Origin of the sequence: Bacteroides acidifaciens, assembly GCF_024623065.1 — a bacterium.
Taxonomy (GTDB): Bacteria; Bacteroidota; Bacteroidia; order Bacteroidales; family Bacteroidaceae; genus Bacteroides; species Bacteroides acidifaciens.
This window is the reverse complement of record NZ_JANJZR010000017.1, coordinates 1-57,671: the sequence shown is the minus strand read 5'-3', so window position 1 is coordinate 57,671 and position 57,671 is coordinate 1. Positions and strand designations below refer to the sequence as shown.

The 57,671-nt window shown below is 45.9% G+C and carries 54 protein-coding genes, 1 tRNA gene, 1 pseudogene and 1 riboswitch (1 of these 57 running past the window's edge); of the genes and pseudogenes, 28 read left to right on the top strand and 28 right to left on the bottom strand.

The window, feature by feature from the left end; translation table 11 throughout:
• Window positions 1-947, top strand: the 3' portion of a protein-coding gene (locus NSB03_RS07435; protein WP_024986667.1) for a DUF4374 domain-containing protein. The gene continues 442 nt to the left of window position 1, outside the view; only the last 947 of its 1,389 coding nucleotides appear in the window; the start codon falls outside the window, past its left edge; it ends in the stop codon at window positions 945-947.
• Between the two features lie 92 nt (window positions 948-1,039).
• Window positions 1,040-2,167 (top strand): PepSY-associated TM helix domain-containing protein, encoded by a 1,128-nt coding sequence (locus NSB03_RS07430; protein ID WP_136014139.1) that lies wholly within the window; start codon window positions 1,040-1,042, stop codon window positions 2,165-2,167.
• 847 nt (window positions 2,168-3,014) lie between these two features.
• Here NSB03_RS07430 and pfkA read toward each other — a convergent pair.
• From pfkA to cmk, 3 genes are all read right to left on the bottom strand, one after another.
• On the bottom strand, window positions 3,015-3,995 hold the full coding sequence (gene pfkA / locus NSB03_RS07425; RefSeq protein ID WP_121765338.1) for a 6-phosphofructokinase: 981 nt from the start codon (window positions 3,993-3,995) through the stop codon (window positions 3,015-3,017).
• Between the two features lie 175 nt (window positions 3,996-4,170).
• The gene (locus tag NSB03_RS07420) at window positions 4,171-5,043 is read right to left on the bottom strand and encodes a 4-hydroxy-3-methylbut-2-enyl diphosphate reductase (protein ID WP_024986668.1); all 873 of its coding nucleotides are present in this window, start codon (window positions 5,041-5,043) and stop codon (window positions 4,171-4,173) included.
• 112 nt (window positions 5,044-5,155) lie between these two features.
• Window positions 5,156-5,842, bottom strand: coding sequence for a (d)CMP kinase (gene cmk / locus NSB03_RS07415; RefSeq protein WP_024986669.1), 687 nt, complete (start codon window positions 5,840-5,842; stop codon window positions 5,156-5,158).
• A 221-nt stretch (window positions 5,843-6,063) separates the two neighbouring features.
• On the opposite strand from cmk, the gene NSB03_RS07410 reads away from it, so the two are divergent.
• The 9 genes from NSB03_RS07410 to NSB03_RS07370 all read left to right on the top strand — a co-directional run bounded on the left by NSB03_RS07410 (window position 6,064) and on the right by NSB03_RS07370 (window position 11,970).
• Complete coding sequence (locus tag NSB03_RS07410; RefSeq protein ID WP_024986670.1) at window positions 6,064-6,747, top strand: energy transducer TonB; 684 nt, start codon at window positions 6,064-6,066, stop codon at window positions 6,745-6,747.
• Window positions 6,748-6,818: 71 nt separating this feature from the next.
• Complete coding sequence (locus NSB03_RS07405; RefSeq protein ID WP_257466305.1) at window positions 6,819-7,793, top strand: polyprenyl synthetase family protein; 975 nt, start codon at window positions 6,819-6,821, stop codon at window positions 7,791-7,793.
• Between the two features lie 15 nt (window positions 7,794-7,808).
• Window positions 7,809-8,528 carry a hypothetical protein gene (locus NSB03_RS07400; protein ID WP_024986671.1) on the top strand — a complete coding sequence of 240 codons (720 nt, stop codon included), beginning with the start codon at window positions 7,809-7,811 and terminating at the stop codon, window positions 8,526-8,528.
• A complete protein-coding gene (locus NSB03_RS07395; RefSeq protein WP_024986672.1) occupies window positions 8,519-9,295 on the top strand; it encodes a TatD family hydrolase in 777 nt (258 codons plus the stop codon). The genes NSB03_RS07400 and NSB03_RS07395 overlap by 10 nt, the downstream gene beginning before the upstream one ends.
• A gap of 120 nt (window positions 9,296-9,415) precedes the next feature.
• Window positions 9,416-9,503, top strand: a tRNA-Ser gene (locus tag NSB03_RS07390).
• 71 nt (window positions 9,504-9,574) lie between these two features.
• Window positions 9,575-10,375 (top strand): MotA/TolQ/ExbB proton channel family protein, encoded by an 801-nt coding sequence (locus NSB03_RS07385; RefSeq protein WP_024986673.1) that lies wholly within the window; start codon window positions 9,575-9,577, stop codon window positions 10,373-10,375.
• Between the two features lie 6 nt (window positions 10,376-10,381).
• Window positions 10,382-10,867 carry a hypothetical protein gene (locus tag NSB03_RS07380; protein WP_024986674.1) on the top strand — a complete coding sequence of 162 codons (486 nt, stop codon included), beginning with the start codon at window positions 10,382-10,384 and terminating at the stop codon, window positions 10,865-10,867.
• Between the two features lie 35 nt (window positions 10,868-10,902).
• Window positions 10,903-11,496 carry an ExbD/TolR family protein gene (locus NSB03_RS07375; protein ID WP_024986675.1) on the top strand — a complete coding sequence of 198 codons (594 nt, stop codon included), beginning with the start codon at window positions 10,903-10,905 and terminating at the stop codon, window positions 11,494-11,496.
• A gap of 3 nt (window positions 11,497-11,499) precedes the next feature.
• On the top strand, window positions 11,500-11,970 hold the full coding sequence (locus NSB03_RS07370; protein WP_004315772.1) for an ExbD/TolR family protein: 471 nt from the start codon (window positions 11,500-11,502) through the stop codon (window positions 11,968-11,970).
• 176 nt (window positions 11,971-12,146) lie between these two features.
• Here NSB03_RS07370 and NSB03_RS07365 read toward each other — a convergent pair whose 3' ends face one another.
• Together NSB03_RS07365 and NSB03_RS07360 are read right to left on the bottom strand one after the other, a co-directional pair.
• The gene (locus tag NSB03_RS07365) at window positions 12,147-12,683 is read right to left on the bottom strand and encodes a GNAT family N-acetyltransferase (RefSeq protein WP_024986676.1); all 537 of its coding nucleotides are present in this window, start codon (window positions 12,681-12,683) and stop codon (window positions 12,147-12,149) included.
• Between the two features lie 37 nt (window positions 12,684-12,720).
• Window positions 12,721-14,001: an IgA Peptidase M64 gene (locus NSB03_RS07360; protein WP_024986677.1), complete on the bottom strand. Its 1,281-nt coding sequence runs from the start codon at window positions 13,999-14,001 to the stop codon at window positions 12,721-12,723.
• Window positions 14,002-14,155: 154 nt separating this feature from the next.
• Here NSB03_RS07360 and NSB03_RS07355 point away from each other — a divergent pair, with 154 nt between their 5' ends.
• Window positions 14,156-14,635, top strand: a complete 480-nt coding sequence (locus NSB03_RS07355; protein ID WP_024986678.1) for an Lrp/AsnC family transcriptional regulator — start codon at window positions 14,156-14,158, stop codon at window positions 14,633-14,635.
• Window positions 14,636-14,710: 75 nt separating this feature from the next.
• On the opposite strand, the gene NSB03_RS07350 is transcribed toward NSB03_RS07355, so the two are convergent.
• The 6 genes from NSB03_RS07350 to NSB03_RS07325 form a co-directional block, all read right to left on the bottom strand.
• Window positions 14,711-15,211, bottom strand: coding sequence for a dihydrofolate reductase (locus NSB03_RS07350; protein ID WP_024986679.1), 501 nt, complete (start codon window positions 15,209-15,211; stop codon window positions 14,711-14,713).
• Between the two features lie 4 nt (window positions 15,212-15,215).
• On the bottom strand, window positions 15,216-16,010 hold the full coding sequence (locus NSB03_RS07345; RefSeq protein ID WP_024986680.1) for a thymidylate synthase: 795 nt from the start codon (window positions 16,008-16,010) through the stop codon (window positions 15,216-15,218).
• A 48-nt stretch (window positions 16,011-16,058) separates the two neighbouring features.
• Complete coding sequence (gene cls, locus NSB03_RS07340) at window positions 16,059-17,330, bottom strand: cardiolipin synthase (protein ID WP_024986681.1); 1,272 nt, start codon at window positions 17,328-17,330, stop codon at window positions 16,059-16,061.
• Between the two features lie 210 nt (window positions 17,331-17,540).
• Window positions 17,541-17,870: a DUF5056 domain-containing protein gene (locus NSB03_RS07335; protein WP_024986682.1), complete on the bottom strand. Its 330-nt coding sequence runs from the start codon at window positions 17,868-17,870 to the stop codon at window positions 17,541-17,543.
• A complete protein-coding gene (locus NSB03_RS07330; RefSeq protein WP_024986683.1) occupies window positions 17,851-18,402 on the bottom strand; it encodes an RNA polymerase sigma factor in 552 nt (183 codons plus the stop codon). Before NSB03_RS07330 ends, NSB03_RS07335 begins: the two co-directional genes overlap by 20 nt.
• Window positions 18,399-19,073: a DUF6249 domain-containing protein gene (locus tag NSB03_RS07325; RefSeq protein ID WP_024986684.1), complete on the bottom strand. Its 675-nt coding sequence runs from the start codon at window positions 19,071-19,073 to the stop codon at window positions 18,399-18,401. Before NSB03_RS07325 ends, NSB03_RS07330 begins: the two co-directional genes overlap by 4 nt.
• 108 nt (window positions 19,074-19,181) lie before the next feature.
• Here NSB03_RS07325 and NSB03_RS07320 point away from each other — a divergent pair, with 108 nt between their 5' ends.
• Window positions 19,182-20,645 (top strand): methyltransferase RsmF C-terminal domain-like protein, encoded by a 1,464-nt coding sequence (locus NSB03_RS07320; RefSeq protein ID WP_121765349.1) that lies wholly within the window; start codon window positions 19,182-19,184, stop codon window positions 20,643-20,645.
• Here NSB03_RS07320 and NSB03_RS07315 read toward each other — a convergent pair.
• The 5 genes from NSB03_RS07315 to NSB03_RS07295 form a co-directional block, all read right to left on the bottom strand.
• On the bottom strand, window positions 20,640-21,833 hold the full coding sequence (locus NSB03_RS07315) for a TolC family protein (RefSeq protein ID WP_024986685.1): 1,194 nt from the start codon (window positions 21,831-21,833) through the stop codon (window positions 20,640-20,642). The genes NSB03_RS07320 and NSB03_RS07315 overlap by 6 nt on opposite strands.
• A gap of 48 nt (window positions 21,834-21,881) precedes the next feature.
• Window positions 21,882-25,013 (bottom strand): efflux RND transporter permease subunit, encoded by a 3,132-nt coding sequence (locus NSB03_RS07310; protein WP_257466304.1) that lies wholly within the window; start codon window positions 25,011-25,013, stop codon window positions 21,882-21,884.
• Window positions 25,014-25,140: 127 nt separating this feature from the next.
• Window positions 25,141-26,385: an efflux RND transporter periplasmic adaptor subunit gene (locus tag NSB03_RS07305; protein ID WP_257466303.1), complete on the bottom strand. Its 1,245-nt coding sequence runs from the start codon at window positions 26,383-26,385 to the stop codon at window positions 25,141-25,143.
• A gap of 88 nt (window positions 26,386-26,473) precedes the next feature.
• Window positions 26,474-26,887 (bottom strand): DUF6769 family protein, encoded by a 414-nt coding sequence (locus tag NSB03_RS07300; protein WP_128824266.1) that lies wholly within the window; start codon window positions 26,885-26,887, stop codon window positions 26,474-26,476.
• A gap of 354 nt (window positions 26,888-27,241) precedes the next feature.
• Complete coding sequence (locus NSB03_RS07295) at window positions 27,242-28,879, bottom strand: ABC-F family ATP-binding cassette domain-containing protein (RefSeq protein ID WP_024986687.1); 1,638 nt, start codon at window positions 28,877-28,879, stop codon at window positions 27,242-27,244.
• A gap of 118 nt (window positions 28,880-28,997) precedes the next feature.
• Between NSB03_RS07295 and NSB03_RS07290 the strand changes: the two genes are divergently transcribed.
• Window positions 28,998-29,204: a hypothetical protein gene (locus tag NSB03_RS07290; protein WP_024986688.1), complete on the top strand. Its 207-nt coding sequence runs from the start codon at window positions 28,998-29,000 to the stop codon at window positions 29,202-29,204.
• 110 nt (window positions 29,205-29,314) lie between these two features.
• Here NSB03_RS07290 and NSB03_RS07285 read toward each other — a convergent pair whose 3' ends face one another.
• Window positions 29,315-31,564, bottom strand: coding sequence for an inorganic phosphate transporter (locus NSB03_RS07285; protein ID WP_024986689.1), 2,250 nt, complete (start codon window positions 31,562-31,564; stop codon window positions 29,315-29,317).
• 116 nt (window positions 31,565-31,680) lie between these two features.
• Complete coding sequence (locus NSB03_RS07280; RefSeq protein ID WP_121765355.1) at window positions 31,681-33,735, bottom strand: RNA degradosome polyphosphate kinase; 2,055 nt, start codon at window positions 33,733-33,735, stop codon at window positions 31,681-31,683.
• A gap of 55 nt (window positions 33,736-33,790) precedes the next feature.
• Between NSB03_RS07280 and NSB03_RS07275 the strand changes: the two genes are divergently transcribed.
• From NSB03_RS07275 to rfbB, 3 genes are all read left to right on the top strand, one after another.
• Window positions 33,791-34,285 carry a metallophosphoesterase family protein gene (locus NSB03_RS07275; protein WP_024986690.1) on the top strand — a complete coding sequence of 165 codons (495 nt, stop codon included), beginning with the start codon at window positions 33,791-33,793 and terminating at the stop codon, window positions 34,283-34,285.
• A gap of 127 nt (window positions 34,286-34,412) precedes the next feature.
• On the top strand, window positions 34,413-35,282 hold the full coding sequence (gene rfbA / locus NSB03_RS07270; protein ID WP_024986691.1) for a glucose-1-phosphate thymidylyltransferase RfbA: 870 nt from the start codon (window positions 34,413-34,415) through the stop codon (window positions 35,280-35,282).
• 21 nt (window positions 35,283-35,303) lie between these two features.
• The gene (gene rfbB, locus NSB03_RS07265; protein WP_121765357.1) at window positions 35,304-36,440 is read left to right on the top strand and encodes a dTDP-glucose 4,6-dehydratase; all 1,137 of its coding nucleotides are present in this window, start codon (window positions 35,304-35,306) and stop codon (window positions 36,438-36,440) included.
• Window positions 36,441-36,486: 46 nt separating this feature from the next.
• Here the strand turns inward: rfbB and NSB03_RS07260 are convergent, their stop codons facing one another.
• Both NSB03_RS07260 and NSB03_RS07255 read right to left on the bottom strand, forming a co-directional pair.
• Entirely contained in the window at window positions 36,487-37,377 is an 891-nt protein-coding gene (locus NSB03_RS07260) for a 1,4-dihydroxy-2-naphthoate polyprenyltransferase (protein WP_024986692.1), read from the bottom strand.
• A gap of 207 nt (window positions 37,378-37,584) precedes the next feature.
• On the bottom strand, window positions 37,585-38,292 hold the full coding sequence (locus tag NSB03_RS07255) for a hypothetical protein (protein ID WP_024986693.1): 708 nt from the start codon (window positions 38,290-38,292) through the stop codon (window positions 37,585-37,587).
• Between the two features lie 944 nt (window positions 38,293-39,236).
• Here NSB03_RS07255 and NSB03_RS07250 point away from each other — a divergent pair.
• The 3 genes from NSB03_RS07250 to NSB03_RS07240 all read left to right on the top strand — a co-directional run bounded on the left by NSB03_RS07250 (window position 39,237) and on the right by NSB03_RS07240 (window position 42,753).
• Window positions 39,237-40,157 carry an Rpn family recombination-promoting nuclease/putative transposase gene (locus tag NSB03_RS07250; protein ID WP_024986695.1) on the top strand — a complete coding sequence of 307 codons (921 nt, stop codon included), beginning with the start codon at window positions 39,237-39,239 and terminating at the stop codon, window positions 40,155-40,157.
• A 55-nt stretch (window positions 40,158-40,212) separates the two neighbouring features.
• Entirely contained in the window at window positions 40,213-41,277 is a 1,065-nt protein-coding gene (locus NSB03_RS07245; RefSeq protein ID WP_257466302.1) for a metallophosphoesterase, read from the top strand.
• A gap of 186 nt (window positions 41,278-41,463) precedes the next feature.
• Window positions 41,464-42,753, top strand: a complete 1,290-nt coding sequence (locus NSB03_RS07240) for an ATP-binding protein (protein ID WP_024986697.1) — start codon at window positions 41,464-41,466, stop codon at window positions 42,751-42,753.
• On the opposite strand, the gene nadD is transcribed toward NSB03_RS07240, so the two are convergent.
• The 3 genes from nadD to NSB03_RS07225 all read right to left on the bottom strand — a co-directional run bounded on the left by nadD (window position 42,750) and on the right by NSB03_RS07225 (window position 45,076).
• Window positions 42,750-43,337 (bottom strand): nicotinate (nicotinamide) nucleotide adenylyltransferase, encoded by a 588-nt coding sequence (gene nadD, locus NSB03_RS07235; RefSeq protein ID WP_024986698.1) that lies wholly within the window; start codon window positions 43,335-43,337, stop codon window positions 42,750-42,752. The genes NSB03_RS07240 and nadD overlap by 4 nt on opposite strands.
• 234 nt (window positions 43,338-43,571) lie before the next feature.
• Window positions 43,572-44,141: a guanylate kinase gene (gene gmk / locus NSB03_RS07230; protein ID WP_024986699.1), complete on the bottom strand. Its 570-nt coding sequence runs from the start codon at window positions 44,139-44,141 to the stop codon at window positions 43,572-43,574.
• Window positions 44,142-44,194: 53 nt separating this feature from the next.
• Window positions 44,195-45,076: a YicC/YloC family endoribonuclease gene (locus tag NSB03_RS07225; protein ID WP_024986700.1), complete on the bottom strand. Its 882-nt coding sequence runs from the start codon at window positions 45,074-45,076 to the stop codon at window positions 44,195-44,197.
• Window positions 45,077-45,165: 89 nt separating this feature from the next.
• Between NSB03_RS07225 and tsaB the strand changes: the two genes are divergently transcribed.
• From tsaB to rseP, 7 genes are all read left to right on the top strand, one after another.
• Complete coding sequence (gene tsaB, locus NSB03_RS07220) at window positions 45,166-45,855, top strand: tRNA (adenosine(37)-N6)-threonylcarbamoyltransferase complex dimerization subunit type 1 TsaB (protein ID WP_024986701.1); 690 nt, start codon at window positions 45,166-45,168, stop codon at window positions 45,853-45,855.
• A gap of 60 nt (window positions 45,856-45,915) precedes the next feature.
• Window positions 45,916-46,527 (top strand): DUF4290 domain-containing protein, encoded by a 612-nt coding sequence (locus tag NSB03_RS07215; protein WP_024986702.1) that lies wholly within the window; start codon window positions 45,916-45,918, stop codon window positions 46,525-46,527.
• Window positions 46,528-46,566: 39 nt separating this feature from the next.
• Complete coding sequence (gene murA / locus NSB03_RS07210; protein WP_121765361.1) at window positions 46,567-47,871, top strand: UDP-N-acetylglucosamine 1-carboxyvinyltransferase; 1,305 nt, start codon at window positions 46,567-46,569, stop codon at window positions 47,869-47,871.
• A complete protein-coding gene (rimM, locus tag NSB03_RS07205) occupies window positions 47,868-48,422 on the top strand; it encodes a ribosome maturation factor RimM (protein WP_257466301.1) in 555 nt (184 codons plus the stop codon). The genes murA and rimM overlap by 4 nt, the downstream gene beginning before the upstream one ends.
• Window positions 48,423-48,548: 126 nt before the next feature.
• Window positions 48,549-49,409, top strand: a complete 861-nt coding sequence (locus tag NSB03_RS07200) for a M23 family metallopeptidase (RefSeq protein WP_024986703.1) — start codon at window positions 48,549-48,551, stop codon at window positions 49,407-49,409.
• Window positions 49,410-49,411: 2 nt separating this feature from the next.
• Window positions 49,412-50,596, top strand: a complete 1,185-nt coding sequence (locus NSB03_RS07195) for a 1-deoxy-D-xylulose-5-phosphate reductoisomerase (protein WP_121765364.1) — start codon at window positions 49,412-49,414, stop codon at window positions 50,594-50,596.
• Between the two features lie 44 nt (window positions 50,597-50,640).
• Window positions 50,641-51,996, top strand: a complete 1,356-nt coding sequence (gene rseP, locus NSB03_RS07190) for an RIP metalloprotease RseP (RefSeq protein ID WP_257466300.1) — start codon at window positions 50,641-50,643, stop codon at window positions 51,994-51,996.
• A gap of 240 nt (window positions 51,997-52,236) precedes the next feature.
• On the opposite strand, the gene nrdG is transcribed toward rseP, so the two are convergent.
• Both nrdG and NSB03_RS07180 read right to left on the bottom strand, forming a co-directional pair.
• On the bottom strand, window positions 52,237-52,725 hold the full coding sequence (nrdG, locus tag NSB03_RS07185; protein WP_024986704.1) for an anaerobic ribonucleoside-triphosphate reductase activating protein: 489 nt from the start codon (window positions 52,723-52,725) through the stop codon (window positions 52,237-52,239).
• Window positions 52,726-52,758: 33 nt separating this feature from the next.
• Complete coding sequence (locus tag NSB03_RS07180; protein ID WP_257466299.1) at window positions 52,759-55,152, bottom strand: anaerobic ribonucleoside triphosphate reductase; 2,394 nt, start codon at window positions 55,150-55,152, stop codon at window positions 52,759-52,761.
• Window positions 55,153-55,182: 30 nt separating this feature from the next.
• Window positions 55,183-55,369: riboswitch (cobalamin riboswitch) on the bottom strand.
• Between the two features lie 379 nt (window positions 55,370-55,748).
• Here NSB03_RS07180 and NSB03_RS07175 point away from each other — a divergent pair.
• Window positions 55,749-56,405, top strand: a complete 657-nt coding sequence (locus NSB03_RS07175; protein WP_128824267.1) for a hypothetical protein — start codon at window positions 55,749-55,751, stop codon at window positions 56,403-56,405.
• A 149-nt stretch (window positions 56,406-56,554) separates the two neighbouring features.
• On the opposite strand, the gene NSB03_RS07170 is transcribed toward NSB03_RS07175, so the two are convergent.
• From NSB03_RS07170 to NSB03_RS07160, 3 genes and pseudogenes are all read right to left on the bottom strand, one after another.
• Window positions 56,555-56,650, bottom strand: a complete 96-nt coding sequence (locus tag NSB03_RS07170; RefSeq protein ID WP_159102121.1) for a smalltalk protein — start codon at window positions 56,648-56,650, stop codon at window positions 56,555-56,557.
• 45 nt (window positions 56,651-56,695) lie between these two features.
• Window positions 56,696-56,953, bottom strand: a pseudogene (locus NSB03_RS07165) (peptidoglycan recognition protein family protein); the annotation flags it as partial.
• A gap of 50 nt (window positions 56,954-57,003) precedes the next feature.
• Entirely contained in the window at window positions 57,004-57,510 is a 507-nt protein-coding gene (locus tag NSB03_RS07160) for an HU family DNA-binding protein (RefSeq protein ID WP_024986706.1), read from the bottom strand.
• Window positions 57,511-57,671 lie beyond the last annotated feature (161 nt).

Below are 57,671 nucleotides of genomic sequence, written 5' to 3'. Positions count from 1 at the left end.
AGAATGTGGCCCAAGCATTGTTGTTCAACTATCTGGATGCGACCGATGGCAGTCAGGAAGAGGGTACCTTGCTTGCCGAAAATTACTTGGGTAATGGTGAAAAAGTTTCATGGGCAGGTCTGGTTGAAGCTAACAATAAGATTTATACATCTGTCATTCCAATGGGAATGAGTAAGTACGGTATTAGAAAATGGCCGGAAGCTGTGACAGATCAGGAACTTGTGACTAAGACTGACGGTGGTAGTGGCAGTGGTGCATATACAGCCGGGGTCATTCCTTCTACACAATACCCGGATAGCGCTTACGTGGCAATTTATAGTGGCACGAACTTCAATGAGACTCCGGTGATTGCCAAAACTGATAAAATAGGTTATGCATGCGGTCGGATGCGCTCACAATATTATCAGACCATTTGGGCGGCTGACAATGGTGACGTCTATGTGTTCTCTCCCGGATATGGACGTACGGCAGTTTCATCTTCTGATTTGAAGAAGGTGACAGGACAGAAGCCTTCGGGCGCAATGCGTATCAAAGCAGGCGCAACAGATTTCGACCCGGATTACTATGTAAATTTTGAAGAGATAGGCACTAAACATCCTATTTTCCGTTGCTGGCACATCTCTGAAGATTACTTCTTGCTTCAATTGTATAAAAAGGGAGCGGAAGATATGATTAGTGGAGGTAAAAATGCAGATGTCAGCGAATTGGCTGTTTTCAAGGCGGAAGATAAGACGATTATGCCTGTTACAGGTCTGCCGGCTGACGGGAAGTTTGGTGGCGAGCCTTATGGAGAAAAAGGGTATGCTTATATGGCTGTCACTGTGACTACGGGCGAGAACCCCGCCTTCTATAAAATAGACGTAAAAACAGGCAAGGCAGTCAAAGGTTTGACGGTGGAGGCTGACGCTATCACTACGGTAGGTAAGATGGAATATCTTTCAAAATAATACAGCCGGTTAAGTAGAGAATCTTTTGTTGTAGATAAAAGTCTGCCGAGCAGAAAGCTTTGCAGGCTTTTTCAAGAAATAGGATTGAAAACATGAAAAAAATATTCAGAAAAATACATTTGTGGCTTTCCGTCCCTTTCGGGCTGGTAATAACTCTAATCTGTTTCTCCGGTGCCATGCTGGTGTTCGAAAACGAGGTGAATGAGTGGTCTCGACCCGACCTTTACTACGTGGAAACGGTAAAGGAATCTTCTCTACCTATGGATAAACTGCTTGAAAAAGTAGCAATGACATTGCCTGACAGTGTATCAGTGACCGGTGTCAGCATATCTTCTGATCCCGGACGTGCGTATCAGGTTAGTCTTTCCAAACCACGCCGTGCATCTTTGTATGTAGACCAGTATACGGGTGAAGTAAAAGGAAAAAGCGAGCGTAGCGGCTTCTTTATGTTTATGTTCCGAATGCATCGCTGGCTGCTGGATAGTATGAATCCGGGAAATGAAGGGATCTTTTGGGGCAAGATGATTGTAGGTGTCAGTACGCTTTTACTTGTATTCGTTCTGATTTCGGGAATTGTCATTTGGTGGCCGCGTACACGTAAAGCATTGAAGAATAGCTTGAAGATAACAGCAACTAAAGGATGGCGAAGGTTTTGGTATGACTTGCATGTGGCAGGTGGAATGTATGCTCTGATCTTTCTGTTGGCTATGGCACTGACGGGATTGACCTGGTCTTTTCCGTGGTATCGGATGGCTTTCTATAAGATCTTCGGGGTAGAAGTACAGCAACGTGTCGCCCAAGGACATGAACAGAAAAGTGATGTTCAAAAAGGTGGTACCAAACCGGCATCTCATCAGAAAAAGAAACCATTCGCTTATTGGCAGGAGGTTTATGATAAACTAAGCCGTCAGAATCCGGAATATAAGCAAATCAGTATTTCTTCCGGTACGGCAAGCGTGTCTTTCAACCGTTTTGGGAACCAGCGGGCATCTGACCGTTATTCTTTCAATACGGATAATGGTGAATTTACAGAAACAAGTCTTTATCAACATCAAGACAAGTCAGGAAAGATTCGCGGTTGGATTTATTCTATACATGTCGGTAACTGGGGAGGAATGTTTACCCGCATACTTGCCTTTATTGCTGCTTTGATTGGGGCTGCATTGCCGTTGACTGGATATTATTTATGGATAAAAAAACTCAAAACGGTACAAAAATGAGCTAAATTGTGCAGTTCTGACTCATTCGATAGCGGAATACTGCGTAACTTGCCTCTTTCTTTATAAATAAAGTATCATCAATGCCACTATAAGATTATTGCCATTCATCGCTTTCACCTGATTCTTGAAATGCCGATGAATAAGGCTATAGCGGGTGAAAGCGAGGGGTGAAATCAGGTGAAACAGAACATTATCGGTTTCACCTTGGCTTTTCAAAATATCCTTTGAGCTAAAATCAATATCATTATAGCTAATCCGGATATCCTTATAGCTAATGAAAATATGCTTATAGCAAATCCATTGTCAGGTATTAATAGATGAACTGTCAGATGTTAATAGCCTAGCCGTCAGGTATTAACACCTTGGCTCTCATCTATTAATACTTGAATTGGTACATCTATATACTCACCGTATTGCATCTATATACTCACCGTATTGCATCTATATATTCAGCATGGTGGCTATATATGTCTATCACGATGGCTATATATGTCCAGTAATCGGTATAAATAAATTCAAAAGGTGAAAGCGATAATGGAAGACTTCACCTGTTTTTTTCCTACGCTTTCACCCGCTATCTCCTTATTCATCGATGTTTCAGCTATAAGGTGAAACGGGTGGAACTTATGAATCAAAAGTTCATGTTATACTTATGCAAATCAGTAATTGAAAACAAAATTTCATTCATTCCAGTATAGTCATGAACAAAGTTCACCTTTGTGTCCTCCGTGTCCTCTGTGGTGAAAATGAAAAAAGAAGAGCGGTGAATGATTAGAAAACCTCCCGTTCACCCACCGCTCTTTATCTTATAATACTGATATAAGCTGAACTCCTAAAAACAAAAAGATTAGATTGAAAGCTCTTTCAATACAGTGACAAGATCTCTCTTGATCGGTTTGTCATTCTTGATAGCCTTGCTGAACGGTACGTAAACGATTTCATCATGTTCGATACCGATCATTACGTTACGTTGATCTTCCATAATAGCGTCGATAGCAGCAGCACCGAGGCGGCTTGCCAGGATACGGTCGTGGGCAGTCGGGCTACCGCCACGTTGCAAGTGACCTAAGATCGTCACACGTACATCGTATTGCGGGTATTCGTTTTTCACACGTTCGGCATAATGCATGGCTCCTCCGGTCAGTTCGCTTTCGGCTACCAATACAATACTACTGTTTTTTGATTTTCGGAATCCGTTTTTGATAAACTCTTCCAGTTGGTCGACTTCCGTACTGAATTCTGGAATAATAGCAGCTTCCGCTCCCGAAGCGATCGCTCCGTTCAGTGCAAGGAAACCGGCGTCACGTCCCATCACTTCAACAAAGAACAAACGCTCGTGTGAAGTGGCCGTGTCACGTATTTTATCCACAGCGTCCAATATCGTATTTAATGCAGTGTCATATCCGATGGTAGTGTCTGTACCGTAAAGGTCATTATCAATAGTTCCCGGCAGACCGATACACGGAATATCAAATTCCTGTGCAAAGATGCGTGCACCTGTCAGCGAACCGTCTCCACCAATGACAACCAAGGCATCAATGCCTTCTTTTTTCATATTATCATAAGCCAATTGGCGTCCTTCAGGAGTGGTGAACTCCTTGCAGCGGGCTGTTTTCAAGATAGTTCCACCCAGTTGGATGATATTACTCACATTCTGACTCCTGAATTCTTTGATTTCACCTGTCACCAAGCCTTTGTATCCTCTATATATACCTTTAACTTGTAGTCCGTTATAGATAGCCGCACGTGTCACTGCACGTATAGCTGCGTTCATTCCCGGAGCATCACCGCCGGAAGTCAAAATGCCGATACACTTTACTGTTCCCATAACACAATCTTTTCATTAATTAGTTTGATGTGGCAAATGTACAATAAAAAGTTGAAAGCAATGTTTATGAAGTTTTTTTTCGCATGGCGAAACCATTAAAAATGTTCAAATATCCGTTCTTTGCTTTCTTTTTATTCTTATCTGTTGCTTTTCATTTTTATCTATAACTTTGCTGTTATTCTTTATTTATAAGTGCCCGAATGTGGTTGTATATCTTTTCCATCAGCCATTTAGGAGTTGAAGTAGCTCCACATACACCAATCGACTGTACGTTTTGGAGTAAAGAAACGTCTATTTCCCTTTCGTTGTCTATCAAATGTGAATTAGGATTCACTTTCAGACACTCTTCAAACAGCATCTTTCCGTTCGAGCTTTTTTTTCCGCTCACGAAAAATATCAAATCATGTGTAGCTGCAAACTCCCTGAGCTTGGGCATGCGGTTGGCAACTTGGCGGCAAATCGTGTCGTAATACTCGAAAGTCGCGTCCTGTGAGATATGTTTTTTGATATATCCTACAATTTCCTGAAATTCGTCGAGCGACTTGGTTGTCTGCGAGAAAAGCCGGATGTTCTTGCTTAAGTCCAGTTTCTTCGCTTCCTCGGCTTTTTCGATGACAATCGCTTTTCCGTCTGTCTGTCCCACCAGTCCCAACACTTCTGCGTGACCGGTTTTGCCGTATATGACAATTTGCTTTTCTTGCTTCCCATCTTGCAGGAATTCCTGCTTGATACGCTTCTGCAAACGCAGCACTACCGGGCAGGTAGCATCTATTATCTCTATATTATTTTCGCGGGCAATCATGTAAGTTTCCGGTGGTTCTCCGTGTGCCCTGAGCAGAACCTTGACATTCCGCAACTGCTTGAACTCTTCGCGGTTGATGGTAATCAATCCCATCGTTTTCAGCCTGTCCACTTCCCGGCTATTGTGTACTATATCTCCAAGACAATAAAGCGTTTCTCCTTTTGCCAACTCTTCTTCCGCTTTGTGAATGGCAGTCACTACTCCAAAACAGAAACCTGAATCCTCATCTATCTCTACTTTAATCATATAGAAAACTACTTATATATTGAATAGTATCACTTATACTATAAAAATATCACTTGTATTATAAGGGTATCACTCGTATTATAAAGAATATGTCTCAAGCAATGAAGAAAGACTATTTGCTGACCTTATTAAAATTCTCGAACAACCATTCTTTCTGCTGCTCGATTGTCAAATTCGTATTGTCCAGTAAGATAGCATCTTCGGCTTTGCGCAGTGGGCTTACTTCCCGGTTTTGGTCAATGTAATCCCGTTGCTTCACGTTCTTCAATATTTCGTCGAAACTGGCTTCTTGTCCTTTCGCTTTCAGTTCGTCATAACGGCGCTGTGCACGGATTTCCGGTGTGGCAGTTACGAATATTTTCAATTCTGCATCCGGGAAAACGGTAGTCCCGATGTCTCTGCCGTCCATTACTATTCCCTTTTCTTTTCCCATCGCCTGCTGTTGGGCTACCATTGCTTCGCGTACAAAGTCGAGCGCGCTGATAGGGCTGACTTTGGACGAAACTTCCATCGTGCGGATTTTGCTTTCCACATTCACATCGTTGAGGTAGGTGTCCGGGCGTCCCGTTTCCGGATCCAAACGGAAAGAAATATGAATGTTCTTGATTTCATTTCTCAGTTTTCCCACGTCGATGACGTCACCGTCGAAAATTCCGTTCTCTATACTATATAAAGTGACCGCGCGATACATGGCTCCGCTGTCAATGTAAATGTACCCCACTTCACGGGCAAGATCCTTGGCCATAGTGCTTTTTCCGCAAGAGGAAAAACCGTCGACTGCTATTACTATCTTTTTCATATTCAGTTCATCTAATTTGTCCGCCAAAGATACGTTTATTTTGAAAACAGACCGAACGATCGGTATAAAAAAGAGTGAAGTAACTACGAAAGAATTAAAAAAGTTAAAAAGCCGGATAAAAAGACAGGAAGAGACGGATGGTTAACTGAAAATGTACTATATTTGCCCAAAGACACATAGGAAGACACTTTTTTTTATTAATCATTATATTAATTATTTTTATGGAAGTTAAAAAATCACCCAAAGCAGACCTGGAAGGCAAGAAGTCTACATGGTTGCTCGTTGGTTACGTGGTAGTGCTAGCTTTCATGTTCGTGGCGTTCGAATGGACCCAGCGTGACGTGAAGATTGATACAAGCCAGGCTGTAGCTGATGTCGTGTTTGAAGAGGAAATTATTCCTATTACCGAAACCCCTGAACAAGCAGCTCCACCACCACCCGAAGCCCCGAAAGTGGCCGAATTGTTGGAGATTGTCGATGATAAAGCCGAGATTGATGAAACAACAACCATTATCAATGAAGATAATGCCGCTCCTGTAGAGGTAAAATACGTGCCGGTACAGGTTGTTGAAGAAGAGCCGGAAGAACAAACCATTTTTGAAGTTGTAGAAAACATGCCGGAGTTCCAGGGCGGACAGGCAGCTTTGATGCAGTATCTGGCTAAGAATATCAAATATCCTACTATCGCACAGGAAAACGGAACTCAAGGACGTGTTATCGTACAGTTCGTTGTTAACAAAGACGGTAGTATTGTAGATGCAAAAGTTGTACGTAGTGTTGACCCGTATCTGGACAAAGAAGCTCTCCGTGTGATAAACACCATGCCGAAGTGGAAACCAGGTATGCAGCGTGGTAAACCGGTACGTGTTAAATTTACAGTTCCTGTGATGTTCAGACTGCAGTAATTTGTAACTCAATAATTAAAGAGGCTGCTTACGGCAGCCTCTTTTTTCATTCATTAATATTTTCATCCATCATGTTCACAGCTTCTCAACTACTTGATAAAATAAACAATCATATTTCTGAAATACAGTTTACTCGGACACCGAAAGGGCTCTATGAACCAATTGAATACATTCTTTCTTTAGGGGGGAAGCGGATACGTCCTGTATTAATGTTGATGGCGTATAACTTGTATCGTGAGGATGTAGCATCTGTCTACGATCCTGCCATAGCTATCGAAGTTTATCACAACCACACATTGCTGCATGATGATTTGATGGACCGTTCGGATATGCGCAGGGGGAAGCCCACCGTACACAAGGTCTGGAACGATAACACTGCCGTGCTTTCAGGAGATGCTATGCTGATTTTGGCGATTCGCTACATGACAGCTTGTCCGACGGAGCATTTGAAAGAAGTGATGGAACTGTTCAACCTGACTACACTTGAAATTTGTGAAGGACAGCAACTGGATATGGAATTTGAATCCCGCTGTGATGTCACCGAGGATGAATATATCGAAATGATTCGCCTGAAAACAGCTGTGTTGCTGGCAGGTAGTCTCAAAATTGGTGCTATTCTGGCAGGAGCGACTGCCGAAGATGCCGACAACCTGTATAATTTCGGAATGCATATAGGAGTCGCATTCCAGTTGCAAGATGATTTGTTGGACGTTTATGGTGATTCGGAAGTGTTCGGTAAGAAAATAGGCGGCGATATTCTTTGTAACAAAAAAACATATATGCTTATCAAGGCACTGGATCGTGCGGACGAAAAGCAAAGAGAAGAACTGGACCGTTGGCTGAATGCTGAAACCTGTCAGCCTGCTGAGAAAATAGCGGCAGTGACGGAACTGTATAATCAACTGAATATTCGTAATGTCTGCGAAAACAAGATGCGCGAATATTATACACTTGCCATGGAAAGCCTTTCGGCGGTAGCTGTGCCAGAGGACAGAAAAAAAGAACTGAAAAACTTGGTAAAATTACTGATGTATCGTGAAGTGTAACTAAGTTCTTGAAATATGCCATACAGACGATTACCAAATACAGACCAGGCAAGGGTGCGGGCGTTGAAAACAGCGGTCGAAAAAGGAGAACTGTATAATGTACGCGACTTGGCAATTACACTAAAGACTTTGTTTGAAGCACGCAATTTCCTGCAAAGATTCGAAGCGGCGCAAATTTATTATACGCAATGCTATGATAACCAGTCGCGAGCGAGCCGAAAACATCAGTCGAATGTGAAAACCGCCCGGCTGTATATCTCTCATTTTATCCAAGTGCTCAATCTGGCTGTGCTTCGCGATGAAATAAAAGTAGCACATAAAGATTTATACGGTCTGCCCGATACGAACACTGTGCCGGATTTGCTGAGCGAAGCGGCGTTGGTGGAGTGGGGAAAGAGAATCATTGATGGTGAGCAACGGCGGATGTCCCAAGGTGGCATACCTATTTATAATCCTACTATTGCCCGTGTGAAAGTGCATTATGATATCTTTCTTGACAGTTACGAACGCCAGAAGAATTATCAGGCACTGACGAGTCGGAGTCTTGACGAACTGGCTTCCATGCGCGATCGTGCCGACGAATTGATATTGGATATTTGGAATCAGGTTGAAGCTAACTATCAGGACGTTACTCCCAATGAAGCTCGACTGGAAAAATGCCGTGATTACGGTTTGATATATTATTACCGTTCCAGTGAAAAAGTAAAAGAAGAAAACAAAATATCATGCTTGTAGATACTCACTCTCATCTTTTTTTAGAAGAATTTTCGGAAGATTTGCCACAAGTGATGGAGCGTGCACGCAAAGTCGGCGTTTCGTCTATCTTTATGCCGAATATAGATAGTACGACAATTGAACCGATGCTGTCTGTATGTGCTGATTATCCGGGTTTTTGCTATCCGATGGTCGGATTGCATCCCACCTCGGTCAATGAAACATATGAACAGGAATTGGCAGTTGTGCAGGAGCAGTTGGCTGGCTTCAATCAGTATGTCGCTATCGGTGAAATTGGCCTTGACCTTTATTGGGACAAGACCTTCTTGAAGGAACAACTGCTGGTCTTTGAAAAGCAGATTGAATGGGCGCTCGAATATCGGTTGCCGATTGTCATTCATTCAAGAGATGCTTTTGAGTATATATATAAGGTAATGGAACCCTATAAACATACTTCGCTCACCGGTATTTTTCATAGTTTCACCGGTACGCCTGAAGAAGCTTCAAAGTTGCTGGAATTTGAAGGATTCATGCTAGGCATTAATGGAGTAGTCACCTTTAAAAAATCAACTCTGCCGGAGACATTGCTGACAGTTCCTTTGGAACGTATCGTGCTCGAAACAGACTCTCCGTATTTAACTCCGGTTCCGAACCGTGGCAAGCGGAATGAAAGCGCGAATGTGAAGGACACTCTCGCAAAAGTGGCGGAAATTTATCGGATGCCCTCTGAATACGTGTCTCAGGTCACTTCGGAAAATGCACTAAAAGTGTTTGGAATCCGCAAATAAGGTTCGAAAGGTTTTAAATTATATTAATTTGCAGTATTTATTCAAGATAAAAAAGAGATAATGCTTCAAGAAAAGAAAAAAAAGGATACATTTGTAGCTGAAAATGCGGAAAACTTATAAGGAGAGATGCTCGAGTGGTTGAAGAGGCACGCCTGGAAAGCGTGTATACGCCTAAAGCGTATCCGGGGTTCGAATCCCCGTCTCTCCGCAGAATTGAAAACGGAACGAGAAGTAATAACAATAATAATCAATTAATTAATCTTAAAAATTAGACACACAATGAAAAAGTTATTCGCAATTGTTGCTGTGATTGGTGCCTTTACATTTGGCTCTATTCAACTTGCTCAGGCTCAAGATGCTCCTGCAGCAGAACAAACTGAACAACAAGCTGTTGCTCCTGCTGCTGAGACTACCGCTGTTGCTCCTGTTGCAGAAGAAGGTGGTATTCACAAAGAACTGAAAGTTAAATTCATTGAAGGTACTGCATCTTTCATGAGTTTGGTAGCTGTCGCTTTGGTGATCGGTTTGGCTTTCTGTATTGAACGTATCATCTATTTGAGTTTGGCTGAAATCAACACAAAGAAATTTATGGCATCTATCGAAGCTGCTTTGGAAAAAGGTGATGTTGAAGCTGCTAAAGACATTGCTCGTAACACGAGAGGTCCGGTTGCTTCTATCTACTACCAAGGTCTGATGAGAATTGACCAGGGTATTGACGTTGTTGAAAAGTCAGTTGTATCCTACGGTGGTGTACAGGCAGGTTACCTTGAAAAAGGATGTTCTTGGATCACACTGTTTATCGCAATGGCTCCGTCACTCGGATTCTTGGGTACTGTAATTGGTATGGTGCAAGCGTTCGACAAAATCCAACAGGTAGGTGATATCTCTCCGACGGTTGTTGCTGGTGGTATGAAAGTTGCCTTGATTACAACTATCTTCGGTTTGATCGTTGCTTTGATCCTTCAAGTGTTCTACAACTACGTACTTGCTAAGATTGAAGCTCTTACAAGCGAAATGGAAGATTCTTCTATCTCTCTGCTTGACATGGTAATCAAATATGATCTGAAATACAAAAAATAATTCGAAATGAGTAAGTTAACATATAGAATATCGTATTATGCTTTGTATGCGATGTTTGCTGTCATCCTCATTGTGCTGGGACTTTTCTATCTCGGTGGTGATGCTCAGGGTGCGGATGTTGTTGTAGGAGTAGATCCTGAAATGTGGCAACCGGCACATACCAATACTTTGCTGATTCTTATTTATGTATTGTTTGGTTTGGCTGTTGCTGCTACTGTTATTGCTGCTGTATTCCAATTTGGCGCAGCTTTGAAAGATAGTCCGGCAAATGCAATTAAGTCTTTACTTGGTTTGGTGCTTTTGGTTGTTGTTTTAGTCGTAGCTTGGTCTATGGGTGACGGTACACCGATGCAAATTCCGGGTTATAGCGGTACGGACAACGTTCCTTTCTGGCTGAAACTGACTGATATGTTCCTTTATTCTATTTACATCTTGTTGTTTGTGACAATTGTTGCAATCATCGCAAGTGGTATAAAGAAAAAATTATCGTAATCAATTGGGGAGACTCAATTAAATAAGTAATAACAATGGCAAAAGGAAAAAGAAAAGTTCCTGATATTAACTCAAGTTCTACGGCAGATATCGCTTTCTTGTTGCTGATCTTCTTCTTGATTACGACATCAATGGATACGGACCGTGGTTTGGCAAGACTTTTGCCACCGCCACCCGAAGATCAAGACCAACAGAATACGGATAAGATCAAAGAACGTAACGTCTTGCAGGTTTATCTGAATAAGGATGATGCTTTGATGTGCGGTAATGATTATATCGGCGTTGATCAGTTGAGAGATAAGGCTAAAGAATTTATTGCTAACGTTAATAACGCAGAGAACATGCCTGAAAAGACACAGAAAAATGTGGAGTTTTTCGGTACATATCTGGTTAACGACAAGCATGTAATTTCTTTGCAGAATGACCGTGGATCTTCTTATCAGGCATACATCAGTGTGCAGAACGAACTCGTTGCTGCATATAATGAATTGAGAGACGAGATAGCTCAGGAAAAATGGCAAAGACCCTATGCGGATTTGAGTGATGAACAGCAGAAAGCTATTCGTGAAATCTTCCCGCAGAGAATTTCTGAGGCAGAACCTAAAAAATACGGAGAAAAAAAGAAGTAAGTAATGGGAAAATTTAATAAGACTGGTAAACGTGAAATGCCGGCATTGAATACTTCTTCGTTGCCTGACCTTATCTTTACTTTGTTGTTCTTCTTTATGATTGTAACAACAATGCGTGAGGTAACATTAAAGGTGCAGTTTACACTTCCGCAAGGTACTGAACTCGAAAAACTGGAGAAGAAATCACTGGTGACATTCATTTATGTAGGTGAACCTACTCAGGAATATCGCGCGAAAATGGGTACTGAAAGTCGTATTCAGCTCAACGACAGCTACGCTGAAGTTGGCGAGGTACAAGACTTTATCTTCCAGGAACGTGCTAGTATGAATGAGGGTGACGCAGCAAAAATGACTGTGTCTCTGAAAGTAGACCAAAAGACTAAGATGGGTATTATTACTGACGTAAAAAATGCTCTTAGAAAATCTTACGCTTTGAAGATTAACTACTCTGCTACTAAACGTGGTGAAAAATAATTAGTTAATTCAACTATATGAAAGAAAGGGCTTCCAAAATCATTTGGAAGCCCTTTCTTTATTTGGTTAATCTTTTATTTGTAATCTTCATTTTATCAGTCTTCTATTCTTTGGTTAAGTTGTAGGATTGTGATTGTATATAGCCATTTTATGTGATTACTGATGTGCTTACCTTTTTATTCTTTTACCCCGTAAACGACTGTATGAAGTTTATGTTTTATTTCTTCATAATCTTTTTCAGGATCAAGATTGTCATGTACCATTAAGTACATAGGCAGGAAGTTATCTCCCGGCTTATAAGGCGGCTGATAATAGTCTTTCTCCCACAAGACAAAACCTTGGCGCTGGTAGAATCCGATGCGGCGTTTTGCCATGTCTTCTATTGGGCGTTCAACTTCGAGAACAATGGGCTGTTTCAAGTAGTTGCATAGGTATTCGAGAGTACGTTTCCCGTATCCGCAATTTCGTAGGGCGGGATTAGTGGCGAAATGCTCTACATAGTAGAAACTGTCGAAGTCCCAGTAGGTGATAAAGCCGATAGGCAGGTCATCATCAAAGATGATGTTGTTGTGAAAGTTGCCCACGCGGTCGGTGTATTCGCGCAGTTGGTTCAACTCGCGGTATTCTTCTGGTGGAAATGCATCTATAAGCAGTTCTTCCATAAACTTGTAATGTTGGAAATCCGATGTGTTAATCGGTTGAAGTCTAATCATGCGGTTGAGGGTTAAGTTTATACTAAATATAATCTAATCATTGAGGAATATAAAATTCGATTACCCGGCGGATGGCGCGTTGGCAAACCGGACAAAATTCAGGGTATCCGTTTGTTTTCATACGGCAATCATAGGCGGGGCGATAAATACCTTTGGCAGAATAACCAGCCCCTTCATAGACACCTACCGGATATTTTTTCTTTTCAGCAATAGGAGTGGGTGTTGGCGTGTCGGAAGGGAGTATGTTCTCCCATTTGGAAGTAAAGTCCACTCGCGTTGAGATGTTCTGTTCCCACGGTTCAATATCCAGCGGATAAGTATCTGTCATTGTATCGTCCTCATAGAAATATTCGTCAGCCAATCCGGCGAAGCTGTGTCCGAATTCGTGGACTACTACCGGTTTGAACATCGGATGATGGGCGGTAGTCAGCGTATAGGAGTTGTAGATTCCACCGCCACCATATACGTCGGTATTGGCAAGAATAATAATATGCTCGTAAGGAATACCCGCCAAGGCGTTATGGATGGCTTTCACCCGACTTGTAGTCAGATAACGTTCCGAGTAGAAAGTATCGAAATGTGAGTGGACGGCTGTTTGTTTCCACTGGTTCTCGCGGGGGACACTGACACCGCTGTCCGTAGACGGACTGGCGACGGCAACGATATTGAACTTATCCTTCATGGAACGGAATGGTTCGTGTGAGAACAAGCTTTCACAGGCTATTTGCGCATCCTGGTAAAATAAATCCATTTCCTTTTCAGTGTACCCTTCGGCAAGGATAGCGACATCGATACAATCTTTCTCATTACCGTTTTGGAGCATATAACGGTGTGGAGTGGCATGTGACACGCCACGTTTATGAATCAGAATATCATCAGGGTGGACAATATGCTTGTAGTTCGCTATAACTTCTCTACGTGGAGAATAGAGAGCCACTTCCACTTCAACCGGTTGTTTGGGGAATGGGAGAAGAAATGTGTTCTCGAATCCCTTTGCTGTTCCTTTAGCTTCGTCCGTGGTCAGCCACTCTTGAAATAGGGAAGAGAAGGAAGTCTTATAAATACACTGTTTGGTAGCGAGGTCTTTTACGATGATTTGTCCGTTGCCTTCCAGCGGAAGTTCGGACAAATGATGCTGGCGACCCGCCCAGGAAGGGAACTGTGACAGTTCGTCCAGATAGATAGCCTGTTGCTTGGAATCTCCGGTAAAGATATAGTCCACTCGCAATGTTTTGTTTTGAAAATAGTCGGCAAAGTTCTGTGCATGAACTTCTACGACAATGAAGAAGAATAGAACGATACAGCAAATTTGTTTCATATAAATGGTATATTTATGTTTTTTACAAAGATACAAACTATTATTGATTTGTCTGCTTCCTACAAATAAAAGTAATAGATCATAGTATTTGTTGCCGGAAAATCGCTAACTTTGCACAAAAGATTCACTGACAAAGACAATTTGATTTAAAAACATGGGACATCATCAATTAGATACTTTAGATGAGCAAATACTGAAGCTGATAGCAGGTAACGCCCGCATTCCTTTTCTGGAAGTGGCAAGAGCTTGCAATGTTTCCGGTGCTGCTATTCATCAGCGTATTCAGAAACTGACTAACTTGGGAATACTTAAAGGCTCGGAATATGTTATTGACCCCGAAAAAGTAGGATACGAAACTTGTGCTTATATTGGCATATACCTAAAAGACCCCGAATCTTTTGATTCGGTGACAAAAGCATTGGAAGCTATCCCGGAAGTGGTGGAATGTCATTTCACTACCGGAAAATATGATATGTTTATCAAGATTTACGCCAAGAATAACCATCACTTGCTGAGTATCATTCACGATAAGTTGCAGCCATTGGGCTTGGCGCGTACGGAAACGCTAATCTCCTTCCACGAAGCCATTAAGCGGCAAATGCCTATAATGGTCGACGTAGAAGACGAAGATTAATCAATATTCGGGGCAGACGGAAAGAGAAAACAGGCAAACTATCTCACATAGTCTGCAAATTATTTTTCACGTAGTCTATAATTGTTTTTTCACGTAGTCCACGAAAGCATAGGAGCAGAGATGTTTCTCATCCGCAGGATGAGTTTCTCTGCTTTTTTCTTGCCATATCTCCGGAGAGACTTCCGGAAAATAGACATCGGCTTCCGGAGCAGTGCTGTCTATCTCAGTCAGGCAGAGTTCGTCTGCAAAAGGGAGCGCTTGACGATAAATGCTTGCACCGCCGATGATATATACATGTTCATCTTCCCGGCAGCTTTGCAGGGCAGCTTCGAGTGAAGGAAAAACTTCTGTGCCGGGACATTCGGTTGCCGGATTCGAGGATAATACCACGTTTCTGCGATTAGGCAACGCGCCTTTCGGAAGAGATTCGAAAGTTTTACGTCCCATTATAATCGTATTTCCGGTAGTCAGCGACTTGAAACGCTTCAAGTCGTTGGGTAACCAAAAAAGAAGTTTATTCTGAAAGCCTATTGCCATACGTTGGTCTACGGCGGCGATGATTGATATTTTACTCATAGGGTTATACAGCTACTACTCCGGCAATATGCGGATGAGGGTCGTAATTAACTAATTCGAAATCCTCGAATTTGAAGTCGAAGATGTTTTTCACATCCGGGTTGATTTTCATTTGCGGCAACGGGCGGGGGGCACGTGACAGTTGCAGTTTTACCTGTTCCAGATGGTTTAGATAGATGTGCGCATCACCGAAAGTATGTACAAAGTCGCCGGCTTTCAATCCTGTCACTTGCGCCATCATTTGCAATAATAATGCGTAAGAAGCGATGTTGAAAGGCACACCGAGGAAAATGTCCGCACTGCGTTGGTAAAGTTGCAGGCTCAACCGTCCGTTCGCTACATAAAACTGGAAGAACGCATGGCAGGGTGGAAGATTCATATTGTTCAGATCGGCCACGTTCCAGGCACTTACGATAATACGGCGTGAATCCGGGTTATGCTTGAGTGTTTCCACCACTTCACTGATTTGGTCGATGAATCCGCCATTGTAGTCAGGCCATGAACGCCACTGGTAACCGTAGATGTGTCCCAAGTTACCATTCTCGTCCGCCCATTCGTTCCAGATACGTACTCCATGTTCTTGCAGATATTTTACGTTGGTGTCCCCCTGCAGGAACCAAAGCAGCTCGTATATGATTGATTTCAGATGCAGTTTCTTTGTTGTCAGACAAGGGAAACCATCTTCGAGGTTAAAACGCATTTGATGACCGAAAACGCTGATGGTTCCCGTTCCGGTGCGGTCACTTTTTTTCGTGCCTTCGGTAAGTACACGATTAAGCAAATCCAGGTATTGTTTCATAATGAATAAATTACATAATCTGTGGTGAAAATCATTCTCCGTACAAAATTACAAAAATGGGGTGAATAAATTCGCAAACCAGCCGACGAACTTTTTCCAAGGCGAACGCTTTTTCCAAAATTCGGGTGTCAGTTGGGTACAGTGTTCGATGTCGTTGTGAAACATTGTATTCAGTTCGGCAGTCGTTTTCTTGTCGAAGATGAAAGCATTCGTCTCATAATCGTATCGCAGGCTTCGGCTGTTCAAGTTGGCAGTACCGACCGTGCAGAACAGGTCATCCACCATCATAATTTTCGAATGATGGAATCCACCGTTGTACATATAGACGGTGGCTCCTCTTTTCATCAGTTTATGAAGTTTGTAAAGCGCAGCATCCGGCGTAAACGGAATGTCGGATGCGGAAGAAACCATGATTGTCACATCTACTCCCCGGTCGATGGAGTGGTTCAACGCTTTCTTGATGGAAGAAGTCGGCACGAAATAAGGGTTGACGATGTGCACGTTCTTCTGTGCCGAATAGATGCTCATTGCATACGCATGACTCAGCATACGACTATTTTTCTTCGGAGTACGGTCGACGATGGCAGCCACGATATTGGTACTGTCTGTCTGTCCCTCATGTTGCGGCAAATAGGCTTCCCCACCTATATTCTGTTTAGTCTCCTTATTCCAAATCGTGAGGAAGATTTCTTGCAAGTCATTGACCGCATCCCCCTCGATGCGCATATGCATATCCCGCCACGTTCCGATTTTGGGTAAGCCGTTGATGTAGTAATCGGCGATATTCATCCCCCCTGTATAAGCCACTTTTCCGTCGATAACGGCAATTTTCCGGTGGTCGCGGTGGGCGGCATGGTTGATGTAAGGGAAGGCAAATGGGTCGAACTTGACAATCTCGATACCCCTTTCGCGTATTTTCTTGAGATGCCTCTTTTTGAGCGGTTTATTGTTCGACCAGTTGCCGAAAGCATCAAACATAGCCCGTACTTCGACACCTTCCTTCACTTTCTCTGCCAACAAATCGAATAAGGCATTGGCTATGGAGTCGTTTCGAAAGTTGAAATATTCCAAATGTACATGGTGTTTGGCTTCGCGTATGGTTTCAAATAAATCGATAAATTTTTCCCGTCCGCTTTTCAGCAGTTTCACTTTATTGTTATCGGAGATCGGAATTCCTGATTCTTTCAGGAAATTCAGTACAAGAGAATCACTTGTTAATCTGATTGAGTCTCCGGATTGTGTCATCAAACTGTCGATAACATCCGCTTGGGCGCGCACAAAAGACAGGAACAGAAATAAAATAAATATATGTAGTTTCAAAACTCTTCTCTCTATTTTAGTTTACATGACAACAAAGATACAACATCTAAGTTTTGGGCTGCCCGGAAGAAAGAGTAAATTTACCATTGTTTAACAGACCGGCCGGCTAATGAAGAACTAATGAAGACTTCTTAGTCTGAAGAATAAAAAAAGCCCGGAGATATACAGAAGTTCTCCGGGCTTGTAATTATATATCCTTCCGATAGGCGCTTACGCCCAAGAAGCTACTTTCCGTGTTGCCATGAATAGCAGAACAACCGTAGCGATAATTATTGATTTCGGGTCAAGGCTTGTGATACCATGGTTAACCATATCGATGAACACTTCCCTTATCGTTCTCCAAGCAGCTTCGAAACCGTCCAGCCAAAAGAAAAGCACCACTGCCACCGCCATCACGAAAGCACTCCAGATACGCGCCAGCCGATGGCTGCGGTCGGGCAGGTGGCGCATGACACGGCGACTGAATCCATTGTCCGCTATTTCCTGCTTGTTTTCCGCAAAGAAATCCCGCAAGAGCTTATCATTGTCTACTTCTGTCATAACCGTTTTGTTTTAAATACATTGCTAATTTATCTTTCCCACGCGACAGATGGCTTTTCACCGTTCCTGCCGGTATTCCTACTATACCCGCAATCTTGTCGATACTTACATCTTCCATGTAGAACAACGTGATGCAGGTTCTTTCCACTTCTTTGAGCGTTTTGAGTGACTGGTAGACGTCCATTTTCTGACCTACATTCTCCTGTTCGGTACTGTTGATGGCGTCTATTTCTCTTGTATCCAACTCAGCCGTCTCTTTCCGGCTGCGAATATAATCATAAAAAACATTATAAGCAATACGGTACAGCCACGTAGAGAAACTGGATAAGTTTCGGAAAGAGGCGATGTTCGTGTATGCCTTGATAAATGTATCTTGTGCCAGGTCGTCACTCAATTCGCTGTCGCCGCAAGTCAGGTTCAGGAAAAAGCGCCGGACAGGCGACTGGTATTTTCCCACCAACTGGTCGAAGGCCTTGGTGTTTTTGAACACCACGACCTGTGCGACTAGCGATATATCGTTGAGTTGACTCATCTTTCTTCCTCGTTCTTGTCTTTGTTAGGCTCATTCTGTTGCTGCTTGTAACCTATAATCCATTGTCCGATGCCCATAAAAGCCACTAGCAAGCCGATGGTACCAATACCAAACTTGTTCGTGATAGCCCAAAGGAAGATGAAAAGCCCTATGCCGGTAAATGTATTTTTTATACCTAGTGAGCGTTGGTCGACGACGGGTCTGTTTTCGCGGATAAAGTCCGCGGGTAACGGCTGCCCGGCGGCAAGTGCCTGTTCGGCAAGGCGGTAGCGTGCCTTCCGGTTTTTGTAGCGGAAGAAGAATATGACAAACAGAATAAACACCGGCAGCCCGAATACGGCAACTATGGCGACAATAGCTACTAAAATACCACCATCGATAGTATTTTCAATTTTGTTGAATGGAAAATCGTCGCTATCCGTATCTATGCTAAAACAGGTGCTACCATGACTGACACTATTTGAATCATCATCTATCTCGGCCGAATCAGCATCCGCAGTATCCACGCCAATCACTGTCACGGCAGTATTGTTCGTATTCGCTTTGCTGCCTTTCTTTACACTAATTTTTACGTTTCCAACGGAGTCATGTTTGATAGTCGTATTATTTTGGGCGATGGCCAATGTGCAAGTGGTCAGTATGGCCATCAAAGCAAGTAGAAAATTTTTCATATAAATAGTTTTTTAATTTGTTTCTTTGTTTGTTAGACGTAGTTAATATCCAAGAAAGTTGCAAAGAGACGAAATATTTTTGATATTTGCGCAAATTATTAGACGAAAATGGATTTACCCGCTTCTTTTACAGTTTACACCCGCTCTTTATTGGGTGACGAAGAATACGACAAACTGGCTGTTGCTATCCAGCAGGAACCGCCTGTCAGCATAAGGTTGAATAAGTTGAGAGTGGACTCTCCGCTTCTCCCGGTTCCTTGGGCATCCGATGGCTTTTATCTTGATGAGCGTCTTACTTTTACGTTCGATCCGTTGTTCCATGCGGGGGGCTATTATGTTCAGGAAGCCTCTTCCATGTTTGTAGAGCAGGTGCTCCGGCAATACGTTACAGAGCCGGTGGTGATGCTAGACCTTTGCGCTGCCCCCGGTGGGAAATCGACTCATGCCCGTAGCGTGCTTCCTGAGGGAAGTCTGCTGGTTGCTAATGAAGTCATCCGAAACCGTTCGCAGGTTTTGGCGGAGAACTTGACAAAGTGGGGACATCCGGATGTAGTCGTCACGAATAATGCCCCTGCTGACTTTTCGTCCTTGCTGTCTTTCTTTGACGTGATTCTGACCGATGTGCCCTGTTCCGGTGAAGGAATGTTCCGCAAAGACCCGGTGGCTGTTGAAGAGTGGAGTCCGGAGAATGTGGAAATATGCTGGCAACGGCAGCGGAGAATTATCGCAGATATTTGGCCTAGCTTGAAGCCGGGCGGAATCCTTATATATAGTACGTGTACCTATAATACAAAAGAAGATGAAGAAAACGTCCATTGGATTCAGCAGGAATTCGGAGCCGAACCGTTGGCTTTGGAAATCCGGGAAGACTGGAATATTACAGGCAATCTTCTATATAAAGGGTCTGATGATTCTAAAGCAGTTGGAAATTCCGAACAAAAAGCTCCTGTCTACCATTTCTTTCCGCACAAAACCAAAGGTGAAGGCTTCTTTCTCGCCGTCCTTCGCAAACCGGAGACAGAAGAAGATACCATGCCCGCTTTTTCTTCTTCAAAAAGCAAGGCAGCAAAGAGAAAGGATAAGAAAGGTGGGGCAACCCCTTCACTTGTCTCTAAAGAGCATCTGAATATAGCTAAGAATTGGCTGAATGAAGAGAAACTCCCCGGATATATAGTATCGGTAGAGGGAACAAAGATTCAAGTCTTTCCGCAGCAATATGTTGACGAATTGGCAGCTATGAAGCAAAGCTTGAAAATCGTATCGGCGGGAGTTGGCATAGGAGAGGTGAAAGGGAAAGATTTAATTCCCGGCCACGCTTTGGCGATGAGTTCCGTGCTATTGCGGCAGGGAGTTTTTGCGACCGAAGATATAACCTACGAACAAGCGATTGCCTATTTACGGAAAGAGGCTATTGCCTTGCCGGCAACAGCCCCTCGCGGTTATATTTTACTTACTTACCGGAATATTCCTCTCGGTTTCGTAAAGAATATCGGTAAGCGTGCAAATAATCTTTATCCACAGGAGTGGCGTATCCGCAGCGGATATTTGCCGGATGAGATAAAGACATTATAGCTTACTTTTGTAAATCCGTGCCATCGCCTTTTGGTACTGATTTTCCAGTTGTAGAAAATTCAGGTGGCTTTGATAAATCACGGATACTTCGACAAAATATTCAATCATGCTGATTTGTCCGCCCGTCAACGCCTGTTTCAGCAATGCCAAGTCCTGTTGTGACTGGAACGTCTTGCTGTATTCTTCCATCGAAGCATGCAGCGTTTGAGCTTCCCGATAAAGTTGTGCCAGTTCAGACTCTATCTGCAATGTGGCATTATCCTTTTGCAAGTCAATATTCAGCGCTTGTGCTTTGGCAATCTTTACCTTATTCCGGTTTTCGAAAATCGGGAAAGAAAAGCCGACCACTACACCGTTGAACGGTACTCCCGTCTCCGTATTCCGCCGATATCCCAACTCCAGTTTCGGCAGCCACTGAGACTTGTTGACAGCAATCTGTTTGCGGGCAACCAGACTCTCGTTGCCAAGTGCCATTAACGTGCGGTCTGCGGACATCACCTCAGATTTCAAAATCTGATAATCAGAGGGAAAAGGTACAGCCACGTACTGGTTCTCCTCGAAAACCACCGGAATATTTCCGTTCAATGTATTCAGTTCCTGCAACTTATTGCGGAGTGCCGTCTCGTTCAGAGACGCTTCTGTTTTCACGTTCAGCAGTTCCAGGTTAATCTTGTTCGTCTCAAGCGCATTAGCGTCTCCCGTTTGCAGACGTTTGGCGTACATCTTGGCAAGCTCTTCCGCGTTACGCAGACGCTCTTCCAAGATATTTTTCTGCTGACGAAGCATGATAATGTCCAGGCAGATTTCTTTCGCCTGCAATAATTTCTCTTGGCGGAAAACATCAGCCTGACTGTCATAAGCTCCTGCCTTCAACCGATTCAGCTTATTGCGCGTTGCATACAAACTGGGGAAATCGAAACTTTGTGAAACAACCAACTCACCAATCGTTTCACTCTTATCTTTCGCACCCCAAAGATGCGCGTAAGAAAGTGTGGGGTCGGGCAAGTTATTGTCCGTTCGTGACTCCAATTTTTGCGAAGTAATAAGTTGGGCGTTCGCCTGCAATTCCTTATTATTCGTTTCTATATTTTTTAATACCTGCTCTATGCTGCTCTGGGCCTGCACACCGCCCGTTGGGGCAAAGAGTGCAGTGGCAGTCAAAGAACCTATGATAATAATTCGTTTCATACTTTTTCTGTTATTTGTTGCTAAGTACGTATTACATTTTACTGATGCTTACCCCTCAGACGGCAACGTGCCGGAAGTAACCCTTGCTCCAGCACTACGCTGGTGCCGGTGCATTATCAGGTAAACAATCGGGACGATGAAACCGTTCAGGAACGTAGATGTTAAGAGTCCGCCCAAGATAACTTTAGCCATCGGACTTTGAATCTCATTTCCGGGCAAGTCGCCACCCAGTGCAAGTGGAATCAGTGCCAGGGCAGAAGACAATGCAGTCATCAGAATCGGGTTCAGACGGTCGAGAGAGCCTTGTAGCACACTGTCGTAGACATTCAGTCCTTCCTCCTTTTGCAGATGGTTGTAGTGGCTGATAAGCAACATACCGTTTCGGGTCGCAATACCGAACAGAGAGATAAAGCCGATGATAGCCGGAATACTCACCTCTCCCGTAGTGACGACCAGTGCAAATACACCGCCAATCAGTGCAAGCGGCAGGTTCAACAAGATGACGCCGGACTCCTTCACACTGCGGAATTCATGGTAAAGCAGCAGGAAGATGATGACGATACTGATAAATGAAGTCAGCGCCAATGTCCGGCTAGCCGCCTGTTCACTTTCAAACTGTCCGCCATATTTGATATGATACCCTTCAGGAAGTTGCACCGACGTGTCGATACGTTTCTGGATGTCGTTCACCACACTACGCAAGTCGCGGTCGGCAACGTTGGCTGAAATCACGATTTTGCGTTTCACGTTTTCGCGGTTGATGGTATTCGGCCCCATGGACGAAACCACTTCCGCCACATAGTCCAGAGGAACCTTGCGGCCATCGTTGGTGTCCACCATCAGATTGCGGATTTTCTCCATCTCGTCCCGTGCGTCGTCCTTCACCTTTACAATAAGGTCAAAACTCTTTCCTTGCTCATAAACCTGCGAGATAACCTTTCCTGCGAGAGCCACGTTGACATACTCCGAAAATTCCGGCAAAGTAATTCCGAACTTCGCCAACATTTCCCGTTTCGGCTGAATCTTCAATTGCGGGCGTTCTATTTGCTGCTCCACGTTGAGGTCGGCAATGCCCGGAATGTCTCCGATAGCTTCTTTTATCTGATTGCCGAGCGAGAACATCTTGTTCAGGTCGTCACCGAACAGTTTGATAGCAATGTTCGCCTTTGTACCGGACAACATAGCGTCAATACGGTGACTGATAGGCTGGCCGATTTCTATATTCGCGCCGGTGATTGTCCCCAACTTCTCGCGAACCTCGGCAACAAGCTCGCTGCGCGGACGGTCTTTCAGTTCAAAAGGTGCCTCGATTTCCGACACGTTCACGCCGAGCGCATGCTCGTCCAGTTCGGCACGCCCCGTTTTGCGGGCCACTGTCTGTATTTCGGGAATCGTTAGCAACAGTTCCTCGGCACGATGCCCCATTTTATTGCTCTCTTCCAGCGAAATACCCGGCAGCGAACTGATATTGATAGTGAAAGACCCCTCATTGAAAGACGGCAAGAAACTGCGCCCGAGTGTGAAGAACACACCGAGAGTGACAACAAACAGTCCGATAGTACTACCCAAAGTCACCCGTTTGTGCGCCAGTACCCATGTGAGCGCTTTTCCGTAAATCCCTTTCATCCAACGGGCTATGAAAGACTCTTTCAGCTCCTTGTTCGTCTTGTTGCTGCCCAGTAGATATGAGCAAAGCACCGGAGTCAGCGTGAGCGCGACTACCGTCGAAGCAAACAGCGCCACGATAAACGCGATGCCCAGCGGAACCAGCATACGTCCTTCCATTCCACTCAGGAAGAACAACGGAACGAAGCTGACAACGATAATCAACGTCGAATTAAGAATAGGCATACGCACCTCTTTCGAAGCGTTGAACACCACTTCGAGCGTACTAAGCCGTCTGGCTTCCGGTTTCTGGCGGTTCTCCCGCAGCCGTTTATACACATTTTCCACATCAACAATCGCGTCGTCCACCAGCGAACCGATGGCAATCGCCATACCGCCGAGACTCATCGTATTGATGGTCAGCCCCATATAATGCAGCGTCAGAATAGAAACAAGCAGTGAGATAGGCAGTGTCACCAACGAAATCACCGTTGTGCGCACATTCGCGAGGAACAGGAAAAGAACGATAACCACAAAGATACCGCCTTCAAAAAGTGACTTCTTCACGTTGCCGATAGAACTTTCGATAAAACGGCTCTGACGGAAAATATCGGTGGATACTTTCACGTCCGCAGGCAAGTTCTTCCGAAGGTCTTTCAGCGAAGCTTCCAGTTTGTCCGTCAGTTCGAGCGTGCTTGTGGCAGGTTGTTTAGTGACAGTCATCAGTACGGCAGGTTTGCCGCGTTCGGAAGCTGTTCCCAGTTTCGGGACTTTCGGGCCGATTTTCACATCGGCAATGTCTTCCAGTGTCACGGGGAAAGTATTCACCGTTTTTACGACAGCCTTGCCGAGTTCCTCTGTCTTTGGCGTGGAAAGAACGCCACGCACAATATACTCATTTCCAAATTCGTAGAGCACGCCACCGTTAGCGTTGAGGTTCATATCCTGGGTGACAGCCATCACTTCGTCCATTGAGACACCGTAGTGGCGCATCCGTTCCGGGTCTAGCTGAATCTGGTATTCTTTGATGTCTCCGCCCAGTACCGCCACCTGCGCCACACCGCCGGTAGACAGCAAGCGAGGGCGAATCGTCCAGTCGGCAATCGTCCGAAGGTCGAGCATTGAGGTCGAGTCGGTAGTCAGGCCGACGATAAGCATTTCACCGAGAATCGAAGACTGAGGACCGAGAGTCGGCTTGCCGACATTGACTGGAAGCGATTCGCTGACCACCGCCAGTTTCTCGCTGACAATCTGACGGGCGAGGTAAATGTCTGTTCCCCAGTCAAATTCCACCCATACGACAGAAAAACCGTTGGTGGAAGAGGAGCGTACACGGCGTACACCGGTAGCACCGTTCACGGCTGTTTCGACTGGAAAGGTGACGAGCTGTTCCACTTCCTCAGCTGCCATGCCGTTGGCTTCGGTCATGATGACCACCGTAGGGGCGTTGAGGTCGGGAAACACGTCTACTTCCGTATTCATGGCGGTGTAAGTTCCAGCGATGAGCAGGAGAACGGCCGCGCAGAGCACAACCAGGCGGTTGTGCAGGGAGTAATGTATGATTTTATTAAGCACGTTATTTAGTGATTAATGGTTAATGATTAGTGATAAACTTATTTGGTGATTAATGGTTAGTGATTGATTTAGTTAATGATTGGCCGACTGATAGTCTTCGTTAATCACTAGCCCCTAATCCGTTGAATCAATGCTCGTGGCTGTGCGCAGGGATGGCGTTGCTTGCACTTGCCAGACGAATCTGATAAGCCCCCTCGGTCACGACACGGTCGCCCGCTTTAATTCCGGTGAGGATTTGCACGCTCTTGCCGTTGTCGGCGCCTAAAGTGACTTCCTGTTTCTTGTATCCTTCCTCGTCGAGTTGCAGATATACAAAGAACACTCCCTGCTCCTCGGTCAATGCCGTGCGGGGAAGGGAAAGCACATTATCCAGTTGCGAAGAAAGCAGATAAACCTCAACGAACGAGCCGGAGATGACATCGCCTTTATTGTCAAATTCAAAAGTCACGGGTACATAGAAAGAGTTGTCGCCCGATGTCTTTCCGAAAGAAAGAAGCCGTCCGTTCAGTGCACCCAACTCGTACACCTTATTATTATAAGGCGTCTGGAAATTGGCGGAACTGATTGTGTGGAGATACGGATAATACTTTTCCGACACTTCGGCACGAAGGAACAGGCGGCGGTTCTGCGTCACGCTGACTAGCGGTTGGCCGATGGTCACATAGTCCCCCTCTTTCACGAGGATACTCTTCACGTATCCGGCGATGGGTGCGGTAATATTCTGTCCGATTGCCGAATGATTCTTTGCGAGCGCTTCGTAGCTGATGCGGGCATTTTCGTAATTCTGCTCCGCCTGTGCAAAATCCTTGTCGGATACGATTTTGTTGGCTACAAGTGCTTTCATGCGTTCGTATTCTTTCTTTGAGACTTCGTAAGCGATGCGCGCACGTTGCACCGGGTCGCCGTCTGTGATGTTGTGCGAAGAAATGGTGAGCAACGGAGTGCCGCTTCCTACGCTCATGCCTTCCGTCACCTTTCCGCGGAAAGAGACAACCCCCGCTACTGTGGCTACGGCTACGGATTCATCGCCTTGTGCAGGCAATACCTGTCCGCTGGTTTTGATAACTTGCCGGAAAGGGGCAGGCTCTACGATGCTCACCTTTACTCCGGCAGCGTCAGCTTTCGCTTTCGGAAGAATAATTTCGTCGCTGTGGGCGTTGGCGGCTTCGTTGTGGTCGCCGTTACATTCTCCTTCGTGAGAGTGCCCGGCACCTTCCGCTTCGTGGTTGTGCCCTTTGTGGTCATGTCCATCGTGGTTGTGTGTGACGATACTATGGTCATGTCCTTCGTGGTCATGTCCTTGCGCATTTTTGTTAGTGCAGGAGCCCAAAGCGAACAAGCCCAGGATTCCCATCAAAAAAATCTTCTTCATAAGTGATATTTCCTACTAAGTTTTACTGTTTTTTTTGTACGTTACAAAGATAAAGTAACGCGGATGCAACAGATTTGCATTCACGTTTTTATGCAAAAACAGAGTAGGGGGGAGCACGAAGGGGGGTGGCACGGGGAGTGTCCGTACCATGCAGAGAGTCTCGATAGACGTAGTAGTTCTTGCCCCGTCTCTCTAGCGGTCGCAATAAATGTTCTATGATTACATCCGTGAACAGCGTAGCGATGAATACATAATCCGGGTCGCTATCCGTATGTACGGATGGCACAGGCGATTGGAAACGCGTCAGACACTCGTTGCTGCAACACGAATCGTTTGCCGGGTGGTGATGATGATGCATGGGGCATTGTTGCTCTACCGGCAAGTCCTGCTTCATGCAAATCATTCCGTCGGAGTGGTGGTGATGGGGGATAACGGCTGCCATCAACATGATAATGTTGATAAAAAACAACAGAGTTACTATAATTCGTTTCTTCCCCTTCATCCTTTCTTTTTAGAGAATTTGTTTTTTAGTGGTTCTTTTTCTTTTTTCCCGCAAGCGTTCCCGCAACTTAGTTGCCGAGACATAAACTACTTTTCCATCCTGCGTACCTTTGACTTAGGAGTTTTAATGTGCGCAAATATACAAATACTTTTATTTTCTTTTCTAGCCATCACCCTCTTTTTATTATTTATTAGGGTGTTATAAGTATAAGCTGGTAAATTCAGACATAAGAACATAAGAACAAAAGAACATAAAGGCTATGCTTAGAAAATTATTCCTGCTGCAGTTATTTAACTGCTGTTCAATCTTTGTTCTTTTGTTCTTTTATTCTTATGTTCTTTTGTCTAAAGAATATTATTTCTTTTCCAGTTCCTGCAACGAATCCATTTTCTTCTTCTCCAGGAACTCGTAGATGCCGCAAAGATGTTCCGTCACTTTTTGGTTGCCGAACTCATACACCTTTGTCACTAGTCCGTCGAGGAAGTCACGGTCGTGCGAAACGACAATCAGCGTCCCGTCAAAATCGAGTAACGCCTGTTTCAGAATATCCTTTGTCTTCATGTCGAGATGATTCGTCGGCTCGTCGAGAATCAGGAGATTGACAGGCTCCAGCAGCAGCTTAATCATCGCCAACCGCGTCCGCTCACCGCCGGACAACACTTTCACCTTCTTCATCGACTCTTCCGGTCCGCCAAACATGAAAGCACCCAGCAAATCACGAATCTTGTTCCGAATCTCACCCTTCGCCACATCGTCAATCGTCTGGAATACCGTCAGGTTCTCATCCATCAGCGATGCCTGGTTCTGTGCGAAATATCCGATTTGCACATTATGCCCCAACGTCAGCGTGCCGTCATGCTCAATCTCCCGCATGATACACTTCACGAGTGTAGACTTACCCTCACCGTTCTTGCCGACGAAAGCCACTTTGTCTCCGCGCTCAATCGTCAGATTTGCGTTGCGGAACACCGTCTTCTCACCGTATGCCTTGCCTACACTGTCCATAATCACCGGATAACTGCCCGACCGCGGCGAAGGCGGGAATTTCAGCCGCAATGCCGACGTATCCTCTTCGTCCACTTCCAGCAACTCCAGCTTCTCCAGCATCTTTACGCGGCTCTGCACCTGCAACGTCTTTGAGTATGTCCCTTTGAACCGTTCGATAAACTCCTTCGTCTCAGCGATAAACTTCTGCTGCTCGTCATACGCCTTCTGTTGTTGTTCGCGGCGTTCCTTGCGCAGTTGCAGATATTGTGAGTAATTCACCTTGTAGTCATAGATACGCCCCATCGTCACCTCGATAGTGCGTGTCGTGATATTATCCACGAATTTGCGGTCGTGACTAATCACAATCACAGCCTTGCCGTTATTAATCAGAAAATCTTCCAACCATTGGATAGACTCGATGTCCAAGTGATTCGTCGGCTCATCGAGCAACAACACGTCCGGTTTTTGCAACAGTAACTTTGCCAACTCGATACGCATCCTCCATCCGCCGCTGAAATCACTTGTCTGGCGCTGGAAGTCGTCCCGCTTGAACCCTAGTCCCAGCAATGCTTTCTCTACATCTTCCTCGTAATTCGTGGCATCAATCGAATAAAACTTCTCGCTCAAAGCGGAAACTTCCTCAATCAGCGACATATAACTGTCACTCTCGTAATCCGTCCGTGTCTCCAACTCCTTGTTCAACCTCTCAATCTCTGCTTCCATCTCATGCAGATGCGCGAATGCTTGTGCCGTTTCGTCAAACACCGTCCGGCCGTCTTCCGTCATCAAGTGCTGCGGCAGGTAAGCCACCACGCAATCTTTCGGTGCGGAAACCTTGCCACGGGTAGGCTGCCGTACACCCGCCAGAATCTTCAGCAGTGTACTTTTTCCCGCCCCGTTCTTGCCCATCAGGGCGATGCGGTCTTTTTCATTAATTACGAAGGAAATGTCACTAAATAAAGTAGTGCCGCCAAACTCAACGGCCAATCCATCAACAGAAATCATACTATTCTTTTAATTTGAAGCGCAAAGATAGCGAAATATATGAATATTCTTTATGCCTTGCGTGTTGAAAAGGGAGACTGTCTTTAAAAAACAGATAAAATGACAATAGTAAAACAAGATGGAAGGCGTACAAACCAATGGATTCCGTCCACTGATTCTGGTGGCCGAGGATGATGACATGTTTTCAGTATGTTTGCATAGAGTACCAATTATTACCTTTTTGGGGGAGGAAAAACATCTACTTGAGTATGAGAGAAGATGTAGAAGACTTGATGGTGGCAAGTACTACGTTCAAGCCAATGATATAGAAGACTTGGGCAAATGAAGTACATGGTTTCATCTGCTTCATTTGCCCAAGTCCATAGTTGTGATTTCAAGATTCGTTTGCAATGACTTGTTCTGTATCTGCCTGTTTTTTGGGTGTAGCCGGTGGGGCTAGGGCATTTCGTTTTCCATTTGGAATTTGCGGCTTACTTTCATCAGGTTGATTGTGTAAGTCACTACGTTCTGTGCTTCCTGCACCATTGTCAGATAGACCATGCTTACGCGGATGCTTCCCGACTGGCTTTGGATGCGTTGCAGTTCCTTGCGTTTCAGCAGTGAGAGTTGTCCGTTGAGGTCGTTGGCACGGCGGATTTCTTCTTCCATATTGGCGTACTCGTTGCTTTCCAGCTTTTTGCGGCATTGCTGAATCAAGTAAGTGATGTCTTCGGAGACATCGCTGAATTCACCTTTCTGGATAGCGTCGAGAGGATTGAAGTTATTGTCGATATGTTCGAGGCATGGTTCGCAGAGGCGGGCGATGCTGTACACCAGTTCGCTGGCGAAGTCGTTGCCCTGGTAGTAGTAGAGTCCTTTTTCGAGCACGGTGTTGTTGTCGAGGCGGCACATGGCTACGGTTCCCGTGCGTTTCATCTGCTTGATGAGTTGCTTCTCAAACTTGGTGGAACCCATCGCACGACGCAGTCCGCGGAGATTCTCGTGCAGGAAAGAGGTGACGGTGAGTTCGAAATTCGTTTCAGCATACTCCAGTATTCTGGAGAGCTCTTCGCGGGTGTGTTTGCGCATCAGTTGCAGGGCTTCTTCGCTGTTTGTGGTCTGCATGAGTTGTTTCAAAGTTTCGTTGCCTTGCGTTTTCGCTTTGCGTTTCTTGTACATCACCTGGCTGCGTATCAGGATGAATACGGCGAGGGCGATAAGGGCGATGATGGAGATGTTGCCACCGTAATGGAGTACGAGGGCGACAAAGAAACAGATGGTAAAGGCGGCTCCGGCGGTGATGAACCAGCCACCGATGACGCTCAGTACACCCGTGATACGGTAGACGGCGGAGTCACGTCCCCAGGCACGGTCGGCGAGTGAAGTACCCATCGCTACCATGAAGGTGACGTAGGTGGTGGAGAGGGGGAGCTTCAGCGAAGTTCCCAGAGCGATGAGCAGGCCTGCCAGTACGAGGTTGATAGATGCGCGGACAAGGTCGAAGGCGGCTCCGTCGGCGATGATGGCTTCGTCCTTGCGGAAGCGGGAGTTGAACCACTGTTTGGTGTTCTCGGGCATGATGCGGCAGATGCTGTTGGCAAGTGTCATGCTGATGCGGACTACGGTGCGGGCTATCGGGGTGCTTCCGAAGGTTTCTTCGCCTTCGTCTTGGCGGGAGAGGTCGACGGAAGTCTTGATTACTGCGTGGGCTTTCTTGGAGGTGCAGAGGGCGTAGACCATGATGGCGCCGGCGCCGATGAGGAAGTACCACGGGGTTTTGGCGGGGCCTAGCAGTGAGGTCATCAGGAAGTCGTTGGCGTTGCCTGCTCCGTTGGCGGTGTAGTCCATGAAGGAGGAGAAGCCTGCGAGGGGGACACCGATGAAGTTGACGAGGTCATTGCCGGCGAAGGCGAGGGCAAGGGCGAAGGTACCCATGAGGACAACGACTTTAAAGACGTTGACTTTGAGCCAGTGGAGCACTTGCATCAGTATGGTGAAGGATACGAAGAAGACGGTGATGAGCATCCATGTGTTTTCTTGTATCCAATGTTTGTTGTCGGGGGTCATGAAGGAGCTGTCTTTCAGTCCCTTGATGAGCATGAAGTAGATGATGGAGGTTGCAGCGATACCGCCAAAGAGTGCGATGTTGTATTTCATCTTTTTCTTATAGTTGAAGGTGAAGACCACACGGGCTGTCCACTGCACGAGCATTCCGAAGAAGAAGGCGATGGCGACGGATACGAAGATGGCCATGATGACGGAGAGGGCTTTGTCGGTATTGATGAGGTCGCCCAGGCCGAGGGTGTCGCTGTTGTGTACTTTGATAAGGGAGAGGGCAAAGGTTCCACCGAGGAGCTCGAAGACGAGGGATACGGTGGTGGAGGTGGGCATGCCCATGGAGTTGAATACATCGAGCAGTACCACGTCGGTCAGCATGACGGCGAGCAGGATGCACATGATTTCGGCAAAGTAGAAGTGTTCGGGTTGGTAGATGCCGTGACGGGCGATGTCCATCATTCCGTTGGACAGGGAGGCGCCGATGAAAATGCCTATGCCGGCTATGAACAGGATGGTCTTGAATGAGGCGGCCCTGGCGCCTACCGCCGAGTTCAGGAAGTTGACCGCATCATTGCTTACTCCGACTATCAGGTCGAAGACGGCAAGGACGAAGAGGAAGATGATGATGCATAAATAAATTGTCTCCATAAATGAAATAGGTGTGTATGTTTCTTTATTTGGTTGCAAAGGACGGGATTCGACATTGCAGGGAGGTGACATATGTGTGACATTTGTGTTACAATGAGGGGTGCTCGAAGCACCCCTCATTGTTTATTCAGCCAGTCGTAGAAGGTATATTGCGCCCGGATGCTTGGTGTGCCGGGTGTTCTTTTTTTGAATATGTTTTGCAGTTGGTCGTCCACCCAGCAGGCTTTTTGGTTGTCGGCGAGTTGGATGTTGAGCATTTCTATCAGGCTGTCGCGCAGGTCGGGGGCAAGGATGGGCGTGATAGCTTCGATGCGGCGGTAGAGGTTGCGGCGCATCCAGTCGGGTGAGCCCATGAAGACTTTGGGGTTGCCGTCGTTGCCGAAGTACCAGATGCGGGCGTGCTCCAGGAAGCTGTCTACAATACGGGTGACGCGGATGTTACGACTGTATGACCGGCCAGGGATGAGGCAGCAGATGCCGCGGACGATGAGGTCGATTTGTACGCCGTGTTCGGATGCTTCGTAGAGGCGGTCTATCATGGTGGGGTCTTGAAGGGCGTTCATTTTGAGGATGATACGTCCTTGTTTGCCTTGGTCAGCGAGGGCTATTTCGCGGTCGATGAGGCGGTTCAGCTCTGGGATGAGGTTGAAACGGGCGACAAGGAGGGTGCTGAACTTCGGGTCTTCCTTGCCTTGGAGCGTGCGGAAGAGGTTGTAGAGATCGTTCACTATTTCTTTGCGGCAGGTGAAGAGTCCGCAGTCGGCGTAGAGGGTGGCGGTCTTCTCGTTGAAGTTGCCGGTGCTGATATAGGCGTAGCCGGGGAGCTTTTCGCCGTTCATTCCGCGGCGGCGGATGAGTGCAACTTTGGCGTGCACTTTCAGTCCGGGGATACTGTATATTATTTTGATGCCGGCAGCTTGCATCATTTCGGCGGTGGCGAGGTTGTTTTCTTCGTCAAAACGGGCCTTCAGTTCTACGAATACGGTGACTTTCTTACCGTTTTGGGCAGCGGCTATCAAAGTGTTGATGACAACGGAGTTTTCGGCTACGCGGTATTGCGTCACCATGATTTCGCGGGTTTCCGGGTTGTGCACGGCTTCGTAGAGGAAGTGGATGAAATGCTCGAAAGAGTGGTAGGGGTAGTAAAGCAGCAAGTCCTTCTGGGCGACGTAGTTGAAGATGGATTCCTTTTCGTCGAGGAAGGTGAGCTTCATCGGTTTCGGCTTTTCCACGCTGTGCAGGGATTTATTCGGGTTGGGGAGATGGCGCAGATCTTCCAGATTGAGGTGCTTGTCGCCTGGGACGAGCTCGTCACGCTGGATGCGGAAGGCGTCTACGAGGAAGTCCCGAAAGTCTTGTGGCATGGCGCGGTCGTAGACAAAACGGCATACGTCGCCTATCTTGCGTTTCTTCACTTTCCTTTTCAGTTGGGCTACGAGGTCGGCGCTGCTGGCGGTGTCGTCAATCAGAATGTCGGCATCGCGGGAGATTTTGATGCAGTAGCTCGAGTCGATGTCGTAGCCGGGGAAGATGAGATCGAGGTTCGCCTTGATGATGTCTTCGGTGAACATCAGATAGTGGTTCTTTTCGTGAGAAGGAAGCTCGATGAAGCGGGGCACTTTGGCATAGGGTTGCTTCATGACGAAGTAATAGGGGGTGTGTGGCTCGGTGTTTTTCAGATAGACACGGATAGCAAGATAAAGCCGGTTGTCTCGCAGGAAGGAGACGATTCTATCCTTAGACACAGGTACGGGCTGGAGATAAGGAAAGATTTCCTCTTTGAAAAAGTCTTTGATGAACTGCTGATGGAACGGCTCTACATGGCTGTCCTGATAAAATATGATGTGGCTCTTGCGCAGGGCAGGCAGTATCTTCTGTTCGTAGATGCGCACACGGTCATCTAGCTGCCGGTTGACTTCCCGGTTGATTTCCTCTACAAGTTCGCGGGCGGATTGTACGGTTTCTTCGTCACTTTCCGTAGCTCCCGAGGCGACAGCTTTATGGTCGGCTACACGGATTTTGTAAAACTCTTCGAGGTTGGAAGAGTAGATAGAGATGAAGTTGATACGTTCGTAAAGCGGCAGACGCTCGTCCAGAGCCTCCAACAATACGCGGTAATTGAATGAGAGCCAACTTATATCTCGCTTGAAATAATTATATTTGCTTTCCATGTACTTTAAGATTTTTCCAAATATAGTATCTTTGTGGGATTAAACAAAGAATTTTATGACAAGAATTGGATTATTATCTGATACTCACGCTTGCTGGGACGAGAAATACTTGGAATATTTTGAGCCGTGTGACGAGATTTGGCATGCCGGAGACATTGGCTCAGTGGACGTTGCGGAGAAGTTGGCGGCGTTTCGCCCGTTCCGTGCCGTCTATGGAAATATCGACGGACAAGAACTCCGGAAACTGTTTCCGCAGGTCAACCGTTTTACGGTGGATGGTGCGGAAGTGCTGATAAAGCATATCGGTGGTTATCCGGGGAAGTATGACCCTTCGATTATCGGCAGCCTGATGGCTCGTCCGCCAAAACTTTTCATCAGCGGACACTCTCATATATTAAAGGTGAAATATGACAAAACACTGGATATGCTGCACATCAATCCGGGAGCGGCAGGGATGTCCGGTTTCCATAAGGTGCGGACGTTGGTGCGTTTTGTTATCAACCAGGGGGCGTTCAGCGACTTGGAAGTAATCGAGCTGGCGGATAAATGATGCTTCATCATATGAGTTGCAGGCAAGAATCGGCATAGCGGCGCATTGAAATAATGACACATTATTTTTGCCATCTCAGATTTCTTTCCGACCTTTGCACACAGTTAATGAATTAACTTAGACGAACATGAAAGGAATTATTCTTGCCGGAGGGAGTGCTACACGCCTTTATCCTCTTTCCAAAGCGATTTCCAAACAGATTATGCCTGTGTATGACAAGCCGATGATTTACTATCCGCTGTCCACACTGATGTTGGCAGGCATACGCGAGGTGTTGGTTATCTCTACTCCACGTGACTTGCCGATGTTCCGCGACTTGCTGGGGACGGGTGAGGAATTGGGAATGTCCTTTTCTTATAAGATTCAGGAGCAACCCAACGGACTGGCACAGGCTTTTGTCCTGGGGGCCGACTTTCTGAACGGCGAACCGGGCTGTCTGATTCTTGGCGATAATATGTTCTACGGACAAGGCTTCTCTGTCATGCTCCGCCGGGCGGTAAGTATGGAGAAAGGAGCCTGCATCTTCGGCTATTATGTGAAAGACCCGCGTGCCTACGGGGTGGTGGAATTTGACGGACAGGGGAATGTAATTTCCCTGGAAGAAAAGCCGAAAATTCCGAAAAGCCATTATGCCGTACCCGGACTCTACTTTTATGATGGCAGCGTGACTGAAAAAGCGGCGGCTCTTCGCCCTTCGGCTCGTGGAGAATATGAAATAACGGATTTGAACCGTCTTTATCTGGAAGAAGGTACGTTGAAAGTCGAGCTGTTCGGACGCGGATTCGCCTGGCTGGATACGGGAAATTGCGACAGTCTGCTCGAGGCTTCCAACTTCGTGGCTACCATTCAGAACCGTCAGGGATTCTACGTCAGTTGTATTGAAGAAATAGCTTGGCGTCAAGGATGGATTCCGACCGAGCAACTGCTTCTGTTGGGACAACGGCTCGAAAAGACCGAGTATGGCAAATACCTCATCGAACTGGCAAAACAATCCTAAAATCAACATAATAAATAAAATATGAAAACTTATCTAGTGACCGGTGCCGCAGGTTTTATCGGTGCGAATTACGTCAAGTACATCTTAGCCAAATACAGCGATGTCAAAGTCGTGATACTGGACGCTCTGACGTATGCAGGTAACTTGGGAACGATTGCCAAAGACATTGACAACGAACGCTGTTTCTTTATCAAGGGAGATATTTGTAACCGCGATGTCGTAGATGGTCTTTTTGCTGAGTATCGCTTTGACTATGTAGTGAATTTTGCTGCCGAAAGTCATGTGGACCGCAGCATCGAAAATCCGCAACTGTTTCTGATTACGAATATCCTCGGAACACAGAACCTGCTGGACTGTGCACGTCGTGCATGGGTGATGGGTAAAGACGAACAGGGGTATCCGACCTGGAGAAGGGGGGTGCGCTATCATCAGGTGTCTACCGACGAAGTGTATGGCTCGCTCGGAGCCGAAGGTTATTTCACCGAAACGACCCCGCTTTGTCCTCACAGCCCGTACAGCGCTTCCAAAACGAGTGCCGATATGTTCGTAATGGCTTACCGCGATACGTATAAAATGCCGGTTACGATTACCCGTTGCTCTAATAACTACGGGCCGTATCATTTTCCGGAGAAACTGATTCCGTTGATTATCAAGAATATCCTTGAAGGAAAGCGTCTGCCCGTCTACGGTGACGGCAGCAACGTGCGCGACTGGCTCTACGTGGAAGACCACTGCAAGGCTATCGACCTCGTTGTGCGCGAAGGCAAGGAAGGCGAAGTATATAACGTAGGCGGACACAACGAGAAGACCAACCTTGAAATCGTGAAGCTGACTATCGCTACCATTCACCGCCTGATGGCAGATAACTCCGAATATCGCAAGATTCTCAAGAAGAAAGTGAAGGATGCCAACGGTGAAATATCTATCGACTGGATTAACGAAGACCTGATTACTTTCGTCAAAGACCGTTTGGGACACGACCAGCGTTATGCCATCGACCCGACGAAGATTACCAATGCCTTAGGCTGGCGTCCGGAGACGAAATTCGAAGTCGGGATTGTCAAGACCATCGAATGGTACTTGGAAAACCAGGCTTGGGTGGAAGAAGTTACCAGTGGCGATTATCAGGGTTATTACGAAAAGATGTACGGAAAATAAAGAAGAGTTCTTAAATTGAATGAAGAGTTTTCTTTATTCTTCATTTTTAAAGAACCATTCCGATTGATAAAAGAATACCCATAAGCAGCATATTGCGCGAAGTCTCGCCTAATATGCTGTTTAATTTTTTACCGCTATGTATCTTTACCATCCGTCTCCAGGTGAGTACGTGCGGAATCAGGTAAAGCTGCGGGAGAAGGGCGGCATAGATATGTCCTTCAAAAAGAAAGTACAGGCAGAGAAGAGAAGCGGCAATCCCCAGTGACAAATAAAAGTAGCGTCCGAACTTCTCGCCGAAGCGGACGATAACCGTCCGTTTTCCGCTCTGTGCGTCCGCTTCGCGGTCGCGATAGTTGTTCACCACCAATAGGGTATCGATAAGTAGTCCGCAGACAAGGGAAGCGATGGTGACGTCCGGTGTCCATGTCAATGCTTGCACATAATAAGTTCCGCCCACGGGTACGAATCCGAAAAAGATGATAACCAGCACATCTCCCCAGCCATTGTAGGAGAGGGGGTAGGGACCTGTGGTGTAAAGAAAGGCAAACAGTACGCAAAGTATCCCTACGATAATCAGCTCCCATCCTGCAAAGAAAAGCAGTGTGCAACCGATAAGACAGGCAAGAGCGACAGTCGCAATGATTCCTGTTTTCATCGCTTGCGGAGAAATCCAGCCTTGCGCGCAGGCACGTTCCGGGCCTAGACGGTCTTCGCGGTCGGTTCCTTTGAGGAAGTCGAAAAGGTCATTGATGAAATTGGCGGCAATCTGCATCAAACCCGCAAACAGGCAGCAGACGAGTGCGGGCAACCAATGAAAATGTCCGTCCATCGTGGCGAGTGCCGTACCTATCAAGACGGGTGTAATGGCTCCTGTGAGTGTTTTAGGACGTGCTGCTAATATCCATGCTTGCAATGAGTTACACTTTACTTCTTCCATGCTGTTACGTTTTACATCTTTCCTGCTGTTGCGTTCTGCTTCTTCCATGCTGTTATCTTCTTTTTGTTTCCGTACTTTTATATTCCATAAAAGTTTTGACGGACAAAGATAACACTATTTGGGAAATAATTCTCTATTACTTTTACCTCACATCCCAGTCGAAAGAATACACAACGTCATTCACAGGAATGAAGACGGTCATGATGGTTACAAGTCTTCTCCGTTTGAACGGTTATGCTCGTTGTCATAAAACATCACGATTCTGTATTCGCCGTATTGTTGGTCTATCATAAACCATACTGAATTTTTATAAATAGCTTCTAATGATTCATATATAATTTGTTCCCATTTTGTATTGTCTGCGATTAGCTCTGCTGTATATTTTGAAAGAATATATTTTTTTAAATTTAGAAGTTCCTCATTATCCAGTTTTTGCTTTAGCATGTCCGGAAGTACTTTGTTTATGGGCTCAGTTACGGTAGGTATTTGGTTATAAATAGCTTCATATCGTTTGTTCTTGACTGTCATTTCATAAGATATATTTTCATCTTCAAATAAATAGTAATCGGAAGATGATGAAACTGGTATGTATCTTTGATTCTTTTTAAATTGTCGGCAGAGTGCGTTAAATCTTATTCTGATGTCAGCTTCATTTGATGGTACTGCATCCATGACTACAATTCGCCATACCTTATTATTATTGGTCACTACGCTCAAATGTACTTGGCTGCCATTAAATTCTCCTTCCAGACAATCCAATGTACTATTGTATCGATATCCTTTAGCTTTCAGTTTCTGTATCATTTCCGATTTGCTGCCATCAACAGGGATGCCAAGAAATCGTGTCACGTCTTTTTGTGCATATAAAATTGTAGAAATGGTGAGTAGCATCACAACTGATAAAATCTTGTTCATTGTTATTTCTTGTTTATAAGAAAGGCGTGCAACCATTCATTACTTGTCTTCATTTTGGTTACCGCCAAGTGACCTGCTACGCAACAAGCACAGAATGGTCCACGCCTTATGGACGTGAACCTTCAGTCTGCTTGTTCTCGCGTAGCGAATATTGGCGGTATTCAAATGAAGGAGAACAAGAGCTAAAAGCTCAATTCAATATTTTCAAGTATGAACAGGAACGCTTTCCGTGATTATTACTTATTGTTTAATTCATTCTGTGGAAATCCTTTTGCAAAATTTGCAAATGTTTCTCTAAATGTCTGATTCCTGTTTATTCAATTCATTCGCATACTGTTTTAAAGGGTTAATACTTACGTTTCCGGCACAAAGATATTGAAAATGCTGAATCTGTCTTATATTCAGCAGTGATAAATTGAATAGACGTGTTGCGAAACAGAGTTTTGTCAACTTATGCGGTGTTGTAGTTGCGGGCAAGAGTATTAATAGATGAGTGCTTGTCTATTAAAAGCAAACTTCTTCTATATTAATAACAAACTTCTTCTCTTCTAATTATAAACTTTTTCTTGTTTAAATCCAAACTATAAACGCAAGTTTTGTTTTTATAAATGAAGCTTGCATTTATAGAATCAAAACTTGCGTTTTTATAATCAAAGCTTGCGTTTATAGTTTATGATTAATTGAAGATAAGTTTTCTATTTGATGAGACGATGTTTATATTTAATGGAGAAGAAGTTTTCTATTAATAGACTGGAAGAGAAGTGCCGCTTCCTGTGAGAACCGGTAGTAGTGGACTGATTAGGTAGCGGTGGACTGATTGAGAAGAAACGTACGAAAATAACAGATATGAATAATCTGTCATCCGATATAATCTTTCATTGAGTGTATCGGATATCAAATTAAAACACTTATCTTTGCTCTCTAATTATTTAAACCTCATGTTTATGCCAATAAGTGAATGGAAAGAACGATATATTGACCCGAGAACCGATTTCGGATTCAAATACCTTTTCGGAACGCCCATGAACAAAGAACTGCTAATCGGCTTTCTGAACGCGCTTTTTCATGGGACATATATCATCAAAGACCTTACTTATCTTAACAGCGAGCAACTGGGTATTCGTAAAGAAGACCGCCGTGCCATCTTTGATGTGTATTGCGAAACGGAAAGCGGTGAAAAATTCATTGTTGAAATGCAAAATGTGTTCCAGCAATTCTTCAAAGACCGCAGTGTCTATTATTCCACCTTCCCCATCCGCGAACAGGCCAAACGGGGAGATTGGGATTATCGGCTCGAATCGGTCTATACGGTAGGAATACTCAATTTTGTGTTCGATGAAGACAAGAATTCAAAGGATTATTTCCATCATGAGGTAAAATTGATGGATGTAAACACCCGGAAAGTATTCTACGACAAACTTACATTCATCTATCTGGAACTCCCCAAGTTTACCAAGACGGAAGATGAACTGAAAACATTGTTCGAAAAATGGATATTCGTCCTGAAGAATCTGTCCCGTCTGTTGGAACGTCCGGCTGCGTTGCAGGAACGCGTCTTCAACCGTTTGTTCGAAGCTGCTTCAATAGCCCGTTTCACCCCAAAACAGTTGAGAGAATATGAAGACAGCGTGAAAGCGTATCGGGATATCGTAAATGCTGTGAATACGGCACGGAAAGAAGGACATGAAGAAGGGTTGGAAAAAGGGCTGAAAGAAGGGTTGGAAAAAGGACTGAAAGAAGGGGTGGAAAAAGGCCGTGAAGAAGAAAAAATGGAAATAGTCAGGAAGATGAAGTCGGACGGATTGCCTGATGACGTGATTTCCAAATACACAGGGCTTCCGATTGGGGAAATAGAGAGAATCTGAAAGAAAATATGAACTTGTTGGTTCCATTCAATCATCTGCATTTATAAACGGGAAAATGAAGAAAACGATATACCCTTTTATGTTGTTGGCGTTACTTTTGCTGGTTTCTTGTAAATCGAAAAAGAATGTCGTATCCACTTTGCCGCGCCCTGTCTTGAACATGGACTCTGTCTCTGCACATATAACGGATACAACCGTTTCCATTGCCGGAATATTCACCCCCGACCATTCTCAACTCAAAGACTTGGACGTCTCGAAAAATAAGACACGTAAACCCAAAAAACAAGAATCGGTTATCGACGACAAACACTCAGATTGGGTGCTTCGTGGTACAAAGATAACCTCTTCGGCAACCAAACTCTCTTCTGCCTATGCAGGTATAGACCGTGTTGTGAACTATGACTTTACTCACCGTGACGTTCCCGAAGCATTCGAGGGTTTCCGCATTGCTTTCATTTCCGACCTGCACTATAAGAGTTTATTCAAAGAACAAGGCTTGAACAGCCTTGTTAATCTTTTGATTGCTCAAAAGGCAGATGTTCTTTTGATGGGTGGTGATTATCAGGAAGGCTGCGAATATGTAGAACCTTTGTTTGCTGCACTTTCGCGTGTAAAGACACCGATGGGAACTTACGGAGTGATGGGAAATAACGACTACGAACGCTGTCACGATGATATTGTACGTACGATGGAACATTACGGAATGCGTGTGTTGGAACATAAAGTGGATACGCTTCGCAAAGACGGCCAGCAGATTCTTATCGCCGGAGTGCGCAATCCTTTCGACCTTGCCCGTAATGGCGTATCACCGTCTTTGGCACTTTCTCCCAAAGACTTCGTAATCCTGCTTGTGCACACACCGGATTACATAGAAGACGTTTCGATAGCCAATACCGACCTCGCCTTGGCGGGGCATACACATGGCGGACAAGTCCGTATCTTTGGAGTTGCTCCGATACTGCCCTCGCATTACGGCAATCGTTTTGTGACCGGACTGGCTTATAACTCGGCAAAGATTCCTTTGATTGTCACCAATGGCATCGGCACCTCACAAGTGCCGATCCGTATCGGCGCTCCGGCAGAAATAGTAGTGATAACGCTTCATCGGCTGACGGAGTAAGTACACTTTCTTGCACCACTTTCTGTAGAATATCACACTTTTTTGCGCGACTTTTTGCATGTTTGCTACACTTTTCTGTACCACTTTGTGTTAAATCCTGCACTTTTTGGTACGACTTTTTGTAAGTCTCCTCTTTGCTGTTTATATTTGTATCTCATAAGTAGTTGATAATAAAAGAAAAGAAGAATGAGAAGAGACGCAATGCAGCAGTTGTATGATTGGAAATCAAAGGCTTCGAGGAAACCTTTGATAATTCGTGGTGCACGTCAGGTGGGGAAAACATGGCTGATGAAAGAATTTGCTGCAACTTCGTATAAACAGTTTGCTTATATCAACTTCGAAGATAACGAAGTGATGAAGGACGTTTTTCAGAAGGATTTTGATATAGAACGTGTTCTGATGGCCATACAGTTGGTCACCGGAGTAGTAGTGGATACTGATACATTAATTATCTTTGATGAACTTCAAGAGGCATCGCGCGGACTGACAGCTTTGAAATATTTTCAGGAGAAGGCGCCACAATATCATGTGGTTGCGGCAGGTTCTTTGCTGGGTATTGCTATGCACAAGAATGACTCATTTCCGGTGGGAAAGGTTGATTTTATAGATTTGTATCCGCTTTCTTTTTCCGAGTTTCTGGAAGCTGCGGGACAGGAGTCTTTTGCCCGCTTGCTTGTAAAACAAGACTGGAAGTTGATATCTGCTTTTCGCTCGAAGTTCATTGATTTTCTGAAGCAATATTATTTTATAGGTGGAATGCCCGAGGTAGTGAATGCTTTTATAGAGCATAAAGACTATGCGGAAGTACGCCGGTTGCAACAAAATATTTTGGATTCTTATGACCGTGACTTCTCCAAGCATGCGCCAATTGCCGAAGTACCCCGTATTCGTATGGTGTGGCGTTCGGTGCCGGCGCAGTTGGCGAAAGAGAATCGTAAGTTTATCTATGGAATGGTGAAAGAAGGGGCAAGAGCTAAAGATTTTGAACTGGCTATAGAGTGGTTGATGGATGCAGGACTTATTTATAAGGTAAACCGGGTAAAGAAAGGCGGGATTCCTTTGTCCGCCTATGAAGACTTTTCGGCTTTTAAATTGTTTCTGCTGGATACCGGACTGATGGGGGCAATGAGTGGACTGCCGCCACAGGCTTTACTGGAGAGTAATGTCTTATTTACTGATTATAAAGGAGCAATAACCGAGCAATATGTATTGCAGCAATTGAAGTCTATAAAAGGATTGAATATATATTATTGGTCTTCGGATACCTCCAGGGGAGAATTGGATTTTCTTCTGCAAAAGGATATTCGGATTATTCCGGTCGAAGTAAAAGCTGAGGAGAATTTGCAGTCAAAAAGCCTGCGTTCCTTTATTGAAAAGAATACAGCACTACATGGTGTTCGATTTTCTATGTCCGATTATCGGGAGCAGGATTGGATGACAAATTACCCGTTGTATTCCGTCGGATATGTACTTTAAGTGTTTCTTAAGTTTTTGATTACTTCCCAAACCTTCGGATGCAGAAAATATCGAATATCCTTTCCAGCATCCAAGGCCTCACGAATAAACGTAGAACTGATTTCGAACACAGGGGAATGAACAAGACACACGGTTTCCGGCAATTCCTCTTCTTTCACGGGAAAGCCCGGACGGGGATAAATGATGATTTGATTCTCCTTGATGATACGCTCCGACTGATACCAACGGTCGAAACGCGCCCAGTTATCGGAACCGATAATAAAATGGAATTCCCGGTCGGGATACGCTTCATGAAGTTTCTCCAGTGTATATACGCTATACGAAGGACGGGGCAAATGAAATTCAAAGTCCGAAGCTCGAAAACGGGGATAATCACTGATGGATAACTCCACTAATTGAAGACGAAGCTCGTCACTCCATAATTCGGTCTTCGTTTTTAATGGATTCTGTGGGCTGACCATAAACCAAATCTCATCCAACCCTTCATACTCACAAAGGTAATTGGCTAAAGCGAGATGCCCGATATGAATCGGATTGAATGATCCGCTGAAGATTCCGGTTTTGCTTGTTTTAATTTTCTCCATTTTCCGCAATTCTTTCTTTCTTCATTTTCCACAATTCTTTCTTTATTCATTTTCTTTCTCCACTTCGGTCAAAACAATAGCTTGTCTGATTGTGAGAAGTAGCGTAATGCCGCTTATTACCCATTGTTGAAAATAAAGGCATACAATAAAAGCAAGAAGATTCGTCACACCGATGACGGCACACAGATACATCCATTACCGGGTATTACAATTCTTCTTGCACATTCTCAAGTCTTATTCTTCGGCTAAAAACTCTTTGATTACTTTCAACGCTTCTGCCTTCGCAGTTTCCAAATCGTCATTGACAATCACACAGTCGAATTGCGGGGCAAATCCCAATTCATATTCCGCCTTCGCAATGCGGCTTTCAATCACTTCGGGCGCATCCGTTCCGCGACCTTCCAGCCGGCAACGCAATTCTTCTACCGAAGGCGGTTGTATGAACACTGACAAAGCCCGGTCGCCATAAAACTTCTTGATGTTGCATCCGCCTACCACGTCAACGTCGAATACCACATTCTGCCCTGCTTCCAGTTGCTTCTCCACTTGCGCTTTCAGCGTGCCGTAATAGCGGTCTTTATATACTTCCTCATACTCGAGAAACTCATTATTCTCTATGCGGCACCGAAACTCTTCAGGCGTGAGGAAGAAATATTCCACTCCATGTTGTTCTGTGCCCCGTGGCGGGCGACTGGTGGCAGAAATAGAAAATGCAAGATTCAAATTCCGCGTCAGCAGATAATTGATAATAGTAGACTTGCCCGACCCTGACGGAGCAGAGAAAATAATTAATTTGCCTGTCATTGGTGAAATGATTTAAATTACGTTCAAAATTTGAATTACGTTCGGAATTTGAATTACATAACGTTCAACACCTGTTCCTTAATCTGTTCCAACTCATCCTTCATCTGAACGACGATTTTCTGCATCTCTGCGTGATTGGACTTGCTGCCCAACGTATTGATTTCACGTCCCATTTCCTGAGCGATAAATCCGAGTTTCTTTCCCTGTCCGTTGCCGCTTTCCATCGTGTTGATAAAATATTTCAGATGATTGCCCAAACGTTGCTTCTCCTCGTTCACGTCCAGTTTCTCGATGTAATAAATCAATTCCTGTTCCAGGCGGTTCTTGTCATAGTCCACGTTCAAAGTCTTTTCGAGAGCATCCGTAATACGCTCTTTCACCTTTTCCACACGTTCCTTTTCATACGGAGTGATTTTTTCGAGCAAGCTGTGTATATTCTCAATCTTCTCGCGGAATTTCTTTTCCAGTGCGGCGCCTTCCTGTTTACGGAAATCCACCAGATGACCTACCGCTTCGAGCACAGTGGCATGAACCATATTCCATTCCTCTTCCGAAAGTTCCTGGATTTCCGTTTTCGACATCACGTCCGGCATGCGGAGTAATACCTGAAGCCAGTCTCCCGGTTCCGGACGGGGAATACCCAGTTCGTTGCAGATTGAATCCAATTGAAGGTAGTAATTTTCAAGAATAGCCTTATTGACAGGGATAGCGTCCGCACCCTCTTTCTTCTCAATCCACAGGCTGAAATCCACCTTCCCACGTTCCAGCACTTTAGAAATCTCGTTGCGGATTTCAATCTCTTTTTCACGGTAAGCCGGAGCAATACGGGTGGACAAGTCCATCGCTTTGCTGTTGAGCGACTTGATTTCTACATTTATTTTTTTATCAGGAAGTTCGGCCGTAGCTTTGCCGTATCCTGTCATAGACTGTATCATATCCTTAAAGTTTTGTGCAAAAGTACACGAATATTTTAAGAATTAGAAATAATCATGTAAATTTGCGACAATTTAATAAGATGATTTTTATGTCGTGTACACTGAATATTGAAACCTCTACCTCTGTTTGTTCGGTAGCGGTGAGTCAAGACGGACAGACGATTTTTGTGAAAGAAGACTTGCAAGGCCCTTCACACGCCGTGTCTTTAGGAGTATTTGTAGATGAAGCGTTGTCGTTCATTGACAGTCATGCTATTCCGTTGGACGCGGTTGCCGTGAGTTGCGGCCCAGGTTCCTACACAGGGCTTCGGATAGGAGTTTCGATGGCGAAAGGAGTTTGTTACGGACGTAATGTTCCTTTGATAGGAATACCGACGCTCGAAGTATTGAGCGTTCCCGTGCTGTTGTATCACGACCTGCCCGAAGACGCGTTGCTCTGCCCGATGATTGACGCCCGCCGCATGGAAGTCTACGCAGCCGTCTACGACCGCGGACTGAACGTGGAGCGTGCCATTGCCGCCGATATTGTGGACGAAACTTCCTACCTGGAATATCTCGACCGCCAACCAGTCTACTTCTACGGCAACGGAGCTGCCAAATGCCGCGAAAAGATAACGCATCCCAACGCACATTTCATCGACGACATCCACCCGCTGGCGAAAATGATGTTCCCGCTCGCAGAAAAGGCAATAGCCAACGAAGACTATAAAGACGTAGCTTATTTCGAACCTTTCTACCTGAAAGAATTCGTTGCTTCCATGCCGAAGAAACTTTTATAAGCCTCGTCCATATATATGAAGAATTATCCGTCATCCATTGTAGAATTATCCATAAAAGATATGCAATATAATACTCAACAGAAAAAAATGCCGCTTCCCGAATACGGGCGCAGTATCCAGAACATGGTCGATTATGCGTTGACTATCGAAGACCGTGCAGAGCGTCAGCGTTGTGCCAATACCATCATCAACATCATGGGAAACATGTTCCCCCATCTGCGCGACGTGCCCGACTTCAAGCACAAGCTTTGGGACCACCTCGCCATCATGTCCGGCTTCAAACTGGACATCGACTATCCTTACGAAATTATCCGTAAAGATAACCTGGTGACCCGTCCGGAACCTATTCCTTACTGCACTGCCCGTATGCGTTACCGCCACTATGGACATACGCTGGAAGTCCTGATAAAGAAAGCCATCGAATTCCCCGAAGGAAACGAAAGAAGAAACCTCATAGCCCTCATCTGCAACCACATGAAGAAGGACTATATGGCTTGGAACAAAGATACGGTGGACGATAAGAAGATTGCCCAAGACCTCTACGAGCTATCCGGCGGCAAGCTCCAGATGACTGATGACATAATCCGCCTGATGGCAGAGCGTCTCAGTCAGAACTATCGTCCGAAGACGAACTACATCAACAATCGTCAGAACAATAAGAGAAGATATTGAAAAATCAGTTCTTACTACTTGAAACTTAATACTTAAACAATGGCTTCATTTGTAATAGAAGGGGGACATCGGCTCTGCGGGGAGATTCATCCGCAAGGTGCCAAAAACGAAGTTTTGCAGATAATCTGTGCCACGTTGCTGACCGCTGAGGAGGTGACGGTGAACAATATACCTGACATTTTGGATGTCAACAACCTCATCCAGCTTCTGCGTGAGATGGGCGTTACCGTTGCAAAGAAAGGCATTGACTCTTATAGCTTTAAAGCCGAAAACGTAGACCTCGCTTATCTCGAAAGCGATGAATTCCTGAAGAAATGCTCCAGCCTGCGCGGTTCCGTGATGCTTATCGGGCCGATGGTGGCACGTTTCGGCAAAGCGCTGATTTCCAAACCGGGGGGAGACAAGATAGGCCGTCGCCGACTGGACACCCATTTCGTCGGCATCCAAGCTCTGGGCGCAGATTTCCGCTACGACGAAGAGCGGGGAATCTATGAAATTACCGCTGGCGGGCTCCAAGGCAACTACATGTTGCTGGACGAAGCATCCGTCACCGGAACCGCCAATATCGTGATGGCAGCCGTGCTTGCCAAAGGCACCACAACCATTTACAACGCTGCCTGCGAACCTTACGTGCAGCAGCTCTGCCGCCTTCTCAACCGTATGGGAGCGAAAATCAGCGGCATTGCGTCCAACCTGCTCACCATCGAAGGAGTAGAAGCATTGCACGGCACGCAGCACACCGTATTGCCCGACATGATTGAAGTCGGCAGTTTCATCGGTATGGCAGCCATGACAAGAAGCGAGATAACCATTAAGAATGTTTCTTATGAAAACCTTGGCATCATCCCCGAAAGTTTCCGCCGTCTGGGTATCAAGATCGAACAAAGGGGAGACGATATCTACGTCCCTGCACAGGAAACCTACGAGATAGAATCCTTTATCGACGGTTCCATTATGACCATAGCGGACGCCACCTGGCCGGGGCTGACCCCCGACTTGCTGAGTGTGATGCTCGTAGTAGCCACACAAGCCAAAGGGAGCGTGCTCATCCATCAGAAAATGTTCGAAAGCCGCCTGTTCTTCGTCGACAAACTCATAGATATGGGCGCGCAAATCATTCTCTGTGACCCTCACCGTGCCGTAGTCATCGGTCACAATCATGGCTTCAAGCTGCGTGGTGCACGTCTGACGTCTCCCGATATTCGTGCCGGTATCGCTCTTCTGATTGCCGCCATGAGCGCCGAAGGAACTAGCACCATTAGTAACATTGAACAAATAGACCGTGGTTATCAAGACATCGAAGGACGTCTGAACGCCATCGGAGCCCGAATCACCCGCATATGATAAAGAAAGAAGAAGTATATAAAATAGGATTATTCAACAAGCCGCACGGCATCCACGGCGAATTGCAGTTCACCTTTACGGACGACATCTTCGACCGTGTGGATTGTGATTATCTTGTCTGCTTGCTCGACGGCATCTTCGTGCCTTTCTTCATCGAAGAATACCGTTTCCGTTCCGACTCCACCGCCTTGGTGAAACTGGAAGGGATAGATACCGCCGAGCGTGCCCGTATGTTCACCAACATAGAGGTCTATTTTCCCGTGGCGCACGCCGAAGAAGCCGGATACGGCGAATTATCCTGGAATTTCTTTATCGGTTTCCGCATGGAAGACATTCACCACGGCTCCTTGGGCGAAGTGGTGGACGTAGATACAACCACCGTCAACATCCTCTTCGTAGTCGGACAGGAAGACGGCGAAGAGCTGTTGGTTCCCGCCCAAGAAGAGTTTATCCAGGGAATAGACCAGAAGCGGAAACTCATCACCGTGGAACTTCCCGAAGGGCTGTTGGACCTGGACGAATTGGAAGCGGATGACACGACTTCCGGATAAAATCAGCTACGGATGGACACGGTTCCCTTGCGCATCTTGATTGATAAGAACCGTGTAATCCATGTAATCTGTGTCTGGAAACAGCACAAGTCTTTAATTTTAATGTTTAATTTTTTATAACCCGAGATGCCGAAGAAAAGACGAAGTAAAGCTTTCTGGAAAAATTTCAAGTTCAAGTATAAACTGACGGTTGTCAACGAGAATACACTTGAAGAGATTGTGGGGCTTCGTGTATCCAAACTCAATGGTCTTTCGGTGTTGCTCAGCGTGTTGGCGGTGCTTTTCCTGATTGCTGCCTGCATCATCGCCTTCACTCCTTTACGCAACTACCTTCCGGGCTACATGAACAGTGAAGTCCGTTCCCAAATTGTAGGCAACGCCCTGCGTTTAGATTCTCTGCAAGCGGTTCTCAACCGACAGAACCTCTACATAATGAACATTCAGGACATCTTCAGTGGCAAAGTTCCCGTCGATAGTGTGCAGACGCTCGACTCGCTGACTGCTGCCCGCGAGGATACTTTGATGGAACGCACCAAACGCGAAGAAGAATTCCGCCGCCAGTACGAAGAAAGCGAGAAATACAACCTGACATCCATCGCTTCCCAACCGGACGTGACGGGGCTCACCCTTTACCGTCCCACCCGCGGAATGATTTCCGGACACTTCAACGCAGAAAAGAAACATTTCGGCACCGACATTGCTGCCAATCCCAACGAAAGTGTGCTGGCTACGATGGATGGAACCGTCATCCTAAGCACATATACCGCCGAAACCGGTTATCTGATTGGGGTTCAGCATAATCAGGACTTGATTTCAATCTACAAGCACTGCGGCTCCCTGCTCAAGAAAGAAGGCGACCGTGTGAAAGGTGGCGAAGCCATCGCCCTGGTAGGCAACAGCGGAACCCTCAGCACAGGTCCGCACTTGCATTTCGAACTTTGGTACAAAGGTCATCCGGTGAATCCGGAGAAATATATCGTATTTTGATAATGAATATAGAAACGAATAAAAAGAAGAAACAGATAGCCATCTTAGGCTCTACCGGCTCTATCGGCACACAGGCATTGCAGGTCATTGAGGAACATCCCGACCTGTACGAAGCCTATGCGCTGACAGCCAACAACCGCGTCGAACTCCTTATTGCCCAGGCACGTAAGTTTCAACCGGAAGTAGTCGTGATAGCCAACGAGGCAAAGTATCCCGAACTGAAGGAAGCATTGAGCGACCTGCCCATCAAAGTGTACGCAGGGACCGATGCTATCTGCCAGATTGTAGAAGCCGCACCTATCGACATGGTACTAACGGCCATGGTAGGCTATGCCGGACTGAAACCGACCATCAATGCCATCCGTGCCCGGAAGGCCATCGCGCTGGCAAACAAAGAGACGCTGGTCGTGGCCGGTGAACTGATAAATCAGCTGGCACAGCAATACCGCACACCGATTCTGCCGGTAGATTCCGAACATTCCGCCGTATTCCAGTGTTTGGCAGGAGAGGTAGGCAACCCGATAGAGAAAGTAATACTTACCGCTTCGGGCGGTCCTTTCCGTACTTGCACGTTAGAGCAACTCAAGTCAGTGACCAAGACACAAGCCCTGAAACATCCCAACTGGGAGATGGGAGCGAAGATAACCATCGACTCCGCATCCATGATGAACAAAGGCTTTGAGGTGATAGAAGCCAAATGGCTGTTTGGCGTCCGGCCCAGCCAGATTGAAGTAGTGGTGCATCCGCAGTCCGTCATTCACTCGATGGTGCAGTTTGAAGATGGCGCGGTGAAAGCACAGTTGGGCATGCCCGATATGCGTCTGCCCATTCAGTACGCTTTCTCTTATCCCGACCGTATCAACTCCACTTTCGACCGTCTCGACTTTGCCAAGTGCACCAGCCTGACGTTCGAACAGCCGGATACGGAGCGGTTCCGCAACCTCGCCCTGGCTTATGAAGCCATGCACAGAGGCGGCAATATGCCCTGCATCGTCAATGCCGCCAACGAAGTGGTGGTAGCCTCTTTCCTCAAAGACGGCATCAGCTTCCTCGGCATGAGCCACGTGATAGAGAAGACAATGGAGCAAGCTATGTTTATAGCCAACCCCACATACGATGACTATGTAGCCACCGATGCGGAAGCACGGAGAATTGCTTCCGAACTGGTGAGTCGGCAAAGTTTCTGAGCAATGATTAGTAATTTGTAACAGTAAAATAGTAAATAATAAACATGGAAACATTTTTGATTCGTGCCCTGCAATTGATAATGAGCCTTTCGCTGCTCGTCATCATTCATGAAGGCGGGCATTTTCTCTTTGCCCGCTTGTTTAAGGTGCGTGTAGAAAAATTCAGCTTATTCTTTGACCCTTGGTTCACCCTTTTTAAGTTCAAACCCAAGAAAAGTGATACTGAATATGCTGTAGGCTGGTTGCCGTTGGGCGGTTACGTGAAGATAGCCGGTATGATTGACGAGTCGATGGATACCGAACAGATGAAACAGCCCGAACAACCGTGGGAGTTCCGCTCCAAACCTGCATGGCAACGCCTGTTGATTATGGTAGGCGGCGTACTGTTCAACTTCCTGCTGGCACTGTTCATCTACTCGATGATTCTGTTCGCCTGGGGCGACCAATATATAAAGGTACAGGAAGCCCCGCTCGGTATGGACTTCAACGAGACAGCCAAGGCAGTCGGCTTCCAGGACGGTGACATACTGCTCTCTGCCGACGGTGTTCCCTTCGAACGTTATGACGGCGATATGTTGAGCCAGATTGCCGATGCCCGTGAAGTAAGCGTGCTTCGCAACGGTGCGAAAGCCTCTGTCTATATTCCCGAAGACTTGATGCAACGCCTTTTGGCAGACAGCGTCCGCTTTGCATCCTACCGTTTCCCGTATGTTGTAGACAGCGTAATGGTAAACTCTCCTGCCGCACAAGCTGGCATCCTGCCGGGAGACAGCATCATCGCCTTGAACGGGACACCGATTTCTTTCTCCGACTTCAGGCAAATGATGGCGGAACGTAAGAAAAACGAAGCAACTATGCTCAAAGACAGCATCGACCCTCGTCTCATCACCCTTACTTATGTACGTGGCGGCGTAACGGACACCTTGACTATGCGTGTCGACTCCGCCTACATGATGGGAGTAACCGCCTGCCTGATGACAGACCGTCTGCTGCCAATGGTGGAGAAACAGTATACTTTCCTCGAATCCTTTCCCGCAGGCGTTTCCCTTGGTGTGAAGACCTTGAAAGGCTACGTCGGCAATATGAAATATCTCTTCTCCAAAGAAGGAGCCAAGCAACTGGGCGGCTTCGGAACTATCGGAAGCATCTTCCCCGCAACGTGGGACTGGCATCAGTTCTGGTACATGACAGCCTTCCTTTCCATTATCCTGGCTTTCATGAACATTCTGCCTATTCCTGCCTTGGACGGCGGTCACGTGCTCTTCCTCTTATACGAGATGATAGCCCGTCGCAAACCGAGCGACAAATTCATGGAATACGCCCAGATGACCGGTATGGTTTTACTTTTCGGTCTGCTGATTTGGGCAAACTTCAATGATATATTGAGATTCTTCTTCTAACCTTTATAAAATAGGTTTAGGCACGAATTTCACGGTTTTAGCTGATTTAATGACTGAGAACCGTGAAATCCGTGCCTTTCTTTTTTTCAATTCAGTTTGTCTGAATCTTCTCTTCTTACAGAATTTCTCTTTTACAGAACTTTTCTTTTATAGAACTTTCCTTCTTACCGAACTTTCCACTTATGCTGTAACAGTACCCAAGACAATCATACAACTGTTTTGGGTACCTCAACTTCGGAATTACTTTAATTTCAGAATCCGCTGATTGCTGCTACCACGAAATGACAGATAAGGAGAAAAGAGCGACTGCTCGAAACGTCCGTCCACCAACACGTCAATGTAAGGAAGAATAGCCTTCAACCGCGGTTCCGCCTGAATCTCCTCATACGTATAACCGGTGTAGCACCACACGTTCATCCCCGTCTCTTCTTTCACCCGCTTGGCAAGCAACAGGAACGCTTCCGGATGAAAAAAAGGGTCCCCACCGGAGAAAGTCACTCCGTCCAGCAACGGATTCGCCTGAATTTCTCTGATGATAGATGAAACTCTCTCTTCCGTCAACGGTTCCCCCGCCTTCGGATTCCAACTTTCCGGGTTGTGGCAACCGTGGCAATGATGAGAGCATCCGGCAAGGTAAATAGAATACCGAATACCTGCACCGTCCACTATCGTTTCGGGATAAGTCCCTAATAAGTGGAGAGTGGAGAGTGGAGAATTGAGAGTTGTCATTGCAAATTAGAATAAGAAACTATAACTCAACTTCTACAAGTGCTTTACGCGGTCTTTCTCTTCCGCCCGTTTGGCAGAGTTCCAAGAGCTCAAGTCGCCCGTCAGATAACCGGTGATGCGGCGCATACGGAGAATGTTTTCACTTTGGCAGACAGGGCATTTGTCGAAAATCACCCCTTTGTAACCGCAGTTGTGGCAAGTGTCTACCGGATGGTTGATAGAGCCGTAACCGATTCCTTCGTCATGCATCACTTTCACGATTTTGGCGATGGCACGCACATTCTTCTGCGCTTCACCGTCCAGCTCCACATACGTGATGTGTCCGCCACGGGTGATGGCGTGGAAAGGAGCTTCCCGCTTGATTTTCTCGACGATGCTGATAGGTTCTTTCACGTCTACGTGGAATGAGTTCACATAATAGTCACGGTCTGTCACTCCGGGGATTTTTCCGTATTTCCGGCGGTCCATCTTCGTGAAACGTCCGGAAAGCCCCTCGGCAGGAGTGGCCAGTACCGAATAGTTCAAGTTGTATTTCTCCTTGTATTCGTCCGCTACCTTGTTCATTTCCATCACGGTTTCATACAGCGTGTCCCATGCCTTCTGGCTGTGACCGTGTCCTTTACCGTAAAGAGCCACCATCGCATTGTGTCCGCCGATAAAGCCGATTCCCAACGTACCGCTGCGCAATACATCGCCTACCTGCTCGTTCGGATTCAGCTCTGCGCCACCTTTCCATACGTTGTTTCCCATCATGAACGGGAATTGGCGTGCCAGTGCCGTACGCTGATATTGGTAACGTTCGTAAAGTTGGTCGGCTACCAGCGCAGCCATATTGTGTACGGATTCGATGAAAATCTCTTTCGCTTTCTGCTCGATAGCATCCGTGTTGCGTTCGTCCTCTATCAGGCTCTCCGCCTTGATACGGGCTTCGATAGCCAGTCTCGGCATGTTCAGCGTGGTGAAAGAAAGATTGCCGCGTCCTAAAGACGATTTTTCTCCCGCCACATTCTCAAACACACGTGTACGACAGCCCATTGTCGCCAATTCGTAGATATAACGTTTCGGGTCGTCCGCTTTCCATTTCTCGTTCGTGTTGAAAGGCGTATCGAGGAACATGAAGTTCGGGAACAACGCTTTTGCGGTAGTCTGGCAAGCCTTCAGCAACAGGTCAAAGTTCGGAGCTTCGTAACTGTCCTTCATCGCTTCCTCTATATTCTCCGCTTTCATTGCTTTCTCAAAGTCCTTTTCTGAGTAAGACACACCGTCCTTCACCTTGAAAATCTGAATCGGGAATACAGGCACCTCGCCCCGTGTGCCCAAGCCCTCGATGGTAGCTTTCAGCAATTCCTCAATCACCATACGGCCTTCTACAGAAGTGTCCGTACCGTAATTGATAGAACTGAACACCACCTGGTTACCGCCGCGTGAGTGCATCGTGTTCAGGTTGTGGATAAATCCTTCCATCGCCTGATGCGTATCCTTGCGGGTCTGCTGGTATGCCTTCTCCGTGATGCGTGTCAGGTGTTCCTTGTCTATAATGATTTGCAGGGCTATCAACGCGATGCGCAGCGTCTCGCGTTCCGCCTCGGTAGGCTTGATAGACGGCAGATACTCCTTAATCAACGTGCGGATTGCCTTCTCATCCGCCTGACTGCCGTTCTCCATCGCCATATAGAAATTGATGAACGAAGCCAGATGCTTGCGGAAAGACTTGGCCACCCCTTTCGCCATGAAGAAGTCGAAAGCGGGAATCGCCTGTCCGCCGTGCTGCTCGTTCTGGTTGGTCTGGAAAATGATAGTAGCCAATGTCGCGTAGCTCTGGATGCTTTGCGGAGTACGGATGCTGCCGTTCTTTGTGCGGAATCCTCGTTCGAAGAGGTCGTCCATGTCATACTGGATGCAAGTTGTCGTCTTGGTCGGATAATAATCCAGGTCATGGATATGAATGTCGCCCAACTGGTGCGCTTCGGCAAAACGTTTCGGCAACAGATATTTATAAGTATAATCTTTGGTCACTTCAGATGCGAAAGTCATCATCTGTCCGGCAGGTGTGTGGCTGCTCATGTTGGCGTTGCTCAGGTTGACGTCGTTCTTGTCGATAGCGACAATGCCGTCCATCACGTGCTTCATCTGGGTTTTCTTGTCCCGCTCCGTATTCCGCCATTCGCGATAGATGATATACTTCTTCGCTACTTCCGGCCGCACCTTCATCAATGCCTTTTCCACTAAATCCTGAATCTCCTCTACGGTAATCGTAGGAGTGGCAAACTGGCTGATTACATTCATCGTGATGTCAGCCACCAACTGCTGTTCATCCTGAATCCCCGTTGCACTGAATGCCTTGCTGATTGCATTCTTGATTTTACTGATAGAGAAATCTTCTCTTTTGCCATCACGTTTGATGATACAAATTTCCGCGTAGTTCATAACTTTAACTCCCGAAAGTGATTAATAATATGGTTTATTCCGATTCCGGCAGGTCTTCTGACTTATCCCTCCCTCGCAGCGCCTTCCCACACCTACCGGTGCAGTGACATAGTGTGCGGATTCACAGAGAATTACAGCAGCGGGTACTGTCGCCGATTTGCACAGCGTTCCCTCATTGACTAAACCTCTTTTTAGCTCCGAAAACGGGTACAAAGATAGAAGATAATCCAATACTCCGGTTAGCTTTTAACATTAAATTTCGGGAAACTTTTCTTTCTTGCTGATACAGAAAGTTTTCCATTTTTGGAGAACTTTTTTCTGATTTTAACTTGTGAAGTGTTTGCTTTCTGCCTGTCTCTTTTCTCGAAATCAGACATGAACCGATACGCTTTCCTCTTACGTCAACTGCAAAAGTCGGAAATTATTTTCTTAAATTCTATACAAAAGTGGAAAAAGAATCAATCATAAACACTCTTTTTTTATGTATTGCAACCAATGTTGCGGAATAGGGGTAAATGCATATCTTTCCAACACGGCTTTCGAGTTTTAATATAGAGAAATAAATTACTGTGCAACTTAATTTTAATATGTTGGTTATGAAAAAAGACTACGTCGTTTGTCCGTTGAGCGGACACTCCCTTTGTAAAGGGTCGCGCTTGCGCCGTTTGTCAAATGTAGAAGAAATGCTGGCAAGTACTTATGGACATTTCTTCCGTCAGGTGGAACAACCTTACTCGTGTGTGGAACAGGAGATTCTCACGCGGATTATAAAGTCGTTGTCTTCTTTGCTTCAAGGTGATTTGCCCCGCCCTTGCTTTTTTTGCAAGTTTGCAAAGTGTGACCTTGTATTTTGGGGACGGGTGGAATTCTTCAGATTGGAACTTCCGGCTGAAAATCCTTTTAGTGTTTCTTCCCGTTTGTGCTGTTTGCGTGAGTTGGAAAACAAGTTGAACTGTTATTTCGTGAATGAAGGAAGAAATAAACCTTATTCGTGGAGAGAAATGCAAGTGATTCGGCGCATAAAGAAGAAGTTTGTCCATGAACTAAGAAACACGTCAAAGTATCATTTGTTCAAGGGCACTCATGTTCGTCGTGTTTCTGAAGAGGAACAATTGGAACTAAAGAATCAGAAGACTGATGAAATCCGTCTGAATCATGTGTCTATCTGCCATTACAATCCGCTTTCGGAGAAATTCAAGAAGAAGAAAGAAGAGTATCTCAAGGAGATTGAAGAGAAATTTGGGAAATCATAAGTCTCTGCTTTGTGTATTTTTTTTTTTGACTATGTGTTTCGACCGGATTGATTTTGTTTATAATAGAGAAGTGACGGGAGAACTGTCAGTCGGTTGCTACCGTGGTTTGTCAGTTCTCCCGCTTGGATTAAGTGTAGGTGGAATTGCTTTTACGCATTCATCGCATTAGCGCCCAAAACGCCTGCTACTGCCGAAGCCACTGCGATGACTACTCTCAGAATCATGTCCCAAAGTCCTTTTTTCATTGCCATAACTTTTTACACCTTCTTTCCGATACGTTACATGGTTAATTACTTCTTTCCTGAAAATTCATCTTTCACCTCAAAGCACGGGCACGTCTTAATCCACTCTTCCGGTTCAATCTCTCCGTTTCCGTTGCGGTCGGGCGATAGGTCGCGATGTCCGCACACCCGGCAGCCGGGAAACTTCTCTCTCAATCGGTTCACCAATTGCCATAGTGAAGACCATTGTGCCGGTGTCCGTGTGTCTGCCGGGTGTCCCCAGCAGTCCAGTCCGCCTTCATAACAGATGCCTATTGAGTGAGCATTCTCATAATGGAGTTTGTTGAGTGTTCGTTACCTTGTTACCTGCCAGCCGGTTATGCTGCCGGATCCGGAGTCTCGCCGTCATCACCACCCGGATTCGGGTTGGGCGTTCCATCCGGTTTTTCCGGGTCGTTCTTGTCTCCGTTGTTCTTGTCTCCGTCGCTGTTTTCGGGTTTATACTTGCTGTATTCCAGCGTTTTCAGCGCATTCTTGATTTCCTTGCCGGGGCGGAAACGGACACGGGCGCCTTTTATCAGTCCTTCTTTCACGTCTTTCGGGATGAGTGCGCCCGAACTGCGCAGCGTGACATAGAACGAACCGAGGCCACCCAGGCGGACGATTTCCGCTTTCTTGAAACTCTCTATCATTTCCGTCTGGAGTGCAGGCAGCACACAGAGCACGTCCGCCCAGTTCACGGTACTCGAACGCTGGATGCGTTCCGCCATCTCGTCGATATCTATCTCGCCGCTCGACTTTGTCAGGGCGTAATACATATCCGGTTTTTCCTTGTCCAGCATGTTTTTACGAAGCACGCTGGTGAATGAGAATACTTTTGCCATAAAATCCTTTAATTTTTAGAGCTTGTTTAAATTCTCTTCAGTCATAATATTATAGCTCTTACCCCAGCTTTTCTTGTCGCGTCTGTCTGTAGTTGGCGGAAGGGGTATTAACAGTTGCGCTCTTGGCTATTAATAGCAAACTTCCCGCCCATTAAGTCTAA

Bases quoted from the DNA above. Each gene is read 5' to 3' on its own strand.
- rfbB (WP_121765357.1), top strand. From the start codon at position 35,304: ATGAAAACTTATCTAGTGACCGGTGCCGCAGGTTTTATCGGTGCGAAT.
- NSB03_RS07240 (WP_024986697.1), top strand. From the start codon at position 41,464: ATGAGAAGAGACGCAATGCAGCAGTTGTATGATTGGAAATCAAAGGCT.
- NSB03_RS07295 (WP_024986687.1), bottom strand. From the start codon at position 28,879: ATGATTTCTGTTGATGGATTGGCCGTTGAGTTTGGCGGCACTACTTTA.
- NSB03_RS07275 (WP_024986690.1), top strand. From the start codon at position 33,791: ATGACAAGAATTGGATTATTATCTGATACTCACGCTTGCTGGGACGAG.
- nrdG (WP_024986704.1), bottom strand. From the start codon at position 52,725: ATGACAACTCTCAATTCTCCACTCTCCACTCTCCACTTATTAGGGACT.
- NSB03_RS07250 (WP_024986695.1), top strand. From the start codon at position 39,237: ATGCCAATAAGTGAATGGAAAGAACGATATATTGACCCGAGAACCGAT.
- NSB03_RS07160 (WP_024986706.1), bottom strand. From the start codon at position 57,510: ATGGCAAAAGTATTCTCATTCACCAGCGTGCTTCGTAAAAACATGCTG.
- NSB03_RS07355 (WP_024986678.1), top strand. From the start codon at position 14,156: ATGGGACATCATCAATTAGATACTTTAGATGAGCAAATACTGAAGCTG.
- NSB03_RS07195 (WP_121765364.1), top strand. From the start codon at position 49,412: ATGAATATAGAAACGAATAAAAAGAAGAAACAGATAGCCATCTTAGGC.
- pfkA (WP_121765338.1), bottom strand. From the start codon at position 3,995: ATGGGAACAGTAAAGTGTATCGGCATTTTGACTTCCGGCGGTGATGCT.
- NSB03_RS07290 (WP_024986688.1), top strand. From the start codon at position 28,998: ATGGAAGGCGTACAAACCAATGGATTCCGTCCACTGATTCTGGTGGCC.
- NSB03_RS07360 (WP_024986677.1), bottom strand. From the start codon at position 14,001: ATGAAACAAATTTGCTGTATCGTTCTATTCTTCTTCATTGTCGTAGAA.
- gmk (WP_024986699.1), bottom strand. From the start codon at position 44,141: ATGACAGGCAAATTAATTATTTTCTCTGCTCCGTCAGGGTCGGGCAAG.
- nadD (WP_024986698.1), bottom strand. From the start codon at position 43,337: ATGGAGAAAATTAAAACAAGCAAAACCGGAATCTTCAGCGGATCATTC.
- NSB03_RS07420 (WP_024986668.1), bottom strand. From the start codon at position 5,043: ATGATTAAAGTAGAGATAGATGAGGATTCAGGTTTCTGTTTTGGAGTA.
- NSB03_RS07215 (WP_024986702.1), top strand. From the start codon at position 45,916: ATGCAATATAATACTCAACAGAAAAAAATGCCGCTTCCCGAATACGGG.
- NSB03_RS07325 (WP_024986684.1), bottom strand. From the start codon at position 19,073: ATGAAAAATTTTCTACTTGCTTTGATGGCCATACTGACCACTTGCACA.
- NSB03_RS07405 (WP_257466305.1), top strand. From the start codon at position 6,819: ATGTTCACAGCTTCTCAACTACTTGATAAAATAAACAATCATATTTCT.
- NSB03_RS07375 (WP_024986675.1), top strand. From the start codon at position 10,903: ATGGCAAAAGGAAAAAGAAAAGTTCCTGATATTAACTCAAGTTCTACG.
- NSB03_RS07180 (WP_257466299.1), bottom strand. From the start codon at position 55,152: ATGAACTACGCGGAAATTTGTATCATCAAACGTGATGGCAAAAGAGAA.
- NSB03_RS07330 (WP_024986683.1), bottom strand. From the start codon at position 18,402: ATGAGTCAACTCAACGATATATCGCTAGTCGCACAGGTCGTGGTGTTC.
- NSB03_RS07370 (WP_004315772.1), top strand. From the start codon at position 11,500: ATGGGAAAATTTAATAAGACTGGTAAACGTGAAATGCCGGCATTGAAT.
- NSB03_RS07175 (WP_128824267.1), top strand. From the start codon at position 55,749: ATGAAAAAAGACTACGTCGTTTGTCCGTTGAGCGGACACTCCCTTTGT.
- rimM (WP_257466301.1), top strand. From the start codon at position 47,868: ATGATAAAGAAAGAAGAAGTATATAAAATAGGATTATTCAACAAGCCG.
- NSB03_RS07225 (WP_024986700.1), bottom strand. From the start codon at position 45,076: ATGATACAGTCTATGACAGGATACGGCAAAGCTACGGCCGAACTTCCT.
- murA (WP_121765361.1), top strand. From the start codon at position 46,567: ATGGCTTCATTTGTAATAGAAGGGGGACATCGGCTCTGCGGGGAGATT.
- NSB03_RS07335 (WP_024986682.1), bottom strand. From the start codon at position 17,870: ATGACAGAAGTAGACAATGATAAGCTCTTGCGGGATTTCTTTGCGGAA.
- NSB03_RS07380 (WP_024986674.1), top strand. From the start codon at position 10,382: ATGAGTAAGTTAACATATAGAATATCGTATTATGCTTTGTATGCGATG.
- NSB03_RS07350 (WP_024986679.1), bottom strand. From the start codon at position 15,211: ATGAGTAAAATATCAATCATCGCCGCCGTAGACCAACGTATGGCAATA.
- NSB03_RS07245 (WP_257466302.1), top strand. From the start codon at position 40,213: ATGAAGAAAACGATATACCCTTTTATGTTGTTGGCGTTACTTTTGCTG.
- NSB03_RS07430 (WP_136014139.1), top strand. From the start codon at position 1,040: ATGAAAAAAATATTCAGAAAAATACATTTGTGGCTTTCCGTCCCTTTC.
- NSB03_RS07410 (WP_024986670.1), top strand. From the start codon at position 6,064: ATGGAAGTTAAAAAATCACCCAAAGCAGACCTGGAAGGCAAGAAGTCT.
- NSB03_RS07280 (WP_121765355.1), bottom strand. From the start codon at position 33,735: ATGGAAAGCAAATATAATTATTTCAAGCGAGATATAAGTTGGCTCTCA.
- rseP (WP_257466300.1), top strand. From the start codon at position 50,641: ATGGAAACATTTTTGATTCGTGCCCTGCAATTGATAATGAGCCTTTCG.
- NSB03_RS07285 (WP_024986689.1), bottom strand. From the start codon at position 31,564: ATGGAGACAATTTATTTATGCATCATCATCTTCCTCTTCGTCCTTGCC.
- NSB03_RS07260 (WP_024986692.1), bottom strand. From the start codon at position 37,377: ATGGAAGAAGTAAAGTGTAACTCATTGCAAGCATGGATATTAGCAGCA.
- NSB03_RS07200 (WP_024986703.1), top strand. From the start codon at position 48,549: ATGCCGAAGAAAAGACGAAGTAAAGCTTTCTGGAAAAATTTCAAGTTC.
- NSB03_RS07385 (WP_024986673.1), top strand. From the start codon at position 9,575: ATGAAAAAGTTATTCGCAATTGTTGCTGTGATTGGTGCCTTTACATTT.
- tsaB (WP_024986701.1), top strand. From the start codon at position 45,166: ATGTCGTGTACACTGAATATTGAAACCTCTACCTCTGTTTGTTCGGTA.
- NSB03_RS07255 (WP_024986693.1), bottom strand. From the start codon at position 38,292: ATGAACAAGATTTTATCAGTTGTGATGCTACTCACCATTTCTACAATT.
- NSB03_RS07315 (WP_024986685.1), bottom strand. From the start codon at position 21,833: ATGAAACGAATTATTATCATAGGTTCTTTGACTGCCACTGCACTCTTT.
- NSB03_RS07305 (WP_257466303.1), bottom strand. From the start codon at position 26,385: ATGAAGAAGATTTTTTTGATGGGAATCCTGGGCTTGTTCGCTTTGGGC.
- NSB03_RS07395 (WP_024986672.1), top strand. From the start codon at position 8,519: ATGCTTGTAGATACTCACTCTCATCTTTTTTTAGAAGAATTTTCGGAA.
- NSB03_RS07365 (WP_024986676.1), bottom strand. From the start codon at position 12,683: ATGATTAGACTTCAACCGATTAACACATCGGATTTCCAACATTACAAG.
- NSB03_RS07300 (WP_128824266.1), bottom strand. From the start codon at position 26,887: ATGAAGGGGAAGAAACGAATTATAGTAACTCTGTTGTTTTTTATCAAC.
- cmk (WP_024986669.1), bottom strand. From the start codon at position 5,842: ATGAAAAAGATAGTAATAGCAGTCGACGGTTTTTCCTCTTGCGGAAAA.
- NSB03_RS07320 (WP_121765349.1), top strand. From the start codon at position 19,182: ATGGATTTACCCGCTTCTTTTACAGTTTACACCCGCTCTTTATTGGGT.
- NSB03_RS07170 (WP_159102121.1), bottom strand. From the start codon at position 56,650: ATGAAAAAAGGACTTTGGGACATGATTCTGAGAGTAGTCATCGCAGTG.
- NSB03_RS07345 (WP_024986680.1), bottom strand. From the start codon at position 16,010: ATGAAACAATACCTGGATTTGCTTAATCGTGTACTTACCGAAGGCACG.
- rfbA (WP_024986691.1), top strand. From the start codon at position 34,413: ATGAAAGGAATTATTCTTGCCGGAGGGAGTGCTACACGCCTTTATCCT.
- NSB03_RS07400 (WP_024986671.1), top strand. From the start codon at position 7,809: ATGCCATACAGACGATTACCAAATACAGACCAGGCAAGGGTGCGGGCG.